The 57,671-nt window shown below is 51.4% G+C and carries 45 protein-coding genes, 2 riboswitches and 1 other annotated feature (2 of these 48 running past the window's edge); of the genes, 41 read left to right on the forward strand and 4 right to left on the reverse strand.

Features of this window, described 5'->3' with window-relative positions; translation table 11 throughout:
• The 21 genes from DFP98_RS23875 to DFP98_RS23975 form a co-directional block, all read left to right on the forward strand.
• Positions 1–1,367: the 3' portion of a neutral/alkaline non-lysosomal ceramidase N-terminal domain-containing protein gene (locus DFP98_RS23875; RefSeq protein WP_181917904.1), read on the forward strand. The gene continues 37 nt to the left of window position 1, outside the view; the window shows 1,367 of its 1,404 coding nt (coding positions 38–1,404); its start codon lies off the left edge, out of view; it ends in the stop codon at positions 1,365–1,367.
• A gap of 78 nt (positions 1,368–1,445) precedes the next feature.
• Entirely contained in the window at positions 1,446–2,477 is a 1,032-nt protein-coding gene (locus tag DFP98_RS23880; RefSeq protein WP_181917905.1) for a glutamate cyclase domain-containing protein, read from the forward strand.
• A gap of 25 nt (positions 2,478–2,502) precedes the next feature.
• Positions 2,503–3,669: an alanine racemase gene (gene alr, locus DFP98_RS23885; protein ID WP_116063129.1), complete on the forward strand. Its 1,167-nt coding sequence runs from the start codon at positions 2,503–2,505 to the stop codon at positions 3,667–3,669.
• A 60-nt stretch (positions 3,670–3,729) separates the two neighbouring features.
• The gene (locus DFP98_RS23890) at positions 3,730–5,685 is read left to right on the forward strand and encodes a hypothetical protein (RefSeq protein WP_116063130.1); all 1,956 of its coding nucleotides are present in this window, start codon (positions 3,730–3,732) and stop codon (positions 5,683–5,685) included.
• Between the two features lie 42 nt (positions 5,686–5,727).
• Positions 5,728–6,744: an SGNH/GDSL hydrolase family protein gene (locus tag DFP98_RS23895; RefSeq protein WP_116063131.1), complete on the forward strand. Its 1,017-nt coding sequence runs from the start codon at positions 5,728–5,730 to the stop codon at positions 6,742–6,744.
• Between the two features lie 114 nt (positions 6,745–6,858).
• Positions 6,859–8,586: a sensor histidine kinase gene (locus DFP98_RS23900; RefSeq protein ID WP_116063132.1), complete on the forward strand. Its 1,728-nt coding sequence runs from the start codon at positions 6,859–6,861 to the stop codon at positions 8,584–8,586.
• The gene (locus DFP98_RS23905) at positions 8,579–10,273 is read left to right on the forward strand and encodes a response regulator transcription factor (protein WP_116063133.1); all 1,695 of its coding nucleotides are present in this window, start codon (positions 8,579–8,581) and stop codon (positions 10,271–10,273) included. The genes DFP98_RS23900 and DFP98_RS23905 overlap by 8 nt, the downstream gene beginning before the upstream one ends.
• 99 nt (positions 10,274–10,372) lie before the next feature.
• Positions 10,373–12,061: an extracellular solute-binding protein gene (locus tag DFP98_RS23910; RefSeq protein ID WP_147310266.1), complete on the forward strand. Its 1,689-nt coding sequence runs from the start codon at positions 10,373–10,375 to the stop codon at positions 12,059–12,061.
• A gap of 90 nt (positions 12,062–12,151) precedes the next feature.
• The gene (locus DFP98_RS23915) at positions 12,152–13,048 is read left to right on the forward strand and encodes an ABC transporter permease (RefSeq protein WP_220377159.1); all 897 of its coding nucleotides are present in this window, start codon (positions 12,152–12,154) and stop codon (positions 13,046–13,048) included.
• A 17-nt stretch (positions 13,049–13,065) separates the two neighbouring features.
• Positions 13,066–13,944: a carbohydrate ABC transporter permease gene (locus DFP98_RS23920; RefSeq protein ID WP_116063136.1), complete on the forward strand. Its 879-nt coding sequence runs from the start codon at positions 13,066–13,068 to the stop codon at positions 13,942–13,944.
• A gap of 140 nt (positions 13,945–14,084) precedes the next feature.
• Complete coding sequence (locus DFP98_RS23925; RefSeq protein WP_116063137.1) at positions 14,085–14,954, forward strand: sugar phosphate isomerase/epimerase family protein; 870 nt, start codon at positions 14,085–14,087, stop codon at positions 14,952–14,954.
• Positions 14,955–14,964: 10 nt separating this feature from the next.
• Positions 14,965–16,155 (forward strand): Gfo/Idh/MocA family protein, encoded by a 1,191-nt coding sequence (locus DFP98_RS23930; protein ID WP_116063138.1) that lies wholly within the window; start codon positions 14,965–14,967, stop codon positions 16,153–16,155.
• Between the two features lies 1 nt (position 16,156).
• The gene (locus tag DFP98_RS23935; RefSeq protein ID WP_181917906.1) at positions 16,157–18,838 is read left to right on the forward strand and encodes an alpha-L-rhamnosidase; all 2,682 of its coding nucleotides are present in this window, start codon (positions 16,157–16,159) and stop codon (positions 18,836–18,838) included.
• A gap of 25 nt (positions 18,839–18,863) precedes the next feature.
• Complete coding sequence (locus DFP98_RS23940) at positions 18,864–19,847, forward strand: alcohol dehydrogenase catalytic domain-containing protein (protein ID WP_116063140.1); 984 nt, start codon at positions 18,864–18,866, stop codon at positions 19,845–19,847.
• 48 nt (positions 19,848–19,895) lie between these two features.
• The gene (locus tag DFP98_RS23945; protein ID WP_116063141.1) at positions 19,896–20,867 is read left to right on the forward strand and encodes a zinc-dependent alcohol dehydrogenase; all 972 of its coding nucleotides are present in this window, start codon (positions 19,896–19,898) and stop codon (positions 20,865–20,867) included.
• A gap of 3 nt (positions 20,868–20,870) precedes the next feature.
• Positions 20,871–22,247 (forward strand): hypothetical protein, encoded by a 1,377-nt coding sequence (locus DFP98_RS23950; RefSeq protein WP_116063142.1) that lies wholly within the window; start codon positions 20,871–20,873, stop codon positions 22,245–22,247.
• 161 nt (positions 22,248–22,408) lie between these two features.
• A complete protein-coding gene (locus DFP98_RS23955; protein WP_116063183.1) occupies positions 22,409–22,549 on the forward strand; it encodes a helix-turn-helix domain-containing protein in 141 nt (46 codons plus the stop codon).
• Positions 22,533–22,853 (forward strand): beta-eliminating lyase-related protein, encoded by a 321-nt coding sequence (locus DFP98_RS40315; RefSeq protein ID WP_181917907.1) that lies wholly within the window; start codon positions 22,533–22,535, stop codon positions 22,851–22,853. Before DFP98_RS23955 ends, DFP98_RS40315 begins: the two co-directional genes overlap by 17 nt.
• A 74-nt stretch (positions 22,854–22,927) precedes the next feature.
• Positions 22,928–23,947, forward strand: coding sequence for a zinc-dependent alcohol dehydrogenase (locus tag DFP98_RS23965; RefSeq protein ID WP_116063144.1), 1,020 nt, complete (start codon positions 22,928–22,930; stop codon positions 23,945–23,947).
• A gap of 147 nt (positions 23,948–24,094) precedes the next feature.
• A complete protein-coding gene (locus DFP98_RS23970; protein WP_116063145.1) occupies positions 24,095–24,823 on the forward strand; it encodes a winged helix-turn-helix domain-containing protein in 729 nt (242 codons plus the stop codon).
• Positions 24,824–24,925: 102 nt separating this feature from the next.
• A complete protein-coding gene (locus DFP98_RS23975) occupies positions 24,926–25,378 on the forward strand; it encodes a VOC family protein (protein ID WP_116063146.1) in 453 nt (150 codons plus the stop codon).
• 56 nt (positions 25,379–25,434) lie between these two features.
• Here DFP98_RS23975 and DFP98_RS23980 read toward each other — a convergent pair whose 3' ends face one another.
• A complete protein-coding gene (locus DFP98_RS23980) occupies positions 25,435–26,907 on the reverse strand; it encodes a glycosyl hydrolase family 28-related protein (protein WP_181917908.1) in 1,473 nt (490 codons plus the stop codon).
• Positions 26,908–27,096: 189 nt separating this feature from the next.
• Between DFP98_RS23980 and DFP98_RS23985 the strand changes: the two genes are divergently transcribed.
• The 14 genes from DFP98_RS23985 (at position 27,097) to DFP98_RS24050 (ending at position 44,853) form a co-directional block, all read left to right on the forward strand.
• Positions 27,097–27,816 (forward strand): GntR family transcriptional regulator, encoded by a 720-nt coding sequence (locus DFP98_RS23985; protein WP_116063148.1) that lies wholly within the window; start codon positions 27,097–27,099, stop codon positions 27,814–27,816.
• Between the two features lie 394 nt (positions 27,817–28,210).
• Positions 28,211–29,908, forward strand: coding sequence for an extracellular solute-binding protein (locus tag DFP98_RS23990; protein ID WP_116063149.1), 1,698 nt, complete (start codon positions 28,211–28,213; stop codon positions 29,906–29,908).
• A 72-nt stretch (positions 29,909–29,980) separates the two neighbouring features.
• On the forward strand, positions 29,981–30,880 hold the full coding sequence (locus tag DFP98_RS23995; RefSeq protein ID WP_246016671.1) for an ABC transporter permease: 900 nt from the start codon (positions 29,981–29,983) through the stop codon (positions 30,878–30,880).
• A gap of 72 nt (positions 30,881–30,952) precedes the next feature.
• Positions 30,953–31,780, forward strand: a complete 828-nt coding sequence (locus DFP98_RS24000) for a carbohydrate ABC transporter permease (protein WP_116063184.1) — start codon at positions 30,953–30,955, stop codon at positions 31,778–31,780.
• Between the two features lie 47 nt (positions 31,781–31,827).
• Positions 31,828–32,673, forward strand: a complete 846-nt coding sequence (locus DFP98_RS24005; protein ID WP_116063151.1) for a sugar phosphate isomerase/epimerase family protein — start codon at positions 31,828–31,830, stop codon at positions 32,671–32,673.
• A 17-nt stretch (positions 32,674–32,690) separates the two neighbouring features.
• Entirely contained in the window at positions 32,691–33,716 is a 1,026-nt protein-coding gene (locus DFP98_RS24010) for a Gfo/Idh/MocA family protein (protein WP_116063185.1), read from the forward strand.
• A gap of 27 nt (positions 33,717–33,743) precedes the next feature.
• The gene (locus DFP98_RS24015; protein ID WP_116063152.1) at positions 33,744–34,859 is read left to right on the forward strand and encodes an aminotransferase class V-fold PLP-dependent enzyme; all 1,116 of its coding nucleotides are present in this window, start codon (positions 33,744–33,746) and stop codon (positions 34,857–34,859) included.
• 30 nt (positions 34,860–34,889) lie between these two features.
• Positions 34,890–37,937 carry a FlgD immunoglobulin-like domain containing protein gene (locus tag DFP98_RS24020; protein WP_181917910.1) on the forward strand — a complete coding sequence of 1,016 codons (3,048 nt, stop codon included), beginning with the start codon at positions 34,890–34,892 and terminating at the stop codon, positions 37,935–37,937.
• A gap of 26 nt (positions 37,938–37,963) precedes the next feature.
• Positions 37,964–39,142, forward strand: a complete 1,179-nt coding sequence (locus DFP98_RS24025) for a M20 family metallopeptidase (protein ID WP_116063154.1) — start codon at positions 37,964–37,966, stop codon at positions 39,140–39,142.
• A 16-nt stretch (positions 39,143–39,158) separates the two neighbouring features.
• Entirely contained in the window at positions 39,159–39,548 is a 390-nt protein-coding gene (locus DFP98_RS24030) for a RidA family protein (protein WP_116063155.1), read from the forward strand.
• Entirely contained in the window at positions 39,524–40,288 is a 765-nt protein-coding gene (locus DFP98_RS24035; protein ID WP_116063156.1) for an MBL fold metallo-hydrolase, read from the forward strand. Before DFP98_RS24030 ends, DFP98_RS24035 begins: the two co-directional genes overlap by 25 nt.
• 20 nt (positions 40,289–40,308) lie before the next feature.
• Entirely contained in the window at positions 40,309–41,334 is a 1,026-nt protein-coding gene (locus DFP98_RS24040) for a Gfo/Idh/MocA family protein (RefSeq protein WP_116063157.1), read from the forward strand.
• Between the two features lie 19 nt (positions 41,335–41,353).
• Positions 41,354–42,235, forward strand: coding sequence for a fumarylacetoacetate hydrolase family protein (locus DFP98_RS24045; RefSeq protein WP_116063158.1), 882 nt, complete (start codon positions 41,354–41,356; stop codon positions 42,233–42,235).
• The gene (locus tag DFP98_RS24050) at positions 42,232–44,853 is read left to right on the forward strand and encodes a hypothetical protein (protein ID WP_116063159.1); all 2,622 of its coding nucleotides are present in this window, start codon (positions 42,232–42,234) and stop codon (positions 44,851–44,853) included. The genes DFP98_RS24045 and DFP98_RS24050 overlap by 4 nt, the downstream gene beginning before the upstream one ends.
• 548 nt (positions 44,854–45,401) lie before the next feature.
• Here DFP98_RS24050 and DFP98_RS24055 read toward each other — a convergent pair.
• On the reverse strand, positions 45,402–46,598 hold the full coding sequence (locus DFP98_RS24055; RefSeq protein ID WP_116063160.1) for an AI-2E family transporter: 1,197 nt from the start codon (positions 46,596–46,598) through the stop codon (positions 45,402–45,404).
• A 121-nt stretch (positions 46,599–46,719) separates the two neighbouring features.
• A riboswitch (cyclic di-AMP (ydaO/yuaA leader) is annotated at positions 46,720–46,858 on the forward strand.
• 179 nt (positions 46,859–47,037) lie between these two features.
• Here DFP98_RS24055 and DFP98_RS24060 point away from each other — a divergent pair.
• Both DFP98_RS24060 and DFP98_RS24065 read left to right on the forward strand, forming a co-directional pair.
• Complete coding sequence (locus tag DFP98_RS24060) at positions 47,038–48,222, forward strand: KamA family radical SAM protein (protein ID WP_116063161.1); 1,185 nt, start codon at positions 47,038–47,040, stop codon at positions 48,220–48,222.
• A gap of 213 nt (positions 48,223–48,435) precedes the next feature.
• On the forward strand, positions 48,436–49,932 hold the full coding sequence (locus DFP98_RS24065; protein ID WP_181917912.1) for an outer membrane protein assembly factor BamB family protein: 1,497 nt from the start codon (positions 48,436–48,438) through the stop codon (positions 49,930–49,932).
• Here DFP98_RS24065 and DFP98_RS24070 read toward each other — a convergent pair.
• Positions 49,911–51,083 (reverse strand): hypothetical protein, encoded by a 1,173-nt coding sequence (locus DFP98_RS24070; RefSeq protein WP_116063163.1) that lies wholly within the window; start codon positions 51,081–51,083, stop codon positions 49,911–49,913. The genes DFP98_RS24065 and DFP98_RS24070 overlap by 22 nt on opposite strands.
• 170 nt (positions 51,084–51,253) lie before the next feature.
• Here DFP98_RS24070 and DFP98_RS24075 point away from each other — a divergent pair, with 170 nt between their 5' ends.
• The 4 genes from DFP98_RS24075 (at position 51,254) to DFP98_RS24090 (ending at position 55,714) form a co-directional block, all read left to right on the forward strand.
• Positions 51,254–52,186, forward strand: a complete 933-nt coding sequence (locus DFP98_RS24075; RefSeq protein ID WP_116063164.1) for a VanW family protein — start codon at positions 51,254–51,256, stop codon at positions 52,184–52,186.
• 544 nt (positions 52,187–52,730) lie between these two features.
• The gene (locus DFP98_RS24080; protein ID WP_116063165.1) at positions 52,731–53,258 is read left to right on the forward strand and encodes an RNA polymerase sigma factor; all 528 of its coding nucleotides are present in this window, start codon (positions 52,731–52,733) and stop codon (positions 53,256–53,258) included.
• Between the two features lie 107 nt (positions 53,259–53,365).
• Positions 53,366–54,400 (forward strand): hypothetical protein, encoded by a 1,035-nt coding sequence (locus DFP98_RS24085; protein ID WP_220377160.1) that lies wholly within the window; start codon positions 53,366–53,368, stop codon positions 54,398–54,400.
• 212 nt (positions 54,401–54,612) lie between these two features.
• Positions 54,613–54,712: riboswitch (purine riboswitch) on the forward strand.
• 57 nt (positions 54,713–54,769) lie between these two features.
• Positions 54,770–55,714: an EamA family transporter gene (locus DFP98_RS24090; protein ID WP_116063167.1), complete on the forward strand. Its 945-nt coding sequence runs from the start codon at positions 54,770–54,772 to the stop codon at positions 55,712–55,714.
• Here the strand turns inward: DFP98_RS24090 and DFP98_RS24095 are convergent.
• Complete coding sequence (locus DFP98_RS24095) at positions 55,701–57,374, reverse strand: ribonuclease J (RefSeq protein ID WP_181917913.1); 1,674 nt, start codon at positions 57,372–57,374, stop codon at positions 55,701–55,703. The two genes, DFP98_RS24090 and DFP98_RS24095, sit on opposite strands and share 14 nt — an antisense overlap.
• Before the next feature lie 158 nt (positions 57,375–57,532).
• Positions 57,533–57,671, forward strand: a binding site (T-box leader) (it continues 110 nt past the right edge of the window).

Genomic DNA, 57,671 nt, shown 5'->3' on the forward strand with positions numbered 1-57,671 from the left:
TGACGCAATTATCGATTGAACTTGGGTGTGGCGCGGCAGATATTACACCGCCTGAAGGCACGTTTCTGATGGGCACTATTCATTGTAAGCGGTCGGCAGTGCTATTTAAGGATCCCCTATATGCAAAAGCTATAATTATCCAATCCAATCAGCGCAAAGTATTAATTGTATCACTTGATGTAACCTTTATAATCGAAAAATATATTCACAAAATCCGCAATTGGGCTGTTGAGCACTTCGGATTCGATTGGGAGTCCGTGATGGTACATGCTACCCAGAATCATGGAGCCCCAGCCATTGGTTATACCAAATTCAGTGACACTTTTCCTTTTCCAGAGGAGTTCGAATGGGTGAGGGGACAGCAAGCCAGTTATCATGACTATGCCATGGAACGTATATTTGAAGCAATTGAACAAGCTGCTTCTGATATTAAACTTGTCCAATATGGCGTAGCTAGTGGAATTGAAGGCAGGGCATCTTTCAACAGGCGAATGGTAATGAGGGATGGATCGATCGGAATGCCGCGAGGGATACTTGCGAACAGCCTTTATCTGGAAGGTCCTATTGATGCGGAAGTCGGGGTTATGTGCTTTAAGAATGCACAATCGGAAGTGGTTGCAGCCATATTGAATTATACCTGTCATCCTGTTCACGAGCTGGGTGTAGTGGGTATTGTGACAGCGGACTGGCCAGGTCAATGGTCATTACAGCTAGCGGATAAATTAGACTCTAATTGTTTTTCCCTAGTGTTGAATGGAGCTTGCGGAAATATTAACCCTTGGGGTAATTACGACCCGGATTATATCGAGGACTCTGCCCTCATGGCAAAGTTGCTGACAACCGAGACAGAGAAAGTGATTTCTCTTATGGACTTTACAAATAAGGTTACACTCGATTGGGCTTTTAAAGTTTTGAAAATCCCGATTAGAGAGCCCGATCCGGATAAACTGGCGGCAGCAGAAGCGCTTCTCGCAAAACGACCTGCTCCATTTTGGGTAGATACTGTAAACGAAATTATAGATCACGAGTGGGTGCTGGCTGCTCAGGTCGTGGATGTCAATAATCAGCGAAAACAGCAGGCTTATTATGAATATGAGCTTCAAGTTTTGCGGATCGGTAATGCCGTATATGTTGGATTGCCCGGAGAGCTATTCGTAGAGGGCGGTTTGAAAATTAAACAGCACTCCAAAGCTGATTTTACTTATATCGTACATGCTACCGGAAATGCAGGCTATATTCCATTCAAAGAGGCGTTTTCGCGTGGGGGACATGAACTAAATTACTCGAATTGGTCAAAGCTGGTGCCTGATGCTTTTGAAATAATTGTTGAAGAGGCAATTACACTCATTAACAAAATGTTCGATTGACAATTATCAACTGATATTTATATAAAATACCTCTAAACATTACTTGTCATGATCATAGCGAAAGGAATGGGTATAACAATGAAAATTACAGATGCGGGTGTCAGGAAAATTGGCGAAGCCCTTGATAAACTAATGACGGTGGATATTTCAGCCAGAGGAAGTATTGCAGTATTATATGAAGCGGCCCGAGCTCAGCAGGAGGATTCTCTTACCTATTCATCAATCCAGTTGCTGAAGAAATCCATCAAGCCGGGGGATTATGTATTCATAGTAACTGGGTGGGCGGATCAATATTGGAATGTGCCGCATTTCGGTGAATCAGACGGTCCTCCAGGAGCAGTAGCTTTGGCAAGAAGCATAAGAATCGCACTCGAAGCACTACCTATCATTGTTACAGACGACTATTTGGTTGAAGGGATGAAGAAAATCGTTAATGGGTCTGGCATGCATTGTTCTCCTCCCGATAATTTAGCGGCTTCAATTGACAGCTCCAGAGGATTCGCTTGCGTACCAACTGCAGCGGTTATTCCCTTTCCCCAGGATGCCCCAACAGGCGAACTTGAAGCTGCAAGATTAATCGAATTCTATAAGCCAGCAATGTGTATTTCCATTGAAAGAGGCGGAATGAACGAACAGGGCAGAATTCATGGAATGGGGGGATTTGATTACACCGATTCACAAGGCAAATTGGACTATCTCTTTCTCGAAGCAACCCGCAGGGGCATAACGACAATGGGCATTGGTGATGGAGGCAATGAAATTGGAATGGCCAATATTGCGGAAACCATCCGGGAGAAGGTAAACCATGGTATAAAAATTGTACCTTCGACGAAGGTAGATCTGTTAGTGCCTGCAACGATTTCTAATTGGGGAGGTTATGCGATTTCTTGTCTACTGGCAGCAAGCACAGGCGAGCTTGATGCAATGGTAGCTGAGGATATTGAAGACAGAGTTCTTAAAGCATGTGCAGATGCTGATTTTCATGACACAATTGGAGCAACTAATATGCCAAGTGTAGATGGCTGCCGAGCTCCAATTCATCTTGCCTTGATTAAATTAATGAGAGAAAGTGTCATGCAGGGAATGAGAAGGCACAGTGTCGATTCGTGAGCCAGGATGAAAGAGGGGAGACAAAATGGAAATCAATCAATTTGCTCGTCCGACTTGGGTAGAAATTGATCTTGATGCTGTAACAAATAATGTACGCGAATATACACAGATGCTAGAGGGGCGCGCAATCATCATTGGTGCAATTAAAGCTCACGGGTACGGACATGGACTTGTGCCGTTAGCCCATCATTTGGTTAATAATGGAATTCCAATTTTGGCTGTAGGAAGTGTAAAAGACGGCAGGAAGCTTAGAAAGAGTGGCATAACAGCCCCAATTCAAGTGTTTGGAAATTCATTTCCACAATCCGCACATCTCTATGCGGAGCATAATTTAATGCCTACCTTTTATAACGCAAATGACCCTCAATTGTACCAAGCTTCTTTAGGCGAAGACGTTCCATTAAAGATTTGGATTAAGGTTGAAACCGGCTTGGGCAGGCTTGGTGTGCCGTTGGATGAGGTGGAGACAATGGTTGCATTTATAAATAACCATACCCCCTACATTATTGATGGGATATATACTCATATTGGAGCGAGAGCAGCTCTAGGAGACCCGAGTGACCGGGCATTCGTAGACCAACAGTGGGAGAGGTTTGAAGGACTGGCAACGCGTTTGAAACAATCCGGATTTAATATTCCCTATTTTCAAGCCGCAAGCAGTCCTGCTGCTATTTCAATGCCACAGACCTGGATGAATTGTATTTCCATAGGCGGGGGACTATTTAGCGATCCAGAGCCTATGATTCGTAAAATAGACCTTCGTCTTGAGAATGCTTTTAAGGCGCTTCGATCCAAACTTATATCCGTGAAAAACTATAAAAAAGGCGAGCAGATTGGTGTTTACACTCTGACAAGGGATAGTATGTTCGGAGTGGCGCCTATAGGCTTAGGAGACGGGCTATCCGCTAAAAATAAAGACAATACCGTACTTGTTCGCGGACAAAGATGTTTGATAAGAGGTTCAATAAGTCTTGAGCATATTCGCATCGATGTTACGGATGTGCCTGGGGTTTCGGTTGGTGATGAAGTAACTCTAATCGGTAAGCAGGAAGGAGAAGAAATCACGGTGAACGAAATATGCCAGCGATTAGACATTTCATCCGCACAATTGTGGACTTCTATTAATCCTTCTTCTGTGCCCCATATATTCTGGAGAGATGGGGAAATTTGGGCAATTGAGGAAAGTGAATAAAGAAAAGGCAGCAAGTTAAGGCCAATCTATTAAATTCCAATATGATTGGAGGAATAGAATGTGAATATGAATGAGGAAAACAAGCTGAAGACGGAAGCTTCGGGACACGAGGCGGCCAACGTGAAACCGGCGGGAATAAGTAGGCGAAAGATGATTGGGGCTCTTGGTGTTGCGACGGCGGCATTCCTGGTATCGGGAAAATCGATTTTTGCAGCAACGACTTTAACAGACAACCTAAAGCTTAAGCGGACGACTCCGATCGACGTGACTGACGTGAACGAAAATTTTACGCGGATCGATTCAGAATTTGGCAACCGTGCCGTTTCGCCGGACTATTACAAAGTTGGGACCGGCTTCGATGATACCGACTGCGTACAAGCCGCTTTTGACTCGGGAAAACCTGTCATATTCACGAGAAACTACAATGTTAAGTCAGTCAAAATGACGGGTAGCGATCAAAATATTGATTTTAACGGTTATTGGCTTTTCGGAATTTCTGAAAGCACGGATACGGAAGAGATGAGAGATTGCGTGCTGACGATTTCCGGCTTGTATTTGAACCTGTACAACATCAGGGTCGGTGCTGGCTTTAAGCCTTACAAATGCGGCATACACTGGGTATCGATAAGTGCGTCGAGGCCTGCGGAGCATATTAAAGTTTATGGGTTGCAGGTCAACCGCTGCCTGGTAGGTATCCAGTATGGCGCATACCTGGACGATTCCAATCCGCTTGACGCTCCGCAGAGCGAGAATTTTATATACGGCATTCATTTCCGAGCTGTGCAGAACTGCCTCATCCTCAATCAGCCAAACGGTATACTGAAAATTATAGGCGGGTTGTTCGACTGTGGACCAAGCGAATGGGATACCGTCCCCTCCAGTCCCTATTCGGCGGTGAATGCTTATTGCTTCTATGCGAAAGATAGTGTGTTATCCATTGATGCATGCGAAATTCTTAAAGTTTCCAGCACGGAAGGTTACGGTTTCAAAGGCAATAACTTTATTCTCACCAATTGCTCGATCGAAATTGGAAGCACATGGGGATATATCGATGGCAAAGCCACAATAACGCAAGACGATGCGGGATATCAGGGCGGCATTAACAAAAATTTATTTGAAATCGCTCCCGGGGCCGAGGGCAGGTTAAACCTCAATACTTTTTTTGCCAAACGGGCCGCCGGTTTCAATTCTCCTGCCTATATTATAAATGGTTTAGCAGCGGCGCCAAGATTCCGCGTGAATATCGACAAGTCCTATTTCAGTGAATGGACCGCCAATAAAGTGACAAGTGCGCGCAGGGAAAATGTATATGTGCAAAACACGCGTTTTACGAAAGTCGTATCCGGAGTTACTTACGAATCCAATATTAACGATCAGGACCGCATTCTAAATATTGCTGCAAGCGTAGACACGACAGGTGAAAACATGTCTACGGAATCCGATACGGTTCAGAAGTCAGACTGGAATATGTATGTCTATACGGGAACTGGAACAGTCTATTTTCGCAAAAATACGACAGACGTGCCGGTGGGCTTCCGCTCGTGCATTGAGGTAAAGGTAACCTCGGGAATATCCTACATCTATTCCTCCAAATTTCCGGTGTTCGGAGGCGCTTCGCTTGTGTTCAGCGGCTGGGCAAAATACACGACGGGGAATTCGGAACAGAAAGTATCTGTCGTATGGGTCGATGCAGCAAATAATGTTGTGGCAGAAGACTTGATAGTGCTCGCGGACCTCTCGACCACAGAGTGGGGACGCATCGTAAAATCGGTTACCGCTCCGCTATCGGCCGTACGAGCTAGTTTTCAAATCGTCGGAAGTGGGGGTTCCATACTGGTAACAGGACTAGGGCTGACTGCGGAAGGCGACACCGTTGAACGTGCGTCGTTTATTAATCAGATGAATGCGGCGCTTGACGCACCGGGAGAAGGGTTCATTCTGAAATCTCCCAATAATACAAGCTATAAAATAACGGTAAGCGATGCAGGGACATTAACGGCTACCGCTTATCCTTAATTGCCGTCACAAGCGATTAGGAACCAGGAGGTACTATTCAACATGACAATTGATAACCCATACATCAAGCGGCAGCTTATGGAAACGATTGTACTTGTGAAAGAAGAAGGACAGCAATTGCGGCATTCTGGTATTCAACCAGGCGCCTATGTCCGAAGTCATGCTGTTTCAACGGACAAAGGCAATGTGATTTATATCGAAAATGAAGATTATGTCATCGATTACAAGTCAGGTACGATCAGTAGAACAGGGCGCAGTCGAATCCCGGATTGGGGTAATCATCCTGTGTATGGCGTAAAAGGCTTTGATCACAGAGATTACCCGGATTACAGCAATCGTGGTTATATGATTTATATTGACTATGATTATGAATCGGAAGACGAAGTAAATGAAGGGATATCCGTACTTGCTTCGGTGAACACATTAGACCGTCTGATCCGGAAGCTGAAAGCCGGACAACCGCTGCGCTACGTCGTATTCGGGGACAGCATCAGCACCGGGGGCGACGCCAGCAGAGATGATTTCGCTTTCTATAGCTTATTCGCCAATGACTTGAGAGAGCGATATCCCGAAGCTGAATTGGAGGTCGTAAACAAAGCGCTGGGAGGAGAAGGCAGCACGACCGCGTTGGAACGATTGGAACAGGACGTGATCGCGCTCCAACCGGATTTGGTCAGCATCGGTTACGGCATGAACGACCAATGCACGATGGGTCCGGATATCCGAAACGGCATTCCGCCGGGTTTATTCGAGGAAAATATACGAGCAATGGTTCAGCAGATTCAACGGAAAACGAATGCGGACATCATTCTGGTCACGCCCTGTATTTCGAATCCGCACTGGAAGCATTCCAGCGGCGACCTGGCCATCTATACGGACATTTTGCTGCGGTTAAGCAGAGAACTTGGGACTTGCGTCGCCGATGTGCATGCGCTCTGGATACGAGAGCTTCAGGCGGGCAAAACCCATGAAAGCTTGCTGCTCAACAACGTCAATCATCCGAGCGATTACGGGCATGCGATTTATTACAAAGCGTTCAGTCACTTAATTTCATATTAAGCAGCGTAAACGCGTTGCATGAATCAGGGGCAGGCCAAATTTGGAATTTGGCTGCCCCTGCTGGCGATATGTTAGCATGGAATAGAGCGATCAAGGAAAAAAGGGGACGGGCCTATGAAACTATCGACATTTTTCCCATTCCGATATGGGATCCTGCAGAAACTGTTCACGATTTTTCTTATTGTGCTCGTTCCGATTTACATCATCGTCTATTTAATGAGCAATTCGGGCGTTAATATTATTAGGCAGCAAATATTAACGTTAATGGAGCAAAAGTCGGATTACTTCGTATCCGCGACGGACTCGGAATTGGAACGCATAGCCAAACTGCAGAAGGATATGGCGGACGACCCGGATCTGCAGAGCCTCAGTATCCGGCCGGATACGCTGAGGGATTATGAACGGGCGAAAGCGATTAACGATCTGGAGTCCAAATTGCGCACGCTTTCCGAATCGAGCAGGTACATCAAGGAAGCTTTCGTCATTATCCCAAGCATCGAACGGCGAATTTCCTCGTTTTCCGGCATGAAAGATATCGATCAAAATGAATTTGCCCGCTTGCTGGACAATAAGGCGTCGGCTTCGGGATTGACGTCGATCGATGAACGCATATTTTTCGTGTTGGGCGTCCCTTATATGACTAAATTCAATTACTTAATGGTCGTTGAGCTATCGATATCCAAAATCGGCGTCGATCTTGGCAGCATGAATTCAAATGGCAACGGCACGGTTTTCATATGGAGCAACGAAACGGAGAAGCCCTCGATCATTCCGGCCGTCGGCGTAACGGACGAAATCATTCGCTTTAATCGGCAAAGCTCGGAGTTGGAAGGTACCGCTTTTCGAATCGGCAACAAAAACTATCTCCGCTTTACCAAATCGTTCGAATTTCCCGATTGGGCGCTTGTAACGGTCGTAGAAGAGGATCAAATACTCCTTCCCGTTCATTCTTTCAAGGAATGGCTGATCGTCTTGTCCGTCATTTCCATCATTGTTTTTGTCATAGCTTCATTCCTGCTGTATCGCTACATTCATAAGCCGCTGCGGAAGATGATGCAGGCGTTCAAGAAGGTCGAGGTCGGCCAGTTCGATACGTCTCTCGTCCATACGAACAAAGATGAATTTTATTACTTGTTCCAGCAATTCAATCAGATGACAAGCCAGCTCAAAATCCTCGTTCAACAAATTTACGAACAAAAAATTCACAGTCAAAGATCGGAGCTTAAGCATCTGCAATCGCAAGTCAATCCGCATTTTATGTATAACAGCTTGTACACCGTCGCGCTGATGGCCAAAGAGGAGGATTACGAGGGAGTCACCTCGATGTCCAGGCATTTGGGCGATTACTTCAAATTCATTACGCAAAATAAAGCCGATCTCATTCCACTCGAGAAGGAAGTGCAGCACGCGAAAGTGTACGCCTCCATACAGGAAGTCAGATTCGGCAGCAGGATACGGTTTGATTTTCAAGAAACGGGCGACACCTCCGAGTGGGAAGTGCCCCGTTTGATCATTCAGCCTTTTTTGGAAAACGCGATCATACACGGTCTGGAAGATATTCGTCAGGGCGGACGGCTTTGCGTACGTATTATCGCCAAGCCGACAAGCTTAATCATTGAGATCGAAGATAACGGCAAAGGGATGCCTCAGGATAAGCTGAAGAAGTGGCAGGAAGAGAGTATCATTCCCAATGAGTGGGAAGACCACGCGTTGTGGAACGTGCATCGCCGCTTGCGGCTGCGTTACGGGGACAAGAGTGGCGTCAAACTACAGACTAACGATAACGGCGGATTGACGGTTGTTTTGCAAATTTATAAGGAAGGGGACGTAAAAGATGAATAACGTACTTGTTATCGACGATGAACCTATCATTCTGGAAGCGCTTTACAATACACTCTTAAGAATGGAAGACCATGAGCTTTTCGTTTGGAAGGCGTCGTCCGCGATAGAGGGCATTGAAATTATGAGAAGCAACCGCATCGACATTCTAATGACCGATGTTCGCATGCCGGGAATGTCCGGGCTGGAGCTGGTCGGACTCGTTCGCAAGCAATGGGAGCGCTGTAAAATCATTATTTTGTCCGGATATTCGGATTATGAATATTTGCAATCGGCCCTTCAGCAAAACGTGTTCGACTACTTGTTGAAGCCGATTGACGAGGAGGTCATCGTCGAGACGCTGACGCGTGTTATCGCGGAGATCGAGACGATTATGCTGGAGCAGGATCTGATGACGAAAGCCGAGAACCAGCTTCAGAAGGCGCAGTCCTTGTTGCATAAGGACTTCTCGGAAAAATTGTTCTCGGGCGAGCTGCTCACGCAAGGCTTGATCGACGAATCGATCGATATGCTGCAAATCCCAATCCGCCGCGACCAAGACGTCATCGTTGTCGTCGGTAGGACGGATCGTTGGCCGACAGGCTATTTGCTTAAGGAGAAGCTGTTGATGCACTACGCGATCAACAATATCGTGAAGGAATATTTGGATAGCGTATGCCGGATCGTTACCTTTATCGAGAACGGATATATGGTCTGGCTCATTCAGGAAGCGGATCGCGACAGCGGCGAAAATCGTCAAGAGCAAGATCTGATTACGCTGCACTGGTATATTGGCGAGGTGCTTGACAAAATACAGCAATCGATACGTCATTATCTTCGTTTGCCCGTTTCCTTGCTGTTATCCAAGCCCAATATCGGATGGTTGTCGATTGCGCATACTTTTAAGGAAATGTGCGCTTGGCTGCAGAGGGGCATCGGACTGGAAGAGGAAATTATTTTCATCGAGCAGATCGATGAGTTGAAGCCGAGCTATGAAGGCAGGGATCATTCGCCTATCGATATCAAGAGGAGCATGAACCACTTGCTCAATTTGCTTGAATCAGGCAATCTAACCTCCTTTCAGAAAGAGCTGGCTGATTTTTTCCGTTCTATGCAGGGGGTCGTTTTTTTGGAATATCCTTTGCAATTAGAGATTTACGCTCATTTGTCAGGAATGTTCCTGTCTTATATCAACAACCGTAAAATCTCGGCGTTCATTGAAGACGAACTGGAGATGCGGTATTTGTCCAATTACAGTCTGTTTGCGCAATGGTCCGAAATGGAAGCTTATTTTCTGCGATTGGCCGTTTATCTCCATTCCCTTGCTCAGGGCGAGAATAAAAGCCAGAAACAAGAAATCGTAGATGAGATAGATGCCTACATCGTCGAGTCTTTTTCATCCGAATACATTTCGTTAACCCACCTGGCAAAGACGTTTCATCTCAGCACTTCTTATCTGTCCCGCCTGTATCATTCGGAGAAAGGCATATCTCTCACTGAACGAATGAAGCAGTTGCGAATGACGCGAGCCAAGGAATTGCTGCTCGTCGAGGGCAAAAAAATCCAGGAGGTCGCGCTCGAACTCGGCTTCTACAACGTCCCCTATTTTTCTAAATTTTTCAAAAAGAACATCGGCATAACGCCTCAGGAATATAAGCAAAATCACGGGATTGCCATGGGTGAAGTCCGATCGGTAATGGACAATAAATGACGGGTGACATCAAGACATTACTCTTGTTGGCAAAGTCCGTCTCCTTTAATCTTAAATTAACACACCGGTGTGTAGCGCGATTAATAGGGGGGGCTTTAATTGAACAAACGATTGGGTAAACGAGTCATGGCCGGGATACTGGCGACAATCCTTATTCTATTGACGGCATGCAGCAACAACGGCAACGAAAACAGCGCACCAGCATCATCCGAACCGCCCGCAAGCTCCAGTGCGCCTCCTGAAGAAACAGCATCGGCAGACGGACCGCTTACGAAATTCGAACCAGCCATTGAAGTCAGAATCGGCAGAACCGGGGACGGATTAAAGTTCGAGCCCGGACAAGATATCGATAAAAACCTCGTTTCCGATTTTTATGAAAGCGAACTGGGTGTAAAAATCATCAATGATTGGGTCGTGAACTGGGATCAGTACGACAGCAAGGTGAATGTCTCAATTTCGTCTGGCAGCATTCCGGATTTGATCCAGGTTACCGGCGCTCAGATGAAGACGCTCGTCGAAGCGGATATGATCGAGGACTTGACGGATGTATTCGCCAAGTATGTAAGCGAAGAAACGAAAAAAGTGATGACGGAAGACGGCGGCTTTGCGATTAATGCCGCGACGATTGACGGCAAAATGTACGGGATTCCCAATACGATACCGGGATACGGCAAATCGTCGATGATATGGGTTCGCCAGGACTGGCTCGACCAGTTGGGGTTGCAGCCGCCTGAAACCGTGGAGGATGTCGTTAAGATTGCTGCCGCATTTAAGGAAAATAATCTTGGTGGCAATCAAGGTACTTACGGTCTAGGACTGAGCAAGGATTTAATGAAGGGGCAGCACCTGTTCGGATTTTTCAACAGCTATCATGCCTATCCGGGGCAATGGTATCAGGACGCTAGTGGCAAAACGGTTTACGGCAGCGTACAGCCGGAAATGAGAGCGCCGCTGCTGAAGCTCGCGGAGTTGTACAAAGCGGGATTGATCGACAGAGAGTTCGCTGTTAAAGATGATGCCAAAATGCAGGAGTCCATTATTGCCGGAAAGCTAGGCTTGTTCTATGGTGAATTCGCGATGGGATGGTACTTAAGAGACTTTATCGTCAACAATCCCGAAGCGGTATTGTATGCTTATCCACTGCCATCCGCGGACGAAACGCCCGCCAAAGCTTTTCTGGGACCAACTGCCAATACGTTCTGGGTAGTCAAGAAAGGATTCAAGCATCCTGAAGTCGTCGTGAAGCTTGCTAATTTCTGGCAGGAGCATTGGTTTACGAATCCGAAGCTTGAATATTCCACAAACCAACAAACAGGTATAGCGTATTATTCATACGCGATCATTACATTTAATGCTGTTATGGCAGCTATTGTTGAGAGTAACAATATAAGAGCTTCAATCGAAGCTAATCTAGAGCCGGATGATAAAACGATGACAGCCAACGAGTTCGGATACCTTCGGGGAATTTACAAGTATAAGGCGGATCCGCTGAATACGAAAGACCCGGAAATCGCCACTGGCTGGATCTATCATACGACGGTGGGAACGCCGAACAGCGGCGCGGAAATTTTAAGCCATTACTATAAAAATAATTTGACGGTCGGCACCGGATTAAAGGCGTCATCCACGCCGACGATGGCGGAGAAATGGGCAACGCTTACGAAAATGGAAGAAGTGATGATCACGAAGATCATCATGGGCGAAGCGGGTATCGAAGAGTTCGACAAGTTCGTGCAGGATTGGAACAAGCAAGGCGGAGAGCAAATTACGCAGGAAGTTAACGAATAAAGAATTGAAGCAAGCGCGCGGGGGTTGGTCCTGAAGACAACCCCTTCCTTAGTAATGGGATTTTTGCGGGTGAGGAGGTTGCTGAACAGAATGAAGAAAAAATATGCGATGAACTTGCCGCTGCATATTATGCTGATCCCGGCCCTTATTTTTTCGATTATGTTTGCGTACGTTCCGATGACCGGCATCGTCATCGCGTTCCAGAAGTTTATCCCGAATCGGGGATTTTTCAATTCCAAGTGGGTAGGTTGGGACAATTTCACTTTCATGCTGCATATGCCAGATTTCTATCAAGTTATTTATAATACGGTCTTCATCGCGGTCATGAAAATCGTTGCCGGAATCGTCGTCCCGGTCGTGGTCGCCTTGTTGTTGAACGAAGTCCGAAGCAAATATTTCGCAAGATCGATTCAGACGATGATCTATCTTCCGCATTTTCTGTCATGGGTCATTCTGGGCGGGATTTTAATCGACATTCTTTCCGTCGAGGGCGGGGTCGTCAATCGGATCATTCAAGGGCTCGGACTTGAGCCGGTGTTTTTCCTTGGCAATAACGACTGGTTTCCCTTTACCCTGGTTTTGTCCGACGTGTGGAAGGAATTCGGATTTGCGACGATCGTCTACTTGGCCGCTCTTACGTCAATCGACCCTACCTTATACGAAGCAGCTTATATCGATGGCGCGAATCGCTGGAAACAAACGCTGCACGTGACGATTCCGGGCATGGTGCCGATTATCGTTCTGCTATCGGTTCTGAGCTTGAGCAACGTGCTCAATGCCGGATTCGAGCAGGTTTTCATTTTGTATAGTCCGTCCGTGTATCAGTCAGGCGACATTATCGACACGCTGCTGTATCGGGTCGGATTCGTGGAGGCGCAATACGGCGTCTCGACGGCCGTCAGCTTGTTCAAGTCGTTCATCGGCATGATTCTGATCGCAACGTCTTACGGGCTCGCTTACCGCTATGCCAATTATCGTATTTTCTGATTGAGGGTGATCGCGTCTTGGTAAAGTCAAAAAGCTTATCGGTTCGAATAGCCCATGTCGCCATTCACTTGATTTTAATTTCGCTGGGAGTGCTCTGTCTTCTGCCGTTCGTTCACGTTCTGGCCTTTTCGTTAAGCGAACCCGGCAAAGCCGGCGCCGGTTTAGTCTCCTTGTGGCCGATCGGATTTAATCTCGATGCATATACGTATATTTTGCGCGAGCCCAAATTCATCCATGCATTGTGGATTTCGGTGCAGCGGGTTGTGCTGGGAACGTCGATCGGCCTATTGTTCACAGTTATTACAGCCTATCCGCTATCCAAAGAATCGAATAGATTCCGTACAAGAACGTTTTACGTATGGTTTCTCATTGTGACGATGCTATTTAGCGGAGGGCTCATTCCAACATTTATCGTCGTCAAAAGCTATGGGCTGATCGATTCACTTTGGGCGCTTGTGCTGCCATCAGCCGTGAACGTCTTTCTGGTCACGCTTATGCTTAACTTTTTTCGCGGCTTGCCGAAGGAGTTGGAGGAATCGGCGTTCGTGGACGGCGCAGGCCACTGGGTGATCTTGTTTCGCATTTATTTGCAGCTATCGTTGCCTTCGCTCGCCACTATCGCTTTATTCACGATGGTCAACCATTGGAACTCCTGGTTCGACGCATTGATCTATATGAATAAAACGGATAACTACCCGCTGCAGACGTACTTGCAATCGATCGTAACGAAGCCGGACATGAGCAGGGTGGCCAATCTGAACGAGCTGCTGAATGTTTCCTCGCGCACTGTGAAGACAGCCCAGCTGTTCCTCGGCATGCTGCCTATTATTATCGTGTACCCCTTCTTGCAGCGGTATTTCGTAAAAGGAATCGTGCTCGGAAGCGTAAAGGGCTGAACCGTTTAGCCCCCCCCGTCATAGTCGAAAAAACCGACTATGTTGAAAAAAAATTACACGGAGCGGCAGTTTATTGCGGCTCGCGATTATGAAGGTTTGGATTGGCACATCCTGACGCACTTGATGGGGAGTTGACTGGAATGAACGCATTTAAGGGAAAAGTTGCGGTACACGGCATCACTTGGGGACACGATTACGAGAAAAGCTTCGAAGAAGCGGCTCAACTTGGGTTTCGCGCGATCGAGCCTTGGCCGAGCTTCGTGTTCCAGTTCGAAAATCGCGAGGAAGCGTTAAAGGAAACGCTTGACCGTTATGGTCTTACGCTGACAGGCGCCTACGGCGGAGCGGCTGGAATCGCCGGCCGCCGGTACGTCGATCCTGCCGTGCGGGAGGACATTCTCGATTACAACGTTAGATTAGCTCGTATTCTGTCCAAGTGCGGGGCTCAGCATATCGTCAGCGGTCCGGGAGTACCCCGGAACGGGCCGACGGAACCTGAAGAAATCAGGCAAGCCGCAATTACGATCAACGAAATGGCTAAACGGACATTGGAGTTCGGTGTCAAATCGTGCGTGCACCCCCATTTATGGACGGAACTGCAGGATGAGAACGAACTGGATGATCTGATGGCGCTTTGCTCCCCGGAGGTGTACTTTGCGCCGGATACCGCGCATTTGACCGGAGCGGGCATGGATGCAGCCGCCGTCATTCGGCGCTACAAGGACCGCGTAGCTTATGTGCATCTGAAGGATTTAACCTCGAAGGATGCGAAGCATGAAGATTTTCCGATGCTGCTCGGTAATGAATCGTTGCCCGTTTTCTGCGAGCTTGGTTTGGGAACGATCGATTTCGAGCCCGTTATCGAAGCTTTGAATGAGATCGGTTATGCAGGCTGGCTAACCGTCGAGATCGACCATTCCACGAGCACGCCGTTGCGAAGCCTGGAAATCTGCCGGGACTTCGTTGAGCAGAAACTTGGCATTCCCGTTCGGACGGCGACCTGGAAGTGAGGAATCCATAATGTCCAACATTGCAGTAATTGGTTACGGTTCCCAGATCAAACGGTTGACTGGCATCTTATTGGAACAGGACAACAACAACCGAATCGCGGCAATCGCCGATCCCAAGCATGAAGAGATTAAGCGGGAAATGCAGGCGGAAGGTATCGATACGGACGGCATCCGCTATTACGGTAGCGCGGACGAGCTGCTTAGTGACGGGGAGTACGATGGCGTATTAATCGGAACGAGATGTTCCCTGCATACCCCGATGGCGATTAAGGTACTGAAAAAAGGTTTTCCGCTTTATTTGGAGAAGCCCGTTTCGACGACGATGACCGACCTGATCGCGCTTCGGAATGCTTACAGAAGTTCCGCCAGTCCCGTCGTCGTCTCGTTTCCCCTGCGGGTGACTCCTCATGTCAAGCTGGTGAAGGAAATCATCGATTCCGGCAAAATCGGCACGGTGGAGCATGTGCAGGCCATCAATAACGTCGCGTACGGCAGCGTATATTTTCATAACTGGTACCGGAACGAAGAAGAGACGCAAGGGCTCTTTTTGCAAAAAGCAACGCACGATTTCGATTATATTAGCCACATATTGGGGATTAGGCCTATTCGGGTTTGCGCGATGACCTCGAAGCAAATTTTCAAAGGGACCAAACCTGCCGGCTTGAAATGCGGAGTTTGCGAAGAGCAGGAGAGTTGTCCGGAAAGTCCGCAAAATCTCCGTAAGTCCGGTGAACAGCCTTTCGGGGACAATTGCTGCTTCGCGGAAGATACGGGTAACGAGGATTCCGGAAGCGCGCTCGTGCAATACGAAAGCGGTATGCATGTGAGCTATTCGCAAAACTTCTTTGTCAAGAAAAAGGCGGGAACGAGGGGAGCGCGATTCATGGGGTATAAGGGTACCGTCGAGTTTGATTGGGCTACCGATCAAGTGAAGGTATTTATGCACCATACTCCGCGCGTGGAAACTTATCAGATCGATTCGTCGGCAACGGCAGTCGGCCATGGCGGCGGCGACCACATTCTGATGGACAATTTTGCCCGAATGATGAAGGATCGCGGAACGAAATCGATTTCGCCGCTGGATGCCGGCCTGGAAAGCGCGCTGCTATGTCTCAAAGCCAAAGCTTCCGCCAAGACGGGAAGCTTTCAGAACATCGAATGGCCGGACGAAGAAGAAGCGACGGAAAGAAGTGGCGACTAAGATGAATTCCTCATACAACGTCTACGATTTGCGCGTAAACGAGTTGGAGACGCCTTTAGGGATAGATGACGACAAGCTTTTCTTCTCTTGGAAAATCGGCGCTGCCGATCGCGGAGACAAGCAAACGCATTACCGAATTTCCGTTGCTTCAAGCGACAAGCTGCTCCGGGATGGAGTGGCAGATTTATGGGATAGCGGCAAGCTCGCGGGAAGTCCGCTGAGGGTCCTGTATAAAGGAGCCTTGTTGAGCGGGAGCGTCCGATATTGGTGGAAGGTGGAAAGCTGGAATACGGGAGGAACGTTGTCGGATTCGCCTATCGCGTATTTCGATTCCGGACTTCGACAAGACGAATGGAAAGCGTCGTGGATTTGGAAAGCGGAGGAACCGCAAGTTAACGATTATGCGTATTTCCGCAAGGAAACGGAGCTGCATAAACCGGTATCCAGCGCGAAAATCTACGTTTCCGCCCACAACCGCTATCAATTATTCGTGAACGGGACAAAAGTCGGCGGCTGCGGCAGCCCTGCTCCGTCCCATCCGCGGAAACGCAAATATTATCTCGCCTATGACGTTACCGGGCTGCTAAGCAACGGCAGAAACTGTTTGTCGGCCATCGTTCACTACTTGGGCGGCGACGGGCAAAACTACGTGAACGGATTGCCGGGTTTGCTTCTGCAAATGGAAATTCGTTATACGGACGGAACGTGCGATCACGTCGTTTCGGATCCGTCTTGGGAAACGCTGGATGTGATTCCCCATGCCATAGGCACGCCGTTCCAGCAATTTCGAAGGCTGTCCGCTATCGAAGACTACGACGCGGCTAAATTGCCGGCGGGATGGATGAATGCGGGATTTCCGAGCGGTTACACCTCTGTAGCGGTTATTGCGAGCGAGTTGGAATCGCAGGCATGGACATTGAAATGGCAGCAAATGCCCGAGGGGGCAGAGGAAAGAACGATCATTCCCGCAGCGACGGGAATTCAGGAGGTCGGCTGCCAAGTTTTCGATGCCGGTCTTATCGTATCGGGGTGGCCGCGCATAAGTCTGAAGGGGATCCCGGGCTGTACCGTTCAAATGAGATATTCCGAGGATTTGGACGAGGCGGGGTATGTAAAGCACAACGTTACGAATGAGCTGTCGGAATTTTACTACGATAGCTATACGATGCACGGATCGGATTCGGAAACGTGGGCGCCGGATTTTTCCTACAAGGCGTTCCGATATGTGGAGATCACGGGGTATCCTGGGCTATTGACCGCCGAGCAAGTCGTTATCGTGTCCGCCCATACGGCGATCGTTCAGGAAGGCAGCTTTCACAGTTCCGACGATCTGCTTAACCGAATTTACGAAGCCTGCATTCAAACGCAGAAAAATAATACATTGGGCCTATTGGCCGATTGTCCGCACAGGGAACAGGCGCAGTTTCTGGCCGATGCCGATTTGCAGGCTGAGACGCTGTTGTATCATTTTGGCGAAGCGTATCCGGTATTGGATAAAGTATTAAGCGATTTTGCCGACAGTCAATTGGAGAACGGAACATTTCCATGGGTGTTTCCGTCGGGTTTCGACTATCCGGGCTTCAGCGGATGGATCCCGGAATGGGATTTGCACTATTGCACGCTGCTGTGGAAATTGTACGAATGGAGTCATCAACTTCAGTTGCTTCAAACGTATTATGTGCCTGCCAAACGGATGTTGGATTTCTACCTGGATCGTGCGGATCCCGAGCTGGGACTCATTCCCAAATCAACGCAGTCTTCGGATTGGCATATTAGCGATCACCCGTATCAGAATATTGACCAGAATGGCCGCTTCTTGACCGTGCAAAACATAAAAATCAAGCATGTCATCGATTTGATGGGCAAAATGGCGACAGAGCTAGGCTACGAGTACGATGCCGCTTATATGCACCGGCGTTCGCTGCTGCTGCAGCAAGCGATTGTAACGCATTTGTACGATCCCGTGCGGAAGCGGTTTGCGGATTGCTACTTATCGGAACAAAGCCATCAAGGCACGAATGTCGTTGCATATCAATACGGAATTGTTCCGCCCGAGCATAAGGAGGAAGTGCTTGCGCATATCAAGAGCGAGGGGCTCGATTGTCGTACGCTGCTTGCGCTAAATCTCTTGCGGGTGCTGTTCGATAACGGAGCCGAGGATGAAGCTTATCGGCTTATTCATAAAAGAGATTATCCGGGCTGGGGCTACATGATCGAGCAGGGCGCGCGTACGATCTGGGAAGGCTTCAACGATATCGAGTCCCATTGCCATGCATGGAACGCTTATCCCGCTAGGCTGCTCGTCGAGTACTTGGTCGGCATTCGGATGGCTTCGCCGGGCTGGGACAGCATGCTGATCAAGCCTTATGTGCCCGAAGGCATCACGTTTATGGAAGGCTCAGTCGTTACGGGCAGAGGGCGCGTTTACGTCAGATGGGAAGCTGCCGCGGGTAGTTTGCTACTCGATGTTGAAATTCCTCCGAACGCAACAGCCGATGCGATCTTTCCGCTGCCATCAGACGGAAGGAATTCGTGGATATTGACGGAATCCGGGCGAGTCATTTGTTCTGCCAATGGAGCTTCGCACAGTAACGAGCCGTTTATAGAAGTCAGGGATATATCGGACAAAATCGTATTTGGGCTTGAATCGGGCAGCTATCGGTTTGCTCTTCAGTGGAAATAAGCTTGTTGGAGGTGCTCACGAAACGATGGAAGCAAAAGCGGTTGTTTTTACGGATAAGCTGAAGGTCGCATTTCAAACGGTACTGGTGCCGGAGCCGGACAGCGGACAGGTTGTCGTCGACGTGACGCATTCCTGGATAAGCATCGGTACCGAATCCTCTTTTCTACGCCAAGAGCGGGCGACCGGAGAAGCCGTATTCAAGGAAGGGGATCCAGCGCCTTTCCCGCACGTTCCCGGTTATCAGAAGGTCGGTGTCGTTAGCGCGCTGGGAGCTGAAGTGGAGGGCTTGGAGATCGGCGATGTCGTTTTCGCTTCGGTAAGCGAAGTGTCGGGCATGCACTTCTCCTTCGCCGGCCATGTCAGTCCGGCGGTTACTTCCGCCGATCAAGTATGGAAGCTTCCGAAGGTTGCCAGTCCGATCGCTTATTCCGGGCTCGTGCTTACCCAGGTCGGATACAACTGCGGAATGAGAGCTCCGGTCAAGCCGGGAGACGTGGCGGTCGTGATCGGCGACGGACTAGTCGGGCAATGGTCAGCCCAAACGCTGCTGCATCGCGGAGCCGAGGTCATTGTGTTGGGTCGGCATCGGGAACGGCTGTCGCTTCTCGCTCCTGGTATTCGCGGAATTAACACAAAAGAGATTAGCGTTGCGGATGCGTTGCAGGGATATGAAGGCGTTCACGTCGTCGTGGATACCGTAGGGGCCATGAATACCTTTGCGGAGCTTCAGCCTTTCATGACGCATAACAGTCATCTTGTGTCCGCCGGTTTTCTGGGCTCATCGGGAGTCGTGGATATTCAAACGTTGCGCGCTCAAGAAATTACGCTTCATTGTCCATCCGGTTGGACGAAGGAAAGAATGGACGCCACCCTGAAAGGGATCGAAGAGGGATGGTTGACAACGGAAAATTTAATTACTCATCAGTATCCGGCTGATGAGGCGGAAACGGCTTGGGAAGTCATTTTGGATAAATCGCAGCCTTGTTTGGGCGTTGTATTGAACTGGTAATCGTAACGCCATGGGGGCAAACACGAAGAATTGAAGGAGGAATGAGACGTGTCGGCTACAATGAAGGCCATGCAATTTATCGGAGTGGAACAGGCGAAGTTAATAACGGTGCCCATCCCCGAGCCGGGTCCGGGGCAGGTGCTGGTGAAAGTAAAGGCGGTTGCGACCTGTCCGCAATGGGATATGCATATTTATTACGGCAAACCGATGGTAGACAATCAGCCGCCGATCCCTTATCCGTATACGCCCGGTCAGCCCGGCCATGAAATGACCGGCGTGATCGTGCGTACTGGCGAAGGGTGTCGTCTGCCTGTCGGCCAGTCGGTTAGCGCCTGGCGGGATCAAGGCCACCATCGCTACGGCTGTTATGCGGAATATGTCGTCATGGATGAAGAGAATGTGCTCCCCGTTCCAGCTGATATGCCGTATAAGAAGGTCGTTTCTCTTGAGCTGGCGATGTGCGTCGCCGCGAGTATTCTTAGGTTGAAAAATACGGTAGGCATTAAAGGCAAGAAGTGCGGCGTGAACGGTCTTGGTCCTGCGGGGTTGATCGCGTTGCAAATGATGCTGGCCGAAGGAGCGACGGAAGTTGTCGGCATCGATCCGAATGGCGAGAGACGGGAGCTAGCCATTTCTCTAGGCGCTTCTTCAGCTTTCGAACCGGACGATGAGCGGATTGCCCTTCGAGGCGAGCCCGGATGTTTTCAGGTAGCGATCGATTGTGCGGGTTTCCCTCAAGCGGTTGCTTCTCTCATGGATCGTACCTATGAAGCGATCGTTCTGTTTGCGGTGAAGAAAGCGGATTACATTTTGCGCCACTACACGCTTACGGTTATCGGGTATCCCGGCCATTCCAGGGAGGCGGCAGAATACGCGCTTCGATTGATCGAAGATCATAAGGTGGATATGAGTCCGTTGATCAGTCGCGAATTGCCCTTTGAACGTTATGAGGAAGCCGTCGGGCTTCTGCGCAGTCAAGACGCGATCAAAATCGGCTTCTTGCCGGAGTTGGGGGAATAACGTATGCCGAACGCAAATAAGCTGCTGCTAGGCAAAAACCGCATCGATATTACGCCTGACAAAGATACGATACTGGGCGGAGCCACGATCAGCGGTAAAATACGCGTCGATTACATTAAGGATCCGCTCTATGCCAATACGATCGTCGTAGTCCGAGAAGAACGCAAAATGGCCGTTATTACGCTGGATTTGCTAATGATTACCCGCAAATACGTAGAGCTTATTCGGCATGAATTGCACAGCCGCTGGGGCTTCGACCCGGATGCGGTTATGATTCATGCTACGCAAAATCACAAGGCGCCGTCGCTTGGCCATTTCAAGATCAGCGAAGATTACGGGGGAATACCGGAGGAACTGAATTGGCTGAGAGGAGGGGATGAACGGTACCACCCCTATGCGGTTGAGCGGATTATCGCCTCGGTTGAAGCCGCGCTGGATGCGCCAGAGCCCGTAAGAATTGGCTACGGAGGCGGCGTTGAAGGGCGCTTGGCGTTTAATCGCCGCATGGTCATGAAGGACGGCTCGATCAGCATGCCAAATGCAGTAGGCCCGGCAGCGCCGAATAGCCGTTATGTCGAGGGACCTATGGATCCGGATCTTGGCGTTGTCGCTTTCCAAAGCGAAGCAGCGCCGATTTCCGCTCTGCTGCTCCACTATACGTGTCATCCCGTTCATCAGCTCGGACACTTTTTCATATCCGCGGATTGGCCCGGGGCTTGGGTGAACGAAATGAAGTCGAGCCACGGGGAACAATGTGTGTCCGTCGTGCTCAACGGAGCTTGCGGAAACATTAACCCGTGGGATCCCTATGCGGACAAACCGCAGGATGACGCAGGAGTGATGGGGAATCGGCTTGGCGTCTCGGCGAATGGCGTAATCGAAAAGATAGCTTTTCAGGATGATGCCGTTCTGGATTGGAAAATTGTCCATATCGATATCCCGTTGCGTAAAGTGAACGAAGCGGATTTGGAATCGGCGCGGCGTTACATTGCGGACAATCCGAATCCTCGCTGGCTCACTGACGTCGTGCTTGACGATAAGTGGGTCTATGCATCGGGAATGCTGGATTTGCACGAGCAGTACGAGAGAAACCCGCTATACCGCTATGAAATACAAGTGCTTCGGATCGGAGATGCCGCGCTGGTGGGATTGCCGGGCGAGCCTTTCTCCGAAGGAGGGCTGGCCATCAAGCTCGGCTCTCCTTCACCTTATACGATTATTGCCCATAATACGCAATTCGCCGGATATATCCCGACGAAGGAAGCGTTTCTTCGGGGCGGTTACGAGACGACGACGTCCAACTGGTCCAAATTCGTGCCGGAAGCGTTGGATCTCATCGTTGCGGCTTCGCTCGAAACGTTAAAGTCGGTTTTCAAGTAAACGATTGGCCATTTAACGGGAAACTCTAAAGCAAATCGAAACAAACCGCGATTCCGCATGACGGAAAGCGGTTTGTTTCGGCGTGCGGCAGCACTCATTTCAAGACGGGAACCAGCGCAACACCGAGGTTCGCGCGGACGAGCTCCTTAAAACAAGATCCTATCACAAGGAACGGCAACTTCACGCGGGCGGCGCAGGAGCTTCATATCGCTCAACCGGCTCTTAGCAAGCAAATGAGCCGTCTGGAACAAATTCTCTCATCGCCCGCAAACGAGGCTCATCGCTTTGGAGAACACCCATAATGCAAGAGGGGGAACCGTGCTGCCTTTGTCCTATACGCAAGAGATATGCGCGGAGATGCACGAACGCGGCGTTTCGGTTCCTCTCGACGGAACTCGGATCTTCAACGCGGCAGCGGCGTTGGGAGAGCCGATGCGCTCCCTGACGGAAAGTTTCGATTCGGTCGCCCTCAATTTGAATAAAGGGCCTTGCGGAAGTCCATCGTTCAATCCTAAAGCTGCCTCGACAGGGTCAGCTTCTTCGCATGCAAACGCCGTGGCCGCTCCAGCCCCCCCAATTTTAGAAATAGCGATTGACCCTTTATAATTATATATAATATAATGAATATAATAAATTATATAGTTTTGATATAAATGAAGTCTATTACATGGAGGAGTCCTATGAAAGCGTTAGTATGGAATGCGGCGGAACAAATGGACTGGGAAGAAAGGGATCGCCCTGCCCCTCAGGGCAACGAGGCTCTTATCCGAATCGAAGCGGTCGGCATATGCGGATCTGAAATCGAGGGTTATTTAGGCCATAACAGCCTGCGCAAGCCGCCGTTGATCATGGGTCATGAATTTTGCGGAATCGTGGAAGAGGTTGGGGACGTAAAGAACGAATCGTGGATGAACAAAAAAATCGTGGTAAACCCGCTGCTCTTCTGCGGACAGTGCGATCGTTGCAAAAAGGGCTTGACCCAATTATGCGAGCAAAGAAAGATTATCGGCATCCATCAACCGGGCGCTTTCGCGGATTGGGCCGTCGCGCCTGTAGAAGCGCTCGTTGAGGTTCCCGTTGGGTTGAATTCCGTCAGAGCCGCGCTTGCAGAACCGCTTGCGTGTTCGCTCCGCGCGACGCGGCGAGCGATGGAGCGTCATCCTTTCGCCAACGTTGTCGTTTTCGGTGCCGGCGGAATAGGCCTGCTCTGCGCGATGACGGCTAAGTTGCTCGGTGCCGCGAAGGTTATGATCGTCGATACAAACCCGGAAAGACTAAAAATGTGCAAGAGCATTGGCTTGACGCATACGGCGCATGCACGCGAGGATCGGTTGGAGGAGCGGACGAGAGAGACTTTTGGGTCCAAAGGGGTCGACGTAGTCATTGACGCAGCGGGCTTTCAGCCTACGAGAGAGGCTGCCGTGAAGCTGCTGAATGCGGGCGGAACGTTGATGAATATCGGGCTTGGAATCGATGAAACGTTGTTGCCGATCAATTATACGATTCGTCAGGAAATCGAAATATTAGGGTCCTTCTGCTACTCGCGTCAGGATTTTCAGGATGCGGTCGATTTATTGATCGCCGGTAAAATAACGGAGACGGGATGGACGGAGATTCGTCCGCTTGCGGAAGGGTTCCAAGCTTTTGCCCATTTAGTTGCCGGGGAGGTCACGAGCGGTAAAATCGTATTAAAGCCTTGAATCGTTTTCACAAGCTAAGTCTAACTCTATCGCCTTATCGATAGGATTAGACTTTATTTAGTAAGAATTTCGGGATTCGCAGCTTTTCCAGAGACTAGCCGTCGACTTCATCGCTTTTCCCTATTTTCGAGCAAAGGATTCGATGCTGTGAAACGGACAAAGACGGTGTTGATCATTAAAGAAGATGAGTTGCGGAGCTCTTTGGTAGAACCCTATTTACGCAAGGATGGCTGGCGTACCCTAGTCGTGGGCGAGAGGCAATCGTTTATGCGCGTGTTAGGAGACGACCCGCCAAACCTTGCCATTCTCGAGCTGGGAACGCAATCCGTATGTGCAGAGTATTTGTGTCGAAAAATAAGAGAGCGCTCTCATGTTCCTATTATTGTCGTAGTTCCGCTGAAATCGGACTGGAATCCAATCGATGCGTTGTATCATGGGGCGGACGATTATGTCGTATCTCCAATTGATCCTGAAGAGTTTGTTGCAAAGGCACATGTGGTTTTTAGGCGATCTTGGGTATATACCAATCAAGTGTCGCATTCGGTCAGTTACGGTCGTGGAAGATTGGTTATCGATTATCGCAATCAGGATGTACAATTCGATGGGCGGCAGGTGATGCTCACCAATACGGAGTATACTCTCCTAAAGACGATATGCGACAGCACCCACCGAACATTGACTCGATCTGAGTTAATGCGCAACATTCTCGGTTACAGGATTGAAGTCGATACGCGGTCGATAGACGTTCATATTAAGAACATTCGCCGAAAGTTGGAAACCAATCCGCGAGAACCGGAAATTGTGCTGACCGTGAGAGGAAGCGGCTATAAAATGGGTCTCTCGAAAGACCGGGTAGGCGAAAGCGCCGTTCATTAGGAGCGATCGCAGTAATCGTTTGGAAGGAGTTAGAAACTATTGATCGAATAAACTTAAGAAGATAATTAGATAATAAGCTGGTACATATAAGGAGATAAAACTATGGCAAAAAACAAACTGCTAAGAATGGACAATGTTGGCATCGTTGTAGAATCCCTTGATGACGCAATCTCTTTCTTCGAGGAGATTGGCTTAAAGCTCGAAGGGCGTGCTATTGTCGAAGGGGAATGGGCCGGTCGCGTAACCGGGCTCGGTTCACAGTGTGTAGAGATTGCTATGATGGTGACCCCCGATGGCCACAGCCGCCTTGAACTTTCGCGATTTATCACTCCGCCCACGGTATCGGATCACCGAACTGCTCCTGTAAATGCCCTCGGGTATTTACGCGTCATGTTCGCCGTTGAAGACATTGACGAAATGGTATCCAGACTTCTAAAGCATGGCGCTCAGCTCGTTGGCGAGGTGGTTCAGTACGAGAACTCGTATCGGCTCTGCTATATTCGTGGAAAAGAAGGAATTCTCATCGGTTTGGCGGAACAGCTCGGAACAACGTAAAAACAAGGGATGTCCCCAGTCATCGTTAATGACTTCGGGGACATCCCTTTTTATTTTTATTCGGCCAGGAAACTGATTCCGTTCAGCGATAAATAATCGTTGCCGCCTCTCATGAACAGCACTTGACCAGTAGCGAGTACTTGAACCTCGCCTATGAGCGCAACGCCGTTTTCGATCGTGCTGACCGTGAATTTTTTGGCTTTCGCGGGGCGGAAGCCTTCAGGCAGAGTAAGGATAGCGGTTCCCGCCGTTAAGCTGCCGTCCTTAATCAAGCCGTCCAAGCTGACTTTGCCGTTCATGTCGCGGCTGAAGGAGGCTTTACCGAATGCCGATTGATCATAATCGACCCAGCCATTCGTGAGCGCCGCCGGCTTCTCGACGCCTAGCGTTATGATGCCGCTGTCGTCGATCGCATTCGCGCGGGGAACGATGCCGGTATTGCTTAAGAAGGAATTGTCATAACCGATTTCCGTGAGCGTAGCCTCCGGTTCTACTTTGATTACTCCTAAAGTACCGGTAGCCAAAGTATTGCCGCTGATTTTCGTATATGCGGCATTGCCGATTTTGATGGCATGATCTACATGTCCCGCATATCCCCAACCGTTAACGTTGTTGCCAACGATTTGGCTGAACACGACGGGGTTAATCTCGCCGTCCAAAGAAATCGCGGCTTGGTGCGCGCTCGTGTGCGGAACGTTTTGTTCGATCTGGTTGTACAGAATTTTGACCTGATTGCCTTCGGTGACTCTGATCGCCCCGCCGGCAGACGTAATATTGTTAAAAGCGATGACGACTTTCGCGGCTCCGACAACCTGGCTCAACTCTACGCCGATATTGTCTCCGGTAATCGTATTGCCGAGGATGTTAATGGAATCGCCGGCGTTAAGCAGCGATAACCCTCCGTAGAAGACGTTATTCTCGAAGGAGGAGGTAAATAAGCTGGGGTCTCCCTTGGGATTCGTCAGCTTCACACTGTTGCCGCCCAATTGCCAGAAGTAGCAATTCTGTACAAGCAGCTTTGCCAAAAATTGCGGATAAGTGGAAATGTCGATGTTCAGCGCGTGTCTGGCCGGCTTGCTGCCTTCCTGCGGAATAATGTTGATGGAGTCGATGCCGAACTGCCAACCGATGCTAAGCTCGGGCGAAATTCGGATGACGTCCGTCGTATTCGGAACGTTGGAAGCAACGACTAGGCGGCTGAGGAAACCGTCTCCTAAAATATGAATGGGACGCTTAATTAGAAGAAGCTCGGTTCCGCTGCCTCGCAGAAGGTAGTTGCCGCCGGGGAGGTATACGGTTCCGCCTTTTTCTTCCGCAGCCGTAATTGCAGCTTGAACCGCAGCTCTGTCGTTGGTCGTTCCGTCTCCTTTCGCCCCGTAATCCTTAACATTAAAGAAGGTTCTTGCCGCATTTTCCTTCTTCTTTTGGCTGTCACCGTTTCCATTGCTTGCGCTGGCAGAGACTGCGAACAAAGAGACGGCAAGACAAACGGCAAGTACGGTAAAACTCCATCTTTTCAAAACTTTCACAACGCCACTTCCTCTCATTCCTAATAGTGTGAATGCATCAACAACGATAGCACAGCTATTATGAAGGGAATGTAAAGATAGGACGGCCAACGTCGACCGAATTCAAATTGACAGATGAGTAGAGACGAGAAGTTGTGATATAATATATAATGTAAAATTTATATTATATTCAGAGAGCAGGGCGCGAGAATGAATAACATAACCAAACAATCCTTTATGGAAAAGAAAAGCATGAGTCAGGATTTAGTTACGCTGATTAAGCAACAGATCCTTAACGGCGAACTTAATCCGGGAGACAGAATCGTCGAGACCAAGGTGGCCAAGGAGCTCGGAATTAGCCAAACGCCGGTGCGCGAAGCCGTGCGGATGCTGTCCGGAGAAGGGATCATCAACATTGTTCCGAACAGAGGGCCGATCGTGAAAGAGATCGAAGAGAGAGATATTTTTGAAATCTACTCGCTTCGCGCCTCATTGGAAGGCTTGGCGATGAGGCTGACGACTTTGCACGCCTCCAAGGAACAGATTCAACTTCTGGTTGATCTGTATGCGGAGATGGAATCAAAGCTGCACAATCCCGAAGTAGATTCCTTATTGAAAGAGTCGCTGTATCTGCACCATAGCATTATTCAGTTTTCCCGCCACTCCAGATTGATGCAGATTTACGACTCCATTTCGTTCCAGATCGAGCTTGTCAATAGAATCATCGGGATGAAATCGACGAAGCAGAAGGAATTCGATGAGCACAAAGAACTGATCGACGCGCTTCGGAAGGGGAATCCGGACGAATCGGAGAGGGTCATGAGAAGGCATATTCACCGTTCCTTCAAGGAATGCATTAAAGCTTTGCAGGATAACGGTTCAGCAGACCGTACCGACATATCGAAGCTGTGGCCGGAAGAGAACGAATAAGCCGGGTTCAATGGATAAGCTAAATGGGGGAAATGCGACTTGCATGAACGATGGAGACGGATTCATACAGAAGCATGGGTAGCAAGAGATACCAGAACGTAGCGGTAGCGCCTTAAGGCATACCGCTGCGGACCTTCCATTCGAATAATAGGGGATCAACTCATACATAATCAAATATATAATACATTTTACATTAAATTGCTTTCAGGCAGACAAAGAGTCGAAATAATCGTTTGACAAATACATTAAATATTATATATAATTTATTATATTTCAAATTTAATAGACAGGGGATGGGTCTGTATTTCGGGAAACTGTTAACAAAATGAAGATGGATTGAAGGGGCTTATCCAAGAAAGAAAATCAAAGGCGTTTATTATGAGGAGGATGAAGCATGAAACGGAGTATTTTGACAGCGCTTTTATTGGGTCTTATCGGATCTGTCTTGCTTGCGGCTTGCAGTAACAACAACTCTCCGTCCAATGAAACGGGCAAAGCGTCTCCTACAGGCACGAATCCGGCTAGCGAAACGGCAAGCAGCGGCGCGAGCGAAACCGCCCCGGCAGATTTGCCGGCCAAGTTCGACCCTCCGGTCGAAATGAGCTATGTCAGCTATCAGTTCGCAACGTTGAAATACGATAAGGGCGACGACGTTAACAATAACGTCTGGACGCGAATGTTGAAGGATGAATACGGTATCATTGCCAACAATCTCTGGGAAGTTCCGTACGCGCAATATCTGCAAAAAACGGATTTGATGATCGCCTCCGGCGATATCCCGGATTTCTTCGTCGCCAGTCCTACGCAGCTCAGACAGTTGTACGACGCCGACATGATCGAGGATTTGACCGACATATACGCCAACTATGCGCCCGAATTGGTTCGCAAGGTACAGGATGCCGCAGGCGATTACCCAAGAAAAGCCGCCACGATCGACGGGAAATTGATGGGAATTCCGTTTACCGGAGTTCTTCGTGAAAGCGTTAACGGCTTATGGGTACGCATGGACTGGGTGAAGAAGCTTGGACTGCCCGAGCCTAAGACGTTTGAAGACTTCATAGCGCTCGCCGACGCCTTCGCCAACCAAGATCCCGACGGGAACAACAAGAAGGACACCATCGGACTGGGACTGGATAAGGATCTGGCGATGACGGCTCCGTTCATGAATACGATGCATGCCTATAAATCGATCTGGACGAAAGACGCGGACGGGAAATTGGTTTACAGCAGCACGCTGCCGGCTATGAAAGAGGCTCTGATGAAGCTGAACGAGATGTACGAGAAAGGAATTCTGGATAGAGAATTCGTGGTTAAAGATCCGACGAAGCTGTTCGAGGATGTAACCGCTAACAAAGTCGGTATGTTCTACTCTGCCGGTACGGCCGGAGCGTATCCCCTGCAAGGAAGCAAAGACAATGACCCGAACGTGGAATGGAAGATGTTCCCGCTGCCGGCCTATGACGATAAACCGGGCAAATTCCAGACGGAGCTTGATGTCTTCCACGGTTTCTGGGTCGTGAAGAAGGGCGCGAAGAACCCGGAAGCGTTGCTGAGAATCCTGGAGCAATGGCTGGCGAAATTCTATTTCAATAACAGCGACGAGGCTCACAAGCAGTTCGTAAGCGGAGCGGACAACGATACGATTTGGATGGAGTCTCCGGCCAAAATGTATATGCCGACCAGGAACCGCGACTTCTATCTGCTTGTCAACGAGGTGTTAGCGGGCAAGACCGATCAGTCGACGGTACCTCCCGGGGTGAGAGATATTCTGGGCATGATCGAAAAATACAAAGCGGGCGACAATCAGTTCTGGGGCCAGAATTTGATTTACGGCGAAGGCGGCTCCATGGGCGTAGCGGACTACTATATCAACAACAATCTTTACGTTCAGAACGAATTCATCACGGCTCCGCTTCAAATTATGGTCGATCGAGGCACCAATCTAACCAAACTGGAACTGGATGCTTTCACGAAGATCATTACCGGCAACCAACCGATCGACTCCTTCGATAAGTTCGTGACCGATTGGAAGAAGCAGGGCGGAGACGAGATTACGGAAGCGATCAACGAATGGTATACGGCTAATCAATAGAATGATGAAATGCCAGAGGAGATCGTCTTTCTCTTCTGGCATTTCATAAGGGACGGGAAACGGGGGATCGCCTTGTTCAGAAAATCGTGGAAACTTGAACTGCCGCTTCACCTCTTGCTGCTGCCGGCGACCGCAATCGTGTTCATCTTTAATTACATCCCGATGGCCGGCATTGTCATGGCTTTCGAGCGCTATATTCCGACCAAAGGAATACTGGGTTCCAAGTGGGTGGGCTTCGACAACTTTAGCTACGTATTTTCTCTGCCGGATACGTACACCGTGTTATGGAACACCCTGTTTATTGCTTGCATGAAGATTGTCGTCGGTCAGGCTACGCCGATCGCGATTGCTCTTTTGCTTAACGAGATGCGCTCGGCCTTCATTAAACGAGGCGTTCAGACGCTGATTTATTTGCCTCATTTTCTTTCATGGACAATATTAGGCGGCATTATGATCGATATTTTATCGCCTTCATCGGGAATCGTGAATCAAGCGTTGACCGCCCTGGGCGGGAAGCCGATCTTTTTCCTTGGGGACAACGCCTGGTTTCCGTTTACGATTGTCGTCTCCAACGAATGGAAGGAATTCGGCTTTAGTACCATCGTCTACTTAGCGGCTCTGACGGGTATTTCACCAGCCCTCTATGAAGCGGCCGTCGTGGACGGCGCCGGGAGATGGCGGCAAACCTGGCATATTACGCTTCCAGGGATGAGGCCGGTCATTATTCTGCTGGTTACGTTAAGTCTGGGGCAAGTGTTGAATGCCGGCTTCGAGCAAATTTTCGTCTTATATAGTCCGCAAGTATACGAAAGCGGAGATATTATCGACACGATGGTCTATAGAATGGGGATGCTCAGCGCTCAGTACGGTCCAGCTACCGCCGTCGGATTGATGAAGTCGGTTGTATCGCTGGTCTTAATCTCCATTGCGTATTTCTTGGCTTACAGGCTGGCCAATTATCGAATATTCTAGCCGGAAGGGGGCGAGCTCTTGGTAAAGGCATCATTCGGCCGCAAGCTGTTTCTTGGCTTCGACTATTCGTTCATGATTGTGCTTGCGCTGCTATGCATGTTCCCATTGATTCATGTGTTAGCCGTATCGTTCAGTTCCAATTCGGCGGCATCGGCAGGACTGGTATCGCTGTGGCCGGTCGGTTTCAATCTCAAATCCTATGAATTCGTCTTGCAAAAAGAGGAGTTTCTACGATCGGTTGGCGTTTCCGTTCAGAGGGTTGTGCTAGGAAGTCTCATTCAAATGCTGCTAATCGTCATTACGGCCTATCCGTTGTCCATGGAAGTTACTAGATTTCGATTGCGGACGGCGTATGCCTGGTATTTTCTAATTACAATTCTGTTCGGCGGCGGATTAATCCCAACCTATATGGTCATTAAAGATATGGGAATGCTGGACACGATTTGGGCGCTCCTAATTCCGTCTGCGGTTCCGGTGTTCAGCGTCGTATTATTGCTTAACTTCTATCGCGGACTTCCGAAGGAGCTGGAGGAAGCCGCATTTATCGACGGCGCCAATCATCTGCGTACCTTGTTCAGTATCATCCTGCCGTTATCTCTGCCCGCGATCGCAACGCTGCTCTTGTTCTCCATGGTGGGCCATTGGAACGCTTGGTTCGACGGACTGCTCTATATGAACCGTCCGGAAAATTATCCGCTGCAAAGCTACTTGCAGACGCTTATTATCAATAACGACTTCAAGGCGACGACGGCGGAGGAGCTCCAAATGCTGAAATCGATCTCGAACCGTTCCGTCAAAGCCGCTCAAATATTTCTTGGCGCGCTTCCCATTCTGCTCGTCTATCCATTCTTGCAGAAATATTTCATGAAAGGCATCGTCCTTGGCAGCGTGAAGGAATGACAAGGCGCGTAAACTTGCGGCGCGCCATCTATTAGGAGGTTGATAGAGTGAAAGAGCTTGAAACAAAAATCGGCATCATTAATCCGCTTGAAAATGGCGGCGATTGCTTCGAGCCCGTCCTTCGATACGGCTTGAAGGTATGCCAGCTGGTAAGCTGGGACGTGAGTCAAGCTACGGACGTCATTGCGGACACCGTTGCTGCCGCTGCCGCGAAAGCCGGCGTGCGTATTGCCGCATTCTGGGCGGGCGTGCCGGGACCGCAAGTGTGGAATTTCGTTGAGGGGCCGCTGACTTTGGGCATTGTACCTGAAGTTTTCAGAGCGGAACGGGTCGCCGCGCTTAAGAGATGGGCCGATTTCGCCGCCCGGATCGGAACGCCTGCCATTATTACGCACTGCGGTTTCATACCGGAAAATATGACGGACCCCGAATATGCGCCGGTCGTCGACGCCATTCGCGAAGTCGCCCAATATTGCGCGGATCGCGGACTGGAATTTTGGCTTGAGACAGGGCAAGAAACGCCGGTTGTCTTACTAAGAACCATTGAACGCGTCGGAACGGGAAATATCGGTCTTAACTTTGACCCTGCTAACTTGATTATGTACGGCAAGGGAAATCCGATCGATGCGCTGGATACGGTGGGAGACTACGTACGCAACATCCACGTGAAGGACGGGATGTATCCGATAAGCGGCGACAGTCTCGGCGAGGAGGTTCGTCCGGGAATTGGCAAAGTAAAGTTCCCGGAGCTCGTGCGTAAGCTGCTTGATCGGGGATTTACGGGCGATTGGATCATTGAACGGGAAATTCACGGGGAGCAGCAGGAGAAGGACATTCGTCAAACGATCGCCGATCTGAACCGGTGGGCTGCTGCGGAAGATTCGGAACAATGACTAAAGGGGACGAGGAAATGTTGAAAGTAGGACTCATCGGCATCGGCTTTATCGGGAGAGCTCATCTGGATCAATATTTGCGTCTTGAGCAGGAAAATTATCCGATTCGCGTAACGGCCATTTGCGACACGGATCCGAAGAAGTTCGAAGGGGAGTTTACGGAGGGGAACATCGGGGTAGGCAACGCCGACTACGACTTTAGCAAATACAACTTATATACGGATCTGAACGACATGCTGGCATCGGAAGCTTTTGATTATATCGATATCGCGCTTCCTACGTTTTTGCATGACTCGGTAGCGATCCAGGTGCTGGAGAAGGGGTTTAACGTACTTTGCGAGAAACCGATGGCGCTGGATTCGAAACGATGCGAGGAAATGCTTGCGGCTTCCAGGAAAAGCGGCAAATATTTGATGATCGGGCAATGTCTTCGTTTCTGGCCGGCCTATGAATACTTAAAAGAATGCGTGGACCGAAATACATGGGGAGCGGTCAGGTCCGCCCGTTTCTACAGGGCCAGCAGCGCTCCGATCTGGTCGAATCAGAACTGGCTGCTCGACGAAACGCGAAGCGGAGGCGCGCTAGTGGATTTTCACGTCCATGATGCCGACATGATCCGGTGGTTGTTCGGAAACCCCGATGCCGTCACCGCCATTGGACGCAATGTGTTCCCAGGCAGCGGCTACGATATCCTGTCCGCGCAATATCGTTACCCGGACCGCAAAGTCGTATCCGCCGAAGCCGACTGGTCGCTGCCGCCAAGCCTTGGCTTCGAGATGTCCTTCCGCGTCGGTTTCGACGAAGCGGCGGTCGTATTTGCGGGCGGCATGGTAACCGTGTATCCGAAGGACGGTCCGTCCTTAACGCCGGAATTGTCTCCCGATACGGGCTTTTATAGAGAAATCGTCTACTTGGCCGATTGCTTAAGGAACGGAGTTAAGCCGTCCGTCTCGCTCGGCGACGACGTCGCGGAGTCGATTCGTCTGGTGGAAGCCGAGAAAAGCTCCGCCGATGCCGGAGGCAGATGGATCGAATTCAAATAAGCCAAGATATACGAGGAGTGAGAGACTGTGGAAGCCTTACTGACAAAGAAATTATTTATTGGCATAGAAGATTGCGCATGGTTTTATAGCGGTGCCGAAACGCCGGCTCTTAGAGGGAGCTTGGAAGCGATTACCGACTATATGAACCGTCGCAGCGTAGGCCCTGGAGGTCGCGCAAACAATGCGGCTATCGAGGCGTCGTGCAAATCGAACATTGCGCTTCTGCTCGGGGGAAAGGCTGAAAATATCGGATTGTTATCGAACTCTTCGGAGATCATCTCGATGATCGCAGGCTCGATTTCCTTTCTCCCCGGCGACAACGTCGTCGTCAACCGCTTGGAATTTCCGGCAGGCGTCCTGCCCTGGCTTGTCCTGCGGGATAAAGGCGTGGAAGTAAGGTTCGTGGAGCATACGAATTGGCAGGTTACGCCGGAAGATATTATGGAGAAGGTCGATCATCGGACCCGACTCGTCATCGCAAGCCATGTCAGTTATTTATCCGGAGCCAGGCTCGATTATCGGGAATTATACAAGCAATTAAAACAGACGGATACGCTGCTCCTGCTCGACGCTACGCAATCGCTGGGCGCGGTCCCCGTCGATATGAACGAAACCGATTTTCTGGTGTGCAGCTCCTATAAATGGTTGCTCGGCATTCACGGTCTAGGCATTCTAGGCGTCAACCCGGCCAGAGTGGCTGATTTCATGCCGCGCTCGGTGGGATGGCGGAGCGTAATCGATATGTTCAGCCCGATTCGTCATAGCAGCTACGAATTCCATCACGACGCCAAGCGATTCGAGACGGGATATCCCAGCTACCCGACGATCTATGCGCTCAATTACTCAACCCGGTTGCTGTTGGATACCGGCATCGCCAGAATCGAAAACCATATTTTGCAGCTAGGCGACGAATTAATCGGAAAGCTGGACGCGCAGGGCTTCACGATTATTACGCCACGCGAACGGCAGCGACGGGCGGGCAACGTTTGCGTCGCTTCCGACCGGGGGGAAGAGGTATCCGAATATCTCCAAAAGCTAGGAATCTATCTGTGGGGAGGCGACGGCCGATTCCGCGCTTCCATTCATTCTTTTAACGATAGTGCCGACGTTGACCGTCTGATGAATGGCTTGTCTGAGGCTTGATACCTATTTCATGTCAAAGGGGCTATGAACATGAACAAAGTCAAAAAAGCGTCTCTCCATGCAACGATTTGTCTAGTCTTGTCTATTATGATCGGCATCGATAAAACCTCGGCATCCGGCACGGATTTCGTCATCCAAGAGGATCAATTTCAATATTACAATGACGGCATAACCGTGACCGATACAACCGCGCGCAATGGCTTTGCCGGTAAAATGTCGAATACGAGCGAGGATTGGAACATCTCTCATATTCGTTCGGATTTCAGCGACCTGCAGCCGGGAAGATCTTACGATGTCTTTATGCGCATCAAGGTTGATCACACTGCGGCAAATCCAACGGGCAACGCATTCGCATTCGGGGTTTGGGATAATACGTACAGGGATTATATCCTGCCGCTAAAAACCGTGCCTTCCAGCCAAACGCAGGATATGACTTGGAAGGAATACCGGGTAGGAACGTTCGTGCCGAATTTAAGCGTGAACCAGCTTGTATTTTTCGTGGCGGGAACCGATAACGCGAGTCAAGTGTCGGAAATCTACGTCGATGAAATCATTCTGATACCGCACGAATCTATCGTTATCGAAGACAGCAGCTTTATTCTGCATAACAGCTCGGTTCTCACTTCGAGCCCTCTCGCTTCCGATAACAGCGCGGCCGTTCTGTACAATGGACCGGGCAGCAACTGGAATATTCAAGCGCCTATCGACGGCACGAAGCTAAGGGCCGACGAGACCTATGATATCCATGCGATTGTGCAGATCGATCGAGCGGACTGGAATTCTTCAGCGGGCGATATTTTCGGAGTTGTCGTGTACGATTCGACGACGGGAACCTACCCTGTGCCGCCCAAGGTTTACAGTACGTCCAGTTTGGAGACGCAAGACAAGTTTAAGTTCTATATCGGAATCAAAATCAACGCCGCGCCTTTAGCGCTCGATCCGACTCATGTTTATCATGTCAGCTTTTATCAAGTAGACAACGCCGCCCAATTTCCTTCGATCAAAGTCGATCAGGTATCGATAGTCGAATCGGAAATCAACGACAATCCCGAACAACTAATTAAAGTGAAGCCGTATAAGATTTCGCCGGGCAATCAGGACGATCTTAACGATTCCGCCGGAATTACGTATTCGCTATCCGGGGCTCAAACGATAAGCGCCAAAATCGTCGATAGCAGCGGCAGTCCGGTTAAAACATTGGTTAACAACGTTAGTCAAAGCGGCACGGCGAAAATTTCGTGGGACGGAAAAAATAACGCTAACGCGATCGTACCAAACGGGATGTATACCGTAGTAATCAGCAATCCGAGCGGGGAGTTGTATAAGAAAAATATTCAGGTTATAACCGGTGTCGCCTTAAACGATCCGATTGCTCCGGCCCCTCTCGTAGCAAGAGGAACATGGTTTGAGGGAGGAGAAATTCCATTCCAATCCACCGCTAGAATCTCTTACTTAAATAATAGCTTCCAGGATCTGAAGGACGCGAATATGAACATGGTCAGCATCGCCAACTGGAACGGATCTACCGCGCTGTATACGGACACTCTGGATCGGGCAGCCGCTTACGATATCCAGGTCATGGCTTTCCCGATGGCCTATGCCACGTTCAGCAATCCAACGCTGGAGAATGACGAAATTGCGTTATACAATCAGATCAACGCTAGAATCGCTCCGATTAAAGATCATCCGGCCCTGTATGCCTATGTTCTGAAGGACGAACCGATGAACCTGGATATCGATCATGCTCATTTTTTGAGAAACGCCAAAAGAATGACGGAATCGATCGATCCTTATCATCAAGCGTTAATAGATTACGTTACTCCGGAATATACGGAATTCCATTACGGGATTCAACAGACGCAGACGCTATTGACCGATCCTTACGGCGCGGCAATCGGTTACCCGATCGGGGATTTTACCCATTACATGAATCATCCCTATTATGCGAATATCGATTACAAACCTTATTTGGATTTCCTTCACATGCTGACCAAGAAGGATATTCAAAATCGCGCTCCATGGTGGACTGTCGTGCAAAATTACGGACATGAGCCCACAGGCTTAAGAGACCCGATCCCCGCCGAAACAAGGGCCATGACCTATCTCAACATCGGGCACGGCTCCAAAGGATTCCTTTACTTTATCTATCAGACGGAAAGCTTATGGGAAGGCATGGTGGATGAAAATTATAATAGAGGGCCTAAGTTCGGCACCGTTCAAACCTTGTTTAATGAAATCAAAACGTTGGAGCCGACGATTCTGTCCATGACCAAAATTGCGAATGTCGCGACGACGATCGGGGGCGGCAATACGACGAGCTCGGCTCATCCGAATGCGGACGTGACGACGCACGAGAATCTTGCCACAGGGGACAAATATTTGGTCGTCGTGAATCATAATTGCTTAAGCAGCGCCAATGTCACGATTAAAATCGATCGGGCGAAGCTCGGTATGGATATTACGGAAATCAGGGATTCGCTTACCAACGCCTCAATCAGCTATACGACCTATCCGGATCGCTATGAAATCAGCAGTCTGGCTTTTGCGGCGGGGGACGGGAAAATCCTCAAATTGACCAAGGATACGACCCAGTCTGTCTACGTCGGGCAGGATAGCGATTTGAACATGTTTGGAGGAGCTACCAAAAATAACGCGGACGTATCGGCTTCGGACGGAAAAACGGCGATTAAGCTTGTAGGGGCTGCGAACGGCTGGGACGTTCAATGGTCCTGGGATAAGAGCCGGCTTGTTCCCGGCGCGACTTACGATCTGTATGCGGTCGTGAAAATCAAATATGCCGACGATTTGTATTTCGATGCCAATGGGAAGCCCGCGTTTTCTATTCCTTCTGGAAATGCGTTCTCGTACGGAGTATACGATGCGACTACGAATTCGTATCCGTTCGGAACGACGACCGTGCAGGCTTCCGCCATGGAAAATATGTTATGGCATACGATCAAGATCGGATCGTTCGTTCCTTCTCAGACGAATAATCAATACGCCTATATCTGGCCTGCGGATAATCCGGCAAACGTATACGCGGTTTACGTAGATAAGCTCTATTTCGTAAAACAGTAAGCAGCAGAGTCGTGGGAGTGAGGAAGATGGGGTTACTGGATAGGGAAGGCGGGGCGCAAGAGGCGGAGCATCCCGCGGTCCGGATATTGGACGATTTGGTACGCATACAAAGCGTCAATCCGCATTACGGCGAGGACGCCCGGGGAGAAGGCGGCGTTGCCGATTACGTCGAAGCGCGCATGCGCCGAGCGGGGCTGCGGGTTACTCGGCAACCCGTAGTCGAGGGGCGCGACAATATTATCGCCGAATTGCGGGTTGGCAAGCCGGAATCCGCATTGCTGTTCGAGGCGCATATGGATACCGTATCGATCGGAAGCATGGAGAACGCGCTTGTGCCGACTTACCGCGACGGAAGGCTATACGGCAGGGGAGCCTGCGACACAAAAGGCGCGTTGGCCGGCATGATTCATATGATGGAGCGGTGCGCTTCCCATCCGGAGCTTCTGAACGCCGATCTTGTCTTCTGCGCTTCGGTCGATGAAGAGTATGCCTTTCAGGGGCTAACGGCTTTTATGTCGCTCCAGATCCCTCTAACGGGAGCAGTAGTCGGCGAGCCGACCGAGCTTGGCATCGTGGCGGAGCATAAAGGCTGCGCACGGTTTTCCGTCCGGACAAGGGGCTTAGCCGCTCACAGCTCGGTTCCGTACAAAGGAGACAACGCAATCTATTCGATGATGGATGTCGTTCGCTACGTGAAAGATACGGTAGAACCGGGTTTGGCACGAATCGGCAGCGAACTTTGCGGAAGCCCGACGATCGTCGTAAGTACGATTAACGGAGGCAGCCAGATCAATATCGTTCCGGAAGCTTGCGAGATCCGGATCGATCGGCGCATCGTTCCCGGCGAGACGCCCGAACAAGTTCTCGCCGGGTTCGAGCGGCAATTGCGGGAATCGCTCCCCGACGCGAACCTTTCCGTCGAACCGCTGCTCCTGGATCCTGCGCTCAATACGCCGCATGACGCAGCCGTTGTCCAGGCGGCGCAACGCGTCGCCGGATCGCTCGGTTTGAATCCGTCGCTGCGCGGCGTGTCTTACGGCAGCAATGCAAGCAAGCTGCAGGCTTGGCAAGGGGTCCCGTCCATCGTGTACGGACCGGGTTCGATCGATCAGGCGCATTCCGCGGAAGAATGGGTTCCGGTCGCCGAGGTCGTTCAGGCGGCCGAGTTCTATTATCGCTTGGCTTGCAATTATCAGCTCGACTAAGAGGAGAGAGACCGATATGAAGAAGGAAATCATCCGTACCGATAAAGCGCCGAAGCCAGGCGGTTCTTATTCTCAGGCCGTAAAACTGGGCGACATGGTATACGTGGCGGGAACGTGCCCGTTCGATCTTGTGACGGGAGAGGTGCTGTTCCCCGGAGATATTGTCCGGCAAACGCATGTCGTACTCGAATATATGGAACAAATTTTACAGGCTGCGGGCACCTCTCTTGAACATGTCGTCAAAGTCACTTCTTTTATTGACGAGCTGAACGATTTTTCGGCATACAACGAGGCGTACGCTGAATATTTTACCGTTGAGCCGCCCGCCAGAAGTACGGTTGAAATCGTCAAGTTTCCTCCCGGCATGCGCGTGGAAATCGAATGCATCGCCTACATCCCGTCATGATCAGAATCGATGATGGCATCTATATGGTCGGCAGCGGCAAGTACGGCTTTCAACTGAGCGATCCGATGGATTGCAACGTCTACCTGCTGGACGGCGGGGACGGGCAATTCGCTTTGATTGATGCCGGCGGAGGGATAGAGCCCGAGCGGATTGCGGCGAATATCGAACGCATCGGGATATCGCCGGGGCAAATCCGATATTTGCTGCTTACCCACGGGCATGGCGACCATGCGGCAGGGGCCGCTTATTTTCACCGGACCTACGGGCTGCAGGTCATGACCTCGCAGGAAATTTTGCCTTGGATCGAAACGGGGGACCGTGACAAGGTTAGCATTACCGCGGCGGTAAGAGCGGGCGTGTATCCCGCGGATTACGAGTTTCCGCCTTGTCCGGTAGCGAGAGGGCTGCGGGAAAACGACGAGATCGTTATCGGCAATCTCTCGCTGAAAATAATCGATACGCCGGGACACGCGCGCGGGCATATTTCCTTCCTGATCGAGAGGAAGGGGAGGAAGCTGTTGTTCGGCGGCGATTCGGTATTCGCCGGAGGAAAAGTTGTCATTCAGAATGTCTGGGATTGCGTCATATCCGAATATGCAGACACCGTGGACAAGCTCCACGGACTCCGTATCGACGGATTGTTTCCCGGACACGGACCTTTTCTGCTTACCGAGGCCTGGCAGCATATTGCCAAGGCGCAAGCTTGCTTCGAACGGCTGGACGTGCCTCCGAATTTATAGATAGGGAGTGGGAGATCGGAATGAATAAAGTGAGAGTGGGCATTCTCGGCTTGGGTCGATGGGGAATGTGTCATTTGGAAGCCTTCAGTTCGCTTGGAACGGCGGAAGTAGTAGCCATATGCGACAGTTCGCCGGAAAGGCTGGAACGAGCGGGTAAGGAATACGGCGTCGCGAACTTGATCTCAAGTGCGGACGAGTTGGTCCAGCGAGACGATATCGATTTGATCAGCGTGGTGACCTTTGAAAGCCACCACCTGGAGCCGACTTTGAAAGCTTTGCAATCCGGCAAGCATGTCCTCGTGGAGAAACCGGTAACGACTCGCCCGGACGAGGCCAAGGCGATGCAGGAAGCGGCCGCCGCCAGCGGCAGGCTGCTCTTTCCAGGACATCTGCTGCGGTTCGATCCGCGTTATGCCGCGATTAAGGAGGCCGTGCTGTCCGACCGGGTAGGCGCTCCAGTCAGCATGTACTTAAAGCGTTCCCGGGAGCACTATTTATTCGAAACCTTTCAGCGCGTCCATACGGTATTCGAATTAATGATCCATGATATCGATTTGGCGATCTGGTATGCCGGATGTCGCGTGAGAAGCGTGAAAGCTTACGGAAGATCCGTAACCGATTCCGGCGCAGCCTCCGCCTCCCCGGAAGTGCTGTGGGCGAACCTCGAATTCGAGAACGGAGCGCTGGCCGTGTTGCAAAGCAGTTGGATGACGCCGGACCAAGCTGGAGTCGAAATCGCGGACGCGATCGAAGTGATCGGAAGGAGCGGAATTGCCCACTTCGAGACGAGTAATTCGGGCCTGCAATTCTGGAACGGTCAAGGAAGGCTGACTCCGGATACGAATATTCATGCGAAGCTGCATGGACAATCCGTTGGATGCCTGCGGGAGCAGCTGACCTATATTTGTCGCTGTATTTCCCGGGGCGAGGATCCGGTCGTTATCTCATTCGCCGATGCCGTTCATGGCGTAGAGGTCGCCGATGCGATCGCGAAATCCTGCGCGACGGGACGGGAAGTCGTACTTGCGGAGTCTATCGAGTTATAAATAGGATGAGGTGCGGAGAATGAAACTGCTGACGTTTGTAACGGATGACGGGCTTAAACTGGGGGTCAAATCTGAATCCGGGGTCGTGGAGATTCCCTCAGAGGAAAGTTGGCCGCGTACGATGGAAGAGTTGATCGCCGGAGGAGAGCGGATGATCGATCGGATCGATGAGTATGTGCGCAGCGCGATTGACGCCGGCGAACTGAGGAGAGAAGAGGAGTTGACGTTCGGACCTTGCGTTCCGAGCCCCGGGAAAATCATTTGCGTCGGCTTGAATTATCGCGAGCATGCCGCGGAATCCCAGATGAGCATTCCGGAATACCCCGTTCTGTTCAATAAATTCAACAATTCGATAGCCGCTCACGGCGAGACGATCCCTCTGCCTTCTTACGTGAAGGAAGGGGATTACGAAGTCGAGCTCGCGATCGTCATCGGCCGAACGGCGAGCGGGGTAGCCAGGGATAAAGCGCTGGACCACGTATTCGGGTATTGCATTGCCAACGACCTGTCTTCCCGGGATTTGCAGTTCAGAACGAATCAATGGCTGCTCGGCAAGAGTCTGGATCGCTTCTGCCCGATCGGTCCTTACTTGGTCACGGCCGATGAAGTCGGAGATCCGAATTCCCTAGAATTGAGCTGCTGGTTAAACGGCGAGATTCGGCAACAATCCAATACGTCGGATATGATTTTCTATTGCGACGAATTGGTCAGCTATATTAGCGATTACATCACCCTGAATCCGGGGGACGTCATTTTAACGGGAACGCCGCAAGGCGTCATCTTCGGCTATCCGCCCGAGAAGCGCGTATGGCTGAAGGACGGGGACGAGATCGCGATGGAAATCGACAAGCTGGGCAGATTGGAAAATCGGATGCGTGCCAGGGCGGGTGAGCGGCTATGATTCTCGATTTGCGAACGGAGCCGGATAAGAAGGCGTTGGCAACACCTCATTTTCCTACGCGAATGCAGGCCGTCATTTGGCGAAATTGGGGGTTAGTGCCGGTAGAGCGACTGGCTCTGGTGCTCGGCGCTTCCGAAGAGCAGATCAGGGAAGCCGCGTCGAACCTGGGGCTTGAGGTCTCGCAGACGGGGAATGAAGCGATATGGCTCGAAAGAGGATACATTACAATCATTCGCGCCAATTGGCATTTGCTCCCTGTCGAGCAATTGCTCGAGCTGCTAGGATGGACGGAAGACCGACTCGCCTTCACTTTAAAAGAGGACGATTTCCTATGGATCAAGCTAGGCAGCCTCAAGCCGTGGACGGAGTCGGTCAAATATCGGGTTCTGAACGAGGCGGAACAAGAGCGGACGCGGCTGATCAGGGAATCGACGGCGGCCTTGAGCGATGAACGGCAAGCCGAAAAGCCTTTCGATTTTCTCAATCAATATCGCAAGCCGGCTATGAGGGAGAACGTCCGTGTTAGGGAGCCAGGTCACGGGGAAATCAGACTGGATATTTCTTGGACAATCGAAGCGCCGAGCGGCCATCCCGTTTTGGATTCCGCGCTGGAACGATTCGTAACTAAGCTTGAACGGACCTGGGGCGCAAAGTGGACCGTCCGGAAAGCTTCCGCCTTTTCGCCTAACGAGGAGATCAATCCGGTGATGCGAATCGAAATCGTACCGGATTCATCCCAATTGACGGAAGACCACTTGATCGTTGCGGGGACGGATACGCTTACGATTCGGGCAGCGGCCGAAACCGGGATTATGCGAGGACTGCAATGGCTGGCCGGGCAAGCGTGCGAAGGTCATGCGCCTTATCTCATGGCTGGCGAATACCGTCGGACTACGAAATTCGATATGCGCATTATCTACTCCTACGGCGCCGTATACGGAGATCCGCTTTTGACGCCGGAATTGGACCCTTTTCCGGAAGCTTTGCTGGAACGGCTGTCCGATGCGGGAGTGAACGGCATTTGGCTGCAAAGCGTCCTCTATAACCTAGTTCCGCTAGCCGGGTTGCCGGAGGAGCTGTCTCTCAATTGGGAGCAAAGGATTGCCGGATTGCGCTTTCTCGCGGACCGTGCTGCGAAGTACGGGATCGGCGTTTACTTGTATTGCAATGAACCCCGTTCCATGCCTGTATCCTTTTTTGCCGACAAACCGGATTGGCAAGGACATACGGAGGACGGCTATGCGACGCTGTGCACATCGCATACGGAAGTACAGCAATTGCTGAGCGACGGGATTGCCCGCCTCTTCCGCGAAGTCCCGGGTTTGGCCGGCCTGTTTACGATCACGATGTCGGAAAATTGGACGCACTGTTATTCGCGGGCAGTGGGGGGCCAGACGAATTGTCCGCGCTGCAGCCGACGAACGCCGGGCGAAGTCGTTGCGGAAGTGAACGGGCTTATCGCCGAAGGCGCGTTTCGAGAAAAACCCGAAGCGCGAATTGTATGCTGGACATGGGGATGGTCGCACAGTTGGGGATGGGACGATCAGGAAATTCGTTCCGCGATCGAGGGATTGCCGGACAACGTAATCGTCATGTCCACGAGCGAGGAAGCGATTCCCACGAACATGGCCGGTTCTTCGGGACAGGTCATCGACTATTCCATGTCCGTCGTCGGGCCGGGCGAGAAATCGCAGCGGACCTGGGAAGTGGCTCAAGCGCGGGGCTTGCGCACAGCGGCGAAGGTTCAGTTTAATAACACATGGGAATGTTCGGCCGTGCCATTCTTACCCGTTTTTCAGTTAATCGAGGAGCATCTCATCCGCTTAAGCGATTCCGGGGTCAGCGGCTTGATGCTGAGTTGGACATTGGGCGGATACCCGTCGCTTAACCTGGAGCTTGCATCCGAATACTATTGGGATACCGATTCGGGCGAGAAGACAGGCATTGGCGAACGGATGCAAGCCAAGTTCGGAAGCGAGGCGGGGCAAGCGATCGCAGATGCTTCGGCCGCGTTCGGTAGCGCGTTCCGAGAGTTTCCCTTCGATTTAAGTGTGCTGTACTTCGCACCGCAAAATTTCGGACCGGCCAACCTGCTTCATCTGGAGCCGACCGGCTTCGAGGCGACCATGATCGGTTATCCTTACGACGATCTGGAGCGATGGCGCGGAATCTATTCGGATGCCGCATTTGCCGGGCAGTTCAAGAAACTTGCCGTAGGGTGGAAGAAAGGGCTGCGTCTTCTGGAGGCGGCAAGGAAGCGGCTGTCTGCTGGGGCACATCGGGAGTTCGACGAGTTGACGAATTCCGCATCGGCGGCTTATCTTCATTTCTACAGCACATACCTGCAGATCGAGTTCGTTAGAGCCCGGCAAAAATACTTGAAGGCAAGAAGCTCATCCGTCCGTTCGAAAGCTTGCCGCAAGCTCATCGATATCGCGAACAAGGAAGCAAGCAACGCCTTGCAGTTGTACGAACTCGTCATTCGAGATTCCCGCATCGGCTTTGAAGCGAGCAATCATTATTACTATACGGTTCAGGATTTGCGCGAGAAAGCGCTGAATTGCCGTTATATTGTCGAGGAACTGCAGCAGGCGGAACAACAAATCGACACTATGTGACGAAGGGGGGCTGTCTTATAGGCGCCTCAAGTTGCTCTGGAAGATAATCGATAGGCGTATATACCTCCCTCCGATGCTGCTATACGCTCCTGAAATACGAATGGGTAAACCCGTTACAATGTGATTTCAGGAGCGTATGAGGCAGTCTACGGGCTAATCATAACCCACAACACTTCCAGATAATTCCCAGAAACTATTCGTATAATTATCGAAGACGCTTTAGCGGCATACAATCCCCGATCTTGGTTGATTTATACGATTTTCCCTACAAACGTTCGTCGTTTGAGTCTGAGCAAAGTTGCTTTGTGCTGTTTTTCCTACAAACGTCCGCCGTTTAAGCCTGGTTCGAGCTGCGTTGTACGAATTTCCGACTAACTTCCCTGCGTAAGCTCATGTGTGCAAATAGATCCGTCGTAAAAGTTTAATATCCAATAAATTGGAAATGTTGCGGGTCATGATTAGGTCTACTGGAGGTATATACACCTTACCTTATGTATCGATAATCTCAAGCAACCTTTCCCTATAAGACAGACCCTTGATTTTGTTACCTAGTCTGCGTTTTGCGGAGTTTCTTCGCCTGTTGGCGCGTCATGGGAGGCGTCAGCGGCAGGAACGGCTTCCTCGTATAGTCCCGTGCGACGCTTAAACCAGCGGAACAGATGCGTGCTGATCACCTTTAGAATGGCATACCCGGGAACGGCGAGAATGATGCCGATCATGCCGAACAGGTTGCCGGCCGCGATAATGACGAAGATGATCGTAATCGGATGAACCCGCATCGTCTTGCCCATAATTTGCGGCGAGATAAACTTGCCCTCGATCAATTGCACGATTGTCCAAATCACGATCATTTTCACGAGCATGATCGGGGACGTCATCATGGCGACGATCAGCGCGGGAGTAATGGCGATCGCCGGTCCCAAATAAGGGACGATGCTTGTACAAGCGGCGATAACGGCGAGCACGAGGGAATAGTCCAGTCCGATAATGAGATAGCCGATGTAGAGCAGTGCGCCAATACAGGCGCTGACGATGATCTGGCCGCGAATGTACGAGCTGATCTGATGGTTCATCTCCAGCATGACGCCGAAGGAGCGGCCTCTGAGCTTAGTCGGCACGAATCCGAGCACGAACGGGGCCAGTTTCTTGCGGTCTTTGAGCAGGTAGAACAGGACGAAGGGAACCGTGATGATCGCCAGCACCGTCTCGGTAATTCGGCCTACCAACCCGCCTATTCCCGACCAAGCGTTGCTGAGAAGGGTCGAAGCGCGCGAGGAGAACTCGTCCGTGAGCTTGGCCGTATCAATTCCGATCATGCTTTGCAGCTCGTTGAAATACTTGTTCCCAATCAGTTCCTCGAACTTGGCCTGCGCGTTCTGCGTGTAGGTCGGGAACTGCGAGATCAGGCTGGCGATTTGCTCGCTGAGCAAGGGGACGACTTTCATAACTACGAGCGTCAGTACCGTAACAATGACAAGGTACAGCCCGAGGATGGAATAAAGGCGTTTTACTTTGCGATGCTCCAAATAGTCGACGATCGGATTAAGGAGGTAGTACGCGACTCCGGCTAACAGGAACGGAAGGAATACGGTTTCCAGCACGACGGTCAGCGGATGAAAAACATAAGAAATCTTTTCCAAAATAAAAATATTCAAGCCAATCAGCAGGATGACGACGAGGAACAGAACAAATTTCCGGTCGATCAGTCCTTTAATGCCTTCCGATAGTTTGCTAGAGCTCTGCATGGGGCTTCCTCCTTCTTTGTTCTATTGTAACCGACGGGAAAGCCGTCCGACAAATTTGTCCGCTGCCGAATTTCACGGATGAAATTTCTCAGGGTTGACAGGGCGGGCAACTGTAAATTATAGTTTAGTTACGCTTAGTTTCCGGAAACTTCCGGAAAGCGGGGGAACCAATCTTTTGGGGCGAATCATGGATTGCTCATGTAGGGAACCATCTATCCCGAGCCCGACAGCTAACCTCGTTTGCACTGGATGGGTCATAAGTTGCTCATTCTTTTGACCCGTTAAGGGTCTTTTTCTGTCTTTACGGACCCTTGTCCGCAGTAGGGATGGTCTACTGCGCGCAGGGTCTATTTAACGTTCGGACGAAAGGGGGTATCGCGGGGCTTGGAACGGATTCGTTCTCGAATTCGAATGAATATACATGGAGGAGGAAGGCCGCATGGCGCAGCCAAAGTATATCACCGATATCGGAAAGATCTCTCACATCCCCGAGGAACAACGTGAGAAGCTGAAGAAGATTACCGACAAGTTCGTGTTTCGCGTGAACGAATATTACTTGAATCTGATCGATTGGAACGATCCGCACGATCCGATTCGCAAGCTCGTTATTCCGAATGAAGGGGAGCTGGAGGAATACGGACGTTGGGACGCTTCGGACGAGGATACGAACTACGTGGTCAAAGGCTGCCAGCACAAGTATTCGTCGACGGCGCTGCTGATTGTCTCCGAAGTGTGCGGAGCCTACTGTCGCTACTGCTTCCGCAAGCGGCTGTTCCGCAACGACGTCAAGGAAGCGACCTCGGACATCGAGCCGGGCCTGCAGTATATCGCCAACCATCCTGAGATTAGCAACGTGCTGCTGACCGGAGGCGACAGCCTCATCCTTGCCACGCCTAAACTGCGTGCGATTTTGCATAGATTACGCGAAATCGAACATGTGAAGATCATTCGACTCGGCTCGAAAATTCCTGTCTTTAATCCGATGAGGATTTACGAGGACGAGGAGCTTCTGGAGACGATCCGCGAGTTTTCCAACGCGAACAAGCGCATCTACGTGATGGCTCATATCAATCATCCTCGCGAAATTACGCCGGAAGCGGTACGAGGCTTCCAAGCGCTGCACGACGCCGGAGCGATCGTCGTTAACCAGACGCCTGTGCTTAGAGGCATCAACGACGATCCTGAGGTGCTCGGCGAGTTGCTGGACCGGCTGAGTTGGGCTGGCGTAACGCCCTACTATTTTTTCATCAACCGACCCGTGGCGGGCAACAACGATTTCGTGCTGCCGTTAGCTCGAGTGTACGATATCGTCGAGAAGGCGAAAGCTCGTACCTCCGGTTTAGGCAAGAGAGTGCGCCTGTCTATGAGCCATACGTCGGGCAAAATCGAAATTTTGGCGATCGAGAACGGCAAAGCCTATCTGAAATATCATCAATCCCGCGACGGCAACTACGGGAAATTCATGATGCTGGATTGTCCCGACGACGCGGCCTGGTTCGACGATCTTCCGGGGAGCGAGCGCTATTGGAAAAAGCCGCAGAAACGGACGAAGGAAGTCGTCTCCGTGAACGAATTGCCTGATGTCCCGCGCAAGCGCGAGCGGAGGGCGGAAGTGCCGAGTTAAAGCCATAAGGGTTCCACAGGAGCCGCCTCCAGTGTACGCGCAGGGCGACGATGTCGCTCTCCGTGTCGCCGAGGCGGCTCTTGTTCGCGCGCTTCGCTTGTTTGCTACCGGATACGACAAAGGTTCCGCGATTTCTCGTTGACCGTTTGACAAGCTTCTCGACGGCAGGAAGGTAAAATCTATTCATTCCAATATATGGAGGAATGGATAGGGATGGCGTTGGGAAGCAAAACGGTCTTATTCGCGCTTGCCATTTTGCTGGCGGCGCAAGGCATTGCGCAAGCGAAGGGGGTTCAGTCCGGGCAATGGAGCGGCAGCAAGCCCGCGGAGGCGAAGGCATTTCCCGAGATGTATACCGAAGTGGCGGGAGTACTCGGTTTTCGGGGCGGAGGCGACAGAAGCGCGCCGTCTTACGGGACCGTTGAGATGCAGACGTATCGCCCCGCAATCGCTTGGGAGAAGAAGACGAAGAGCAGCTCATGGGGCGGCGGAGCGGGTTGGACGGGACAGCCGGCGATCGTCCAATGGCAGCCGGAAGTGCTGGCGTCGATGAACGTTAAGCCGAAGTTTCGTTCCAAGCCGAATTTTACCGAGGTCATCTATGCCTCTTTGGACGGATACGTCTATTTTCTGGAGCTGGAAACGGGCGAGGAGACGAGAAGTCCGATCCGGGTCGGCAACCCGATTAAAGGCAGCGTGTCCGTAGATGCGCGCGGGTATCCGCTGCTGTACGTCGGAGAGGGAATCCCCGAGAACGGAACGATCGGATTTAACCTGTATAGCCTGATCGACCAGAAGCAGCTGCTGCGCGTTAACGGCATCGATTCCTTCGCTTATCGGCGGTGGGGGGCGTTCGACGGCTCCGCTCTGTTCAACCGCTATGACGATACGCTTACCGTAGGCGGGGAGAACGGGCTGTTGTACCGCGTCAAGCTGAATACGGCTTTCGATCCGCAGCGGAAGACGCTTTCGATCAAGCCGGTCGTGAGCAAATTCCGCTATCGTATAAGCGGCAACAATTATCAGGGCATCGAGAATTCGCTGGCGGCGTTCGGCGACCTCGTTTATTTTGCCGATAACGGGGGAAGCGTGCTGGCGGTGAACGTTCGGACGAACGAGGCGGTATGGGCGCTCCCGGCGCTCGACGATACGGATGCGACGATCGTTGTGGAAGCCGAGGACGGAATTCCGTACTTGTACACCGGAACGGAAGTCGACAAGCAGGGAAGAAAGGGCTACGCCTATTTGCGCAAAATCAACGGGCTAACCGGCCAGGTCGTCTGGCAGATGAAATACGAATGTTTGTCCGTCGTCGGCGGAGATCATCCCGTCAACGGCGGCGTACTGGCGACGCCGGTCGTCGGCAAGGGAAATATTTCCGATCTTGTCGTGTTTACGATTGCCCGCTTCGGCAAGCTTGGGGAGGGGCTGATGGTCGCCTTGGACAAAAAGACAGGCAAGGAGACTTGGCGGCTCCCGATGAAACGCTATGCCTGGTCGTCACCGACCGACGTCTACGATGCCAAGGGCAACGCTTATTTGCTACAGGCCGATTCCGGCGGGGTCGTCTCCGTCGTCTCCGCCAGGGATGGCCGCGTTCGAGGCAGCATGACAGTAGGCTCAAATATCGAAGCTTCTCCGGCGGTATTCGGCAACTATGCCGTCGTCGCTTCGCGCGGCGGCAAGCTTTACGGGATTAGGCTGGAATGATCGGAGGAAACTCCGGCGATTCGCCAAGGTAAGCGAGGAGCGCTTCGGACGAACTCGAAACGGAGCTCGGATTGAAGCGTTCCCCGATCGCGCAAACGAATTTGCAGAGGGAGCGTTACGGAGGCTGACAGCTCATCCGCTAGCTCTTCGGTTTTCGTAACGCGGGTTCTCTTGATCGTTAACGATTCCAGTCGTTCAAGCAGTCGATTCAGCTCTTCGAAACGTTCGGCGGAAGCTTCGGGCCACAGCAATTGCAGCATCTCGATGTCTTTTCTGGCGACTGCCTCCGCGAAGTTGATCGCCATCACGCCGGGAGAGGCGGAAGCGAAATAGCTGCGCAATTGCCCGGCCGCTTGATAAACCATCAACTGATGCGCCGGATCGGGCGTATCGGAGCGATGCGACGAGCTGCCGAGAAAATGAACGCAAAAATGCCCTTTAAAGCCGTTGCCCGGAATGCCGTCTCCCCCATGGGGCATGCCGTTCATGGAAGCGGCTATTCGTGTGCGATCCTTGGAGACGATGATCGCTCGACGGTCCCAGCTCCACGCACCCCCGTAAATCTCCTTCATCGTCTTCGAATCTTCTGTTGTCATTGGCTGCACGTCGGCGTGATCGCTGCCCGCTCGACGCTGGACGCGAAAACTGAGTCCGCTTTCGAGATCGGTAATCGTGAACGTGCTTTTGCGCTTCACGATAAGGCGGACTTCGCTCCAATCCATCAGCGCCCCGTAATGCTCCCGTCTCAATGCCTCCGCATAGCCGAGCATACGTTTGGACGCATCGGCTGAAAGTCGCAGCAATCGCCCTGCGGCTTCGTCCCAAAGGTGGCCTGAACGTTCTAGTCGATACCGCATTTCTTTTCCGTCGGCATCTCGAATCCCGACCTCCAGGTCGGTATAGCAATCTGCGCGTTGCTCCGGCAAGCTTCCCGTTTGCGCATTGCGCAAAATTAGCGTAGGGCTGTCTATCGTTAGCCTGCTAAACATGGAGGCGGTGCGGCTGGAGCGCACGACGATCTCTATGCGCTGCCGCTCTCGAGTCGTCGGTGGCTTCGCTTGCGCAGCGGAGCCGACAGCGGAAGCCAGTCCAAGGGCAAGTACAACTGATGCGGCCCAGCGCCAAGCATTCAGCCTCAGTGGTCGGCTCATTTTTTTCTTCCTTCCCGTTTCGAATCGTTGGCGTTATTGTCGGCTAACGAATAAACGATTATGCGGCATAACCGCGGTCCGTTTCGCGCAACGTAAACAGGGATGCATCGGTTGAGACAAGTGTGCTCATGCATCGAGTTACGTTAAATTTATCGAATCGGGGGATCGATTTGGCTTGGACATGGATTGCCGGCCTGTTGGTGCTTGCGCATACCGCATCGTTGCCGGATCAGCTTGCAATAACTTCCGAAGGACGGGAAATCGCGGTCGTGCGCCGTGCGGATTATGAATTTCCTTTACCCGGGCTGCCGATTGTTAATGACATTAAATTGTTGGAGCTGACAGCGAAAATGGAGCGGCTGGTCTATCAGCCGCCGACTAACGCCATGCTGGACGCATCGGGGGGGATCGTCCCGGACAAGCTCGGCTATAAGCTCGACCTCAGAGTCTGGGAGGACGAGTTCTATCGTTATATGACGGAGGGGAAGAGCGCCTCGATGGAAGCCCCGCTTAGAGCCGTCTATCCGCGAGTGGACAGCGAGCTGCTGACGACGCTGAAGGAGAAGAGAATCGGCTACTATACGACCTATTACAATTCAAATAACCGCAATCGCTCCCACAATATCGATTTGGCGGTTAAGGCGCTAAATAATCGCTATGTGTTTCCAGGGGAATCGTTTTCGTTTAATCAGACCCTTGGGGAGCGGACGGCGGGTAAAGGCTATCGCCGAGCGAAGGTGATCGTAAGAGGCGAAGTGGCGGAAGGAATCGGGGGCGGCATTTGTCAAGTCTCATCGACGTTGTTCAATGCGGTCGATCGAGCGGGGCTCACAATCGTTCAACGCTATTCGCACAGCCGCAACGTGCCTTACGTGCCGCCGGGAAGGGATGCGACGGTTAGCTGGTACGGGCCGGATTTCGTGTTCAATAATCCTTACGACCATCCCGTGCTCATTCGCGCATTCTCGGGAGGCGGTCAGACGACCATACTGATTTATTCGGCCGAGGAAATTCACAACCGTCCGCGCGAAGTGCCTAGCGCATCCAAGAAGCTGCCGGCGGAAGTGCCGGCCGACCGCAACGTTAATCAAATTGTGCCATAGGGAATCGACTATGCGAAGAAGCCTGATCTGAAAGCAGGGGTAAGAGCTGCTTTCAGATCGGGCTTCTTTTCTGTGGCTGGCCTTCACTCTGCGGCTGAGGTAGCGTCTGGGCACATTTTTGGCCTTCACTCCGCGGCTGAGGCAGCGTCAGGGCACATTTTTGGCCTTCACTCCGCGGCTAAGGTAACGTCAAGGCACATTTTTGGCCTTCACTACGCGGCTGGGGCAACATCAGGGCACTTTTTTGACCTTCACTCCGCGGCTGAGGTAGCGTAAGGATACTTTTTTGGCCTCATTCCCAATGCTTCGGTCTGTTAAAGCACAGACCTGTTAGACTGAATTGTGGCACGCAGGGCGAGCAAGATTTTGTTCTCCAGCCCGACGCCGCTGTCTGCGATGTAGGATTGGTCCAGTTCGAGCGATATTTCATGTTGCCTACGGGTTCATGTATGCGAATTGGTCAGCTGTAGTTTTTTTGCAGGTGAACCGGTTTCGAAGTTATGACAATATATAGGTGAATGGCCATTCAGGAAGGAGAAGCTGCTTGGATATCGATGAGTTGATTGAGCTCGTGAAGCTGCACGGCAAGTCGATTTACGGCTTTTGCCACAAGCTGACGGGGAACAAAGAGGATACGGACGATTTATATCAGGAAACTTTTCTTAAGGCTATGGAGCTGCGGCTCAAGATGGACGCGGCCCGCAATCCGAAAGCTTATCTCATATCGGTTGCCGTGCAGCTTCACCGCAATCATCGTCGCAAGGTTGCGTGGAGGCGAAGAATCGCCCCTACGTTCGAGCTTGACGAGGCGGCGGCAGGGGTGGCGGACTTATTTTCTCGCGAATCGGCACCGGAAGACGCGGTACTGTCGCTAGAGCTTCGAACGATGATTCAGCAGGCCGCCCATCGGTTGAACGACAAGCTGAGGCTTCCCCTCTACATGTATTACACAGCGGATATGACAGTGGAGGAGATCGCATCGGCGTTGAAAATTCCGTCGGGAACTGTGAAAAGCAGATTGCATAAAGCGCGCATGGCCGTGAGAAAAGATTTGGAGGTCGATGTCCCGTGAAGGATGCGGATTGGGAACGTTTGCTCGGACAGGCTCTGGCTCCGGCAGCAGAGCCTGAAGAAGAATTGGATCAGGCCCTTATCCATCAATTAAAGGAGCGTAATCTAGTGAAACCTAAACATAGAAGAAGATTATCGATAGGGCTGTTAGCCGCGGTATTATTGCTGCTGGTGTCTGTATCGGCCTATGCGGCGACACAGCTGTTCAGCGCCAAGCAGGTTGCCGAGAGTTTCGGGGACCGGCTGCTGGCGGAAGCTTTCGACAGCAAGGACGCTATGGAGATTAATCGGTCCATCGCATCTGGAGATTACAGTTTTACGCTTCACGGTCTCGTGTCGGGAGCCGGCCTCAGCCAATTTAAGCACTCCTCGGAGGAAATCTACCCCGACAGAACCTATGCGGTTGTTTCCATCGTCAGACAGGACGGCAAACCGATGCCGGCGGTCAACGAACCCGAATACGGCGAAGTTCCGTTTTTCATTTCGCCGCTAATTAAAGGTCTGAAGCCGTGGCAGGTCAATATCGTTACGATGAACGGCGGGTACAGCGAAGATGTCATCGACGGTGTCATGTACAGACTCATCTCATGCGACCAAGTAGAAATTTTTGCAGACAGAGGCGTGTATTTGGCGGTAAGCAGCGGCAGTCCGTTTTATAGGAACGAGGCGTTCTCGTATGACGAGAGCACGGGAGAAATCCGGTCCAAGGAAGGATACTCGGGCGCTTCGGCATTGTTCGATCTCCCGCTCAATATCGCCAAAGCGGATCCGGTCAAAGCGGAAGCCTATTTGGAGTCTATGCTAACGCCGACGTCCTCTCCCGAGTCACCGTCGGATAAGAAGCTGGTCGCTGACGCAAGGCGCTGGGCCGCGGAAATTAAAACCAAAATTAAAAAAGGAGAGGAGATCGGTGAAACTCTTCCCGACTCGATTAAAGAAGTGACGTATGACGACGCCGGCAACCTCCAATACTCTCATGACGGACGGAGCGTGACAATGGCTCCAGACTCCTTTTTCCAGGAAGGGCAGAGCGGATTTTCCGAGACATTCTCCGTTAGCAAAGATGGTGATACTTTCAAAGCGCTGCTGTTTCATAAAGACGAGAACGGCGTCATTACCGGCAGAATTATTGTGTTGAATTAGGGCGTGTCTGAAAACCCGCTCAGGGGCATCTATCACCGCCTTTTCGCCCCCTGCTTCGTCACTTTTGCTTGACGTACCCCGGTACGCCTTCACAAAAGTTCCTTGCATGGAACGAAAATTCGGCAATATCTGCTGCCCTCGGAGTATTCAGACACGTCCTAGCGCTGGCCTATTATCGCGCTGGCTTTCGTCTATTGACAATCGGCCGAGATCGCAGTAAGATTTCTAAGATTCGTATAACCCCAATAGTTCAGGGTGGGGGTCTCTACGGGAAGCCTTAACTTCCTTGCTACGAATATTCGTTCGCCTCGCGCGAGCCAATATTCCGGCAAGGAAGTTTTTATTTTTTTATAAAGGAGCTAACGTTCGATGAAATACAAATTATCCGTTCTTATGGGAGCGATCTGTTACGGCATTCTTTCTACCATAGTTACCAAGGCATACGCTCAGGGCTACTCGCTTGGCGAGGTAGTCGGCAGTCAACTGCTTACGGGGTTCGTGCTCGCGTGGATGCTTGCGCTGCTCGTCGGCAGACGGGCCCGCAGACAAGATAAGCATGACGCGGCGGCAGAGACGAAATCCGTTCATGAACGAAAACTTAGCTGGAAGCAGCGTTTGCTGCTGATGGCGGCAGGCACTCCGACAGCCATCACGGGGCTGCTGTATTACGAATCTCTTCGCTACATTCCAAATTCGCTGGCAATCGTGCTGCTGTTCCAATTCACCTGGATCGGAGTCGTGATGCAGGCGGTCGCGCGCAGGCAGAAGCCCGGCAGAAGTATGCTGCTCACGCTCTCCGTTCTGCTTGGCGGAACATTAATGGCCGCAGGCATTATCGATCAAGGGGTGGCCGAGCTGAACTGGCTCGGCGTCGCATTCGGCTTGGCCTCCGCGCTCAGCTATTCGCTGTTTATTTTGTTCAGCGGCAAAGCGGTCCCGTCCGTTCACCCCGCACGGCGCAGTGCATGGATGATTACCGGCGGCCTGCTGCTCGTCTTCGTTCTGTTCCCGCCCGCTTTTCTGTTCGACGGCACGCTGTGGAGCGGCTTGCTTCCATTCGGGCTGATGCTGGGCCTGTTCGGTGCGTTCCTGCCGCCGGTGCTGTTCGCGATCGGCGTTCCGCGGATCGGAGAGGGCTTGACCGGCATTCTTGGCGCTTCAGAGCTCCCCGTCGCGGTTTTGCTGGCGGCGGTCGTGTTGCACGAACACGTGAGCGCCTTGCAATGGGCCGGCGTGGTGATCGTGCTTTTGGGCATCGCGCTGCCCGAGCTGTTCGGCAGATTAAGGAAAAAATCGGCGCTCATACTTGAATAAGAATGGGCAGAATCATCGGGCGGCGCTTCGTCTGGTTCCACAGAAATTTGCCGACCTCGTCCTTGATCGTCATTTTGTAAGTGCTCCACTGGTTCACTTTCTCCTCCAGCAGCTTGTCGAGAGAAGAGGCCGCGATGCGGTTCACTTGCTCCAGCAGCCCCTCCGATTCGCGGACGTAGACGAAGCCGCGCGAGATCGTGTCCGGACCGGACAAAATTTTGCTGTCGGCGCGGCTTAGCGTAATGACAATGATCAGCACTCCGTCCTCGGACATATGCTTGCGATCGCGCAGCACAACATGGCCGACGTCTCCGATGCCAAGGCCGTCGACGAGCGTGTTGCCGGTTGTAATTTTCCGGCGCTGACTGGCGACGCCTTGCTCGATATCGACAACGTCTCCGTTTTTGACGATGAAGATGTTATCCTCTTCGACTCCGACCGATTCCGCCAGAATGCGATGCTGGTACAGCATCCGATACTCGCCGTGGATCGGGATGAAATACTTGGGCTTCATCAGCGTGAGCATCAGCTTCAGCTCCTCCTGGCTGGCATGCCCGGAGACGTGCATGCCGGTAACGGAGCCTGAGCCGTAAATCACTTTTGCGCCGATCTCGTACAAATTGTCGACGATGCGCGCGACGTTGCGCTCATTGCCGGGAATCGGCGTTGCGGCTAGAATAACCGTATCCCCGCGGTGCACCTCCAATTGACGGTGGTTGGAGCTCGCAAGCCTGGACAGCGCGGCCATCGGCTCCCCTTGCGAGCCCGTGCAGAGCACGACGACTTCGTTCGGAGAATAACGGTTCACATCGGTCGGCTCAATCAGCATGCCTTCGGGCAGTCGCAAATAGCCGAGCTCCACCGCAACGTCAACGACGTTAACCATGCTCCTGCCGAGCAGCGCAAGCTTGCGGCCGAAGCGAAGAGAGGCGTCGACGATCTGCTGCAGCCGGTGCACGTTGGAAGCGAACGTAGAAATGAAGATTTTTTGCTCCGCCTTGGAGAATGCCTCCTCGATATGCTCGCCGACGACCCGCTCGGAGGGCGTAAAGCCTGGCCGCTCTGCGTTGGTGCTCTCCGAGAGAAGCAGCAGCACGCCTTTGCGGCCGAGCGCGGCCATTTTGTGAATATCCGGATAATGGTTGTTGACCGGCGTAAGATCGAACTTAAAGTCCCCGGTATGGACGACCGTTCCTTCGGGCGTGTTCAGCGCGATGCCCAGGCAGTCGGGGATGCTGTGATTGGTGCTGAAAAAGCTCACCTTGAAGCTGCCGAAGCGGAGTGCCGAATCGGCGGTAATCGTCTTTAGCCGCGAGCTGCCGAGCAGTCCGTGCTCGCGCAGCTTAACCTCGATCAGGCCCAGCGTCAGTCGCGTCGCATAGATCGGCATATTAAGCTGCTTCAATACGTAAGGGATGCCGCCAATATGATCCTCATGTCCATGCGTCACGATGAGCGCGCGGATTTTGTCCTTATTTTCAAGCAAATATGTAATATCGGGCACGATAACATCGATGCCAAGCAGGCTTTCGTCCGGGAACTTGGAGCCGCAATCGATGACGAGAATATCGTTCGCGTAGCGAATGACGTACATATTTTTGCCGATTTCGTTGACGCCGCCCAGCGCGACAACCGACAGCGCGTTCTCTTCCGAGCTCAAGAATCGGTCCCCTCCGTTTGCGATAGGAATAGGTGCAGTATTGCCTGGAATGACGCCGTTCATCCCAACGACCGGAGATAGCGGACCGAGGCAATTTAAATTTCGGGTTGCATTTTGCAGAACTAGTGCGTATAATTACCTCAAATTCATAGGTTTGCCGAAAGTCGATGAAGAGAAAGAGTACGTTATTCGTCAGTTCCGCAGAGAGTTGGGTCGGGTGAAAGCCAACGTTCGGGCGATAACGGAAAGCCGTCTCCGAGACGCAGACTGAAATTTGAGTAAGCTCTGCCGCATTTC

This window comes from Cohnella phaseoli, assembly GCF_003386235.1.
GTDB classification, from domain to species: domain Bacteria; phylum Bacillota; class Bacilli; order Paenibacillales; family Paenibacillaceae; genus Cohnella; species Cohnella phaseoli.

Coding starts and splice junctions, on each gene's coding strand:
- DFP98_RS23990 (WP_116063149.1), top strand. CDS start 28,211: ATGAAACGGAGTATTTTGACAGCGCTTTTATTGGGTCTTATCGGATCT.
- DFP98_RS24000 (WP_116063184.1), top strand. CDS start 30,953: ATGATTGTGCTTGCGCTGCTATGCATGTTCCCATTGATTCATGTGTTA.
- DFP98_RS23975 (WP_116063146.1), top strand. CDS start 24,926: ATGGCAAAAAACAAACTGCTAAGAATGGACAATGTTGGCATCGTTGTA.
- DFP98_RS24050 (WP_116063159.1), top strand. CDS start 42,232: ATGATTCTCGATTTGCGAACGGAGCCGGATAAGAAGGCGTTGGCAACA.
- DFP98_RS24020 (WP_181917910.1), top strand. CDS start 34,890: ATGAACAAAGTCAAAAAAGCGTCTCTCCATGCAACGATTTGTCTAGTC.
- DFP98_RS24045 (WP_116063158.1), top strand. CDS start 41,354: ATGAAACTGCTGACGTTTGTAACGGATGACGGGCTTAAACTGGGGGTC.
- DFP98_RS24040 (WP_116063157.1), top strand. CDS start 40,309: ATGAATAAAGTGAGAGTGGGCATTCTCGGCTTGGGTCGATGGGGAATG.
- DFP98_RS23880 (WP_181917905.1), top strand. CDS start 1,446: ATGAAAATTACAGATGCGGGTGTCAGGAAAATTGGCGAAGCCCTTGAT.
- DFP98_RS23900 (WP_116063132.1), top strand. CDS start 6,859: ATGAAACTATCGACATTTTTCCCATTCCGATATGGGATCCTGCAGAAA.
- DFP98_RS23940 (WP_116063140.1), top strand. CDS start 18,864: ATGGAAGCAAAAGCGGTTGTTTTTACGGATAAGCTGAAGGTCGCATTT.
- DFP98_RS23935 (WP_181917906.1), top strand. CDS start 16,157: ATGAATTCCTCATACAACGTCTACGATTTGCGCGTAAACGAGTTGGAG.
- DFP98_RS23930 (WP_116063138.1), top strand. CDS start 14,965: ATGTCCAACATTGCAGTAATTGGTTACGGTTCCCAGATCAAACGGTTG.
- DFP98_RS24025 (WP_116063154.1), top strand. CDS start 37,964: ATGGGGTTACTGGATAGGGAAGGCGGGGCGCAAGAGGCGGAGCATCCC.
- DFP98_RS24055 (WP_116063160.1), bottom strand. CDS start 46,598: ATGCAGAGCTCTAGCAAACTATCGGAAGGCATTAAAGGACTGATCGAC.
- DFP98_RS23905 (WP_116063133.1), top strand. CDS start 8,579: ATGAATAACGTACTTGTTATCGACGATGAACCTATCATTCTGGAAGCG.
- DFP98_RS23950 (WP_116063142.1), top strand. CDS start 20,871: ATGCCGAACGCAAATAAGCTGCTGCTAGGCAAAAACCGCATCGATATT.
- alr (WP_116063129.1), top strand. CDS start 2,503: ATGGAAATCAATCAATTTGCTCGTCCGACTTGGGTAGAAATTGATCTT.
- DFP98_RS23915 (WP_220377159.1), top strand. CDS start 12,152: ATGAAGAAAAAATATGCGATGAACTTGCCGCTGCATATTATGCTGATC.
- DFP98_RS24060 (WP_116063161.1), top strand. CDS start 47,038: ATGGCGCAGCCAAAGTATATCACCGATATCGGAAAGATCTCTCACATC.
- DFP98_RS24035 (WP_116063156.1), top strand. CDS start 39,524: ATGCATCGCCTACATCCCGTCATGATCAGAATCGATGATGGCATCTAT.
- DFP98_RS23925 (WP_116063137.1), top strand. CDS start 14,085: ATGAACGCATTTAAGGGAAAAGTTGCGGTACACGGCATCACTTGGGGA.
- DFP98_RS23985 (WP_116063148.1), top strand. CDS start 27,097: ATGAATAACATAACCAAACAATCCTTTATGGAAAAGAAAAGCATGAGT.
- DFP98_RS24070 (WP_116063163.1), bottom strand. CDS start 51,083: ATGAGCCGACCACTGAGGCTGAATGCTTGGCGCTGGGCCGCATCAGTT.
- DFP98_RS24030 (WP_116063155.1), top strand. CDS start 39,159: ATGAAGAAGGAAATCATCCGTACCGATAAAGCGCCGAAGCCAGGCGGT.
- DFP98_RS24010 (WP_116063185.1), top strand. CDS start 32,691: ATGTTGAAAGTAGGACTCATCGGCATCGGCTTTATCGGGAGAGCTCAT.
- DFP98_RS23895 (WP_116063131.1), top strand. CDS start 5,728: ATGACAATTGATAACCCATACATCAAGCGGCAGCTTATGGAAACGATT.
- DFP98_RS24065 (WP_181917912.1), top strand. CDS start 48,436: ATGGCGTTGGGAAGCAAAACGGTCTTATTCGCGCTTGCCATTTTGCTG.
- DFP98_RS23965 (WP_116063144.1), top strand. CDS start 22,928: ATGAAAGCGTTAGTATGGAATGCGGCGGAACAAATGGACTGGGAAGAA.
- DFP98_RS24090 (WP_116063167.1), top strand. CDS start 54,770: ATGAAATACAAATTATCCGTTCTTATGGGAGCGATCTGTTACGGCATT.